Origin of the sequence: Bradyrhizobium canariense (assembly GCF_018130465.1) — a bacterium.
GTDB classification, from domain to species: domain Bacteria; phylum Pseudomonadota; class Alphaproteobacteria; order Rhizobiales; family Xanthobacteraceae; genus Bradyrhizobium; species Bradyrhizobium canariense_C.
This window is the reverse complement of the sequence record NZ_JAFCKJ010000002.1, coordinates 1-57264: the sequence shown is the minus strand read 5'-3', so window position 1 is coordinate 57264 and position 57264 is coordinate 1. Positions and strand designations below refer to the sequence as shown.

The 57264-nt window shown below is 64.4% G+C and carries 49 protein-coding genes and 1 tRNA gene (1 of these 50 only partly in view); 25 read left to right on the top strand and 25 right to left on the bottom strand.

What is annotated here, in order from left to right; all coding sequences use genetic code 11:
* The 9 genes from mdh to JQ591_RS04510 form a co-directional block, all read left to right on the top strand.
* Positions 1-417, top strand: partial view of a malate dehydrogenase gene (mdh, locus tag JQ591_RS04550; protein ID WP_007598869.1) — the end only. It extends 552 nt beyond the left edge of the window; the window shows 417 of its 969 coding nt (coding positions 553-969); its start codon lies off the left edge, out of view; it ends in the stop codon at positions 415-417.
* A 219-nt stretch (positions 418-636) separates the two neighbouring features.
* Positions 637-1833: an ADP-forming succinate--CoA ligase subunit beta gene (sucC, locus tag JQ591_RS04545; RefSeq protein ID WP_007604323.1), complete on the top strand. Its 1197-nt coding sequence runs from the start codon at positions 637-639 to the stop codon at positions 1831-1833.
* A gap of 4 nt (positions 1834-1837) precedes the next feature.
* Positions 1838-2317 carry a DUF1579 family protein gene (locus JQ591_RS04540; protein ID WP_211394858.1) on the top strand — a complete coding sequence of 160 codons (480 nt, stop codon included), beginning with the start codon at positions 1838-1840 and terminating at the stop codon, positions 2315-2317.
* 34 nt (positions 2318-2351) lie between these two features.
* Positions 2352-3236, top strand: a complete 885-nt coding sequence (gene sucD, locus JQ591_RS04535; protein ID WP_211394857.1) for a succinate--CoA ligase subunit alpha — start codon at positions 2352-2354, stop codon at positions 3234-3236.
* A gap of 137 nt (positions 3237-3373) precedes the next feature.
* On the top strand, positions 3374-6343 hold the full coding sequence (locus JQ591_RS04530) for a 2-oxoglutarate dehydrogenase E1 component (protein ID WP_211394856.1): 2970 nt from the start codon (positions 3374-3376) through the stop codon (positions 6341-6343).
* A 182-nt stretch (positions 6344-6525) separates the two neighbouring features.
* Complete coding sequence (gene odhB / locus JQ591_RS04525; protein WP_211394855.1) at positions 6526-7764, top strand: 2-oxoglutarate dehydrogenase complex dihydrolipoyllysine-residue succinyltransferase; 1239 nt, start codon at positions 6526-6528, stop codon at positions 7762-7764.
* A 52-nt stretch (positions 7765-7816) separates the two neighbouring features.
* A complete protein-coding gene (locus tag JQ591_RS04520) occupies positions 7817-8578 on the top strand; it encodes an SDR family oxidoreductase (RefSeq protein WP_211394854.1) in 762 nt (253 codons plus the stop codon).
* Between the two features lie 56 nt (positions 8579-8634).
* Positions 8635-10035, top strand: coding sequence for a dihydrolipoyl dehydrogenase (gene lpdA / locus JQ591_RS04515; RefSeq protein ID WP_211394853.1), 1401 nt, complete (start codon positions 8635-8637; stop codon positions 10033-10035).
* 33 nt (positions 10036-10068) lie between these two features.
* A complete protein-coding gene (locus tag JQ591_RS04510) occupies positions 10069-10599 on the top strand; it encodes a hypothetical protein (RefSeq protein ID WP_211394852.1) in 531 nt (176 codons plus the stop codon).
* Positions 10600-10781: 182 nt separating this feature from the next.
* Here the strand turns inward: JQ591_RS04510 and JQ591_RS04505 are convergent, their stop codons facing one another.
* Positions 10782-11372 carry a DUF4337 domain-containing protein gene (locus JQ591_RS04505; protein ID WP_211394851.1) on the bottom strand — a complete coding sequence of 197 codons (591 nt, stop codon included), beginning with the start codon at positions 11370-11372 and terminating at the stop codon, positions 10782-10784.
* Between the two features lie 123 nt (positions 11373-11495).
* On the bottom strand, positions 11496-12461 hold the full coding sequence (locus JQ591_RS04500; protein ID WP_211394850.1) for a tyrosine recombinase XerC: 966 nt from the start codon (positions 12459-12461) through the stop codon (positions 11496-11498).
* 119 nt (positions 12462-12580) lie between these two features.
* On the opposite strand from JQ591_RS04500, the gene JQ591_RS04495 reads away from it, so the two are divergent.
* Positions 12581-14791, top strand: a complete 2211-nt coding sequence (locus tag JQ591_RS04495) for a primosomal protein N' (protein ID WP_211394849.1) — start codon at positions 12581-12583, stop codon at positions 14789-14791.
* A 325-nt stretch (positions 14792-15116) separates the two neighbouring features.
* Here JQ591_RS04495 and JQ591_RS04490 read toward each other — a convergent pair whose 3' ends face one another.
* Complete coding sequence (locus JQ591_RS04490; protein ID WP_211394848.1) at positions 15117-15626, bottom strand: septal ring lytic transglycosylase RlpA family protein; 510 nt, start codon at positions 15624-15626, stop codon at positions 15117-15119.
* Between the two features lie 649 nt (positions 15627-16275).
* Between JQ591_RS04490 and JQ591_RS04485 the strand changes: the two genes are divergently transcribed.
* From JQ591_RS04485 to JQ591_RS04460, 6 genes are all read left to right on the top strand, one after another.
* Entirely contained in the window at positions 16276-16836 is a 561-nt protein-coding gene (locus tag JQ591_RS04485; protein ID WP_211394847.1) for a F0F1 ATP synthase subunit delta, read from the top strand.
* On the top strand, positions 16836-18365 hold the full coding sequence (gene atpA / locus JQ591_RS04480) for a F0F1 ATP synthase subunit alpha (protein ID WP_007604342.1): 1530 nt from the start codon (positions 16836-16838) through the stop codon (positions 18363-18365). Before JQ591_RS04485 ends, atpA begins: the two co-directional genes overlap by 1 nt.
* 145 nt (positions 18366-18510) lie before the next feature.
* The gene (locus tag JQ591_RS04475) at positions 18511-19386 is read left to right on the top strand and encodes a F0F1 ATP synthase subunit gamma (RefSeq protein WP_211394846.1); all 876 of its coding nucleotides are present in this window, start codon (positions 18511-18513) and stop codon (positions 19384-19386) included.
* 52 nt (positions 19387-19438) lie between these two features.
* Positions 19439-20881: a F0F1 ATP synthase subunit beta gene (atpD, locus tag JQ591_RS04470; RefSeq protein ID WP_211394845.1), complete on the top strand. Its 1443-nt coding sequence runs from the start codon at positions 19439-19441 to the stop codon at positions 20879-20881.
* A gap of 86 nt (positions 20882-20967) precedes the next feature.
* On the top strand, positions 20968-21375 hold the full coding sequence (locus tag JQ591_RS04465) for a F0F1 ATP synthase subunit epsilon (RefSeq protein WP_211394844.1): 408 nt from the start codon (positions 20968-20970) through the stop codon (positions 21373-21375).
* A 152-nt stretch (positions 21376-21527) separates the two neighbouring features.
* Entirely contained in the window at positions 21528-23111 is a 1584-nt protein-coding gene (locus JQ591_RS04460) for an adenylate/guanylate cyclase domain-containing protein (RefSeq protein WP_211394843.1), read from the top strand.
* A gap of 34 nt (positions 23112-23145) precedes the next feature.
* Here JQ591_RS04460 and JQ591_RS04455 read toward each other — a convergent pair whose 3' ends face one another.
* The 10 genes from JQ591_RS04455 to proB form a co-directional block, all read right to left on the bottom strand.
* Positions 23146-23646 (bottom strand): RNA pyrophosphohydrolase, encoded by a 501-nt coding sequence (locus JQ591_RS04455; RefSeq protein ID WP_211394842.1) that lies wholly within the window; start codon positions 23644-23646, stop codon positions 23146-23148.
* A gap of 63 nt (positions 23647-23709) precedes the next feature.
* On the bottom strand, positions 23710-24213 hold the full coding sequence (locus JQ591_RS04450; protein WP_211394841.1) for an RNA pyrophosphohydrolase: 504 nt from the start codon (positions 24211-24213) through the stop codon (positions 23710-23712).
* 75 nt (positions 24214-24288) lie between these two features.
* A complete protein-coding gene (locus JQ591_RS04445) occupies positions 24289-25515 on the bottom strand; it encodes a divergent polysaccharide deacetylase family protein (RefSeq protein WP_211394840.1) in 1227 nt (408 codons plus the stop codon).
* Positions 25516-25659: 144 nt separating this feature from the next.
* Positions 25660-27018, bottom strand: a complete 1359-nt coding sequence (locus JQ591_RS04440; RefSeq protein ID WP_106945582.1) for a S41 family peptidase — start codon at positions 27016-27018, stop codon at positions 25660-25662.
* Positions 27015-28361 carry a murein hydrolase activator EnvC family protein gene (locus JQ591_RS04435; protein ID WP_211394839.1) on the bottom strand — a complete coding sequence of 449 codons (1347 nt, stop codon included), beginning with the start codon at positions 28359-28361 and terminating at the stop codon, positions 27015-27017. The genes JQ591_RS04440 and JQ591_RS04435 overlap by 4 nt, the downstream gene beginning before the upstream one ends.
* Before the next feature lie 33 nt (positions 28362-28394).
* The gene (rlmH, locus tag JQ591_RS04430) at positions 28395-28877 is read right to left on the bottom strand and encodes a 23S rRNA (pseudouridine(1915)-N(3))-methyltransferase RlmH (protein WP_211394838.1); all 483 of its coding nucleotides are present in this window, start codon (positions 28875-28877) and stop codon (positions 28395-28397) included.
* A gap of 95 nt (positions 28878-28972) precedes the next feature.
* Entirely contained in the window at positions 28973-29329 is a 357-nt protein-coding gene (gene rsfS / locus JQ591_RS04425; RefSeq protein ID WP_007604366.1) for a ribosome silencing factor, read from the bottom strand.
* Positions 29330-29567: 238 nt separating this feature from the next.
* Positions 29568-30212, bottom strand: a complete 645-nt coding sequence (locus JQ591_RS04420; protein WP_211394837.1) for a nicotinate-nucleotide adenylyltransferase — start codon at positions 30210-30212, stop codon at positions 29568-29570.
* 20 nt (positions 30213-30232) lie between these two features.
* Entirely contained in the window at positions 30233-31528 is a 1296-nt protein-coding gene (locus tag JQ591_RS04415) for a glutamate-5-semialdehyde dehydrogenase (RefSeq protein WP_211394836.1), read from the bottom strand.
* 148 nt (positions 31529-31676) lie between these two features.
* Complete coding sequence (gene proB, locus JQ591_RS04410; protein WP_211394835.1) at positions 31677-32798, bottom strand: glutamate 5-kinase; 1122 nt, start codon at positions 32796-32798, stop codon at positions 31677-31679.
* Positions 32799-32964: 166 nt separating this feature from the next.
* Between proB and JQ591_RS04405 the strand changes: the two genes are divergently transcribed.
* Positions 32965-33930: a Bug family tripartite tricarboxylate transporter substrate binding protein gene (locus JQ591_RS04405; protein ID WP_211394834.1), complete on the top strand. Its 966-nt coding sequence runs from the start codon at positions 32965-32967 to the stop codon at positions 33928-33930.
* Between the two features lie 221 nt (positions 33931-34151).
* On the opposite strand, the gene JQ591_RS04400 is transcribed toward JQ591_RS04405, so the two are convergent.
* The 3 genes from JQ591_RS04400 to JQ591_RS04390 form a co-directional block, all read right to left on the bottom strand.
* On the bottom strand, positions 34152-35786 hold the full coding sequence (locus JQ591_RS04400; protein WP_211394833.1) for an alkaline phosphatase family protein: 1635 nt from the start codon (positions 35784-35786) through the stop codon (positions 34152-34154).
* A gap of 202 nt (positions 35787-35988) precedes the next feature.
* Positions 35989-37029 carry a GTPase ObgE gene (gene obgE / locus JQ591_RS04395; protein ID WP_211394832.1) on the bottom strand — a complete coding sequence of 347 codons (1041 nt, stop codon included), beginning with the start codon at positions 37027-37029 and terminating at the stop codon, positions 35989-35991.
* A gap of 126 nt (positions 37030-37155) precedes the next feature.
* Positions 37156-37635, bottom strand: coding sequence for a MaoC family dehydratase (locus JQ591_RS04390; RefSeq protein WP_211394831.1), 480 nt, complete (start codon positions 37633-37635; stop codon positions 37156-37158).
* 144 nt (positions 37636-37779) lie between these two features.
* Between JQ591_RS04390 and JQ591_RS04385 the strand changes: the two genes are divergently transcribed.
* Positions 37780-38694, top strand: coding sequence for a DMT family transporter (locus JQ591_RS04385; protein ID WP_211394830.1), 915 nt, complete (start codon positions 37780-37782; stop codon positions 38692-38694).
* Between the two features lie 3 nt (positions 38695-38697).
* Here the strand turns inward: JQ591_RS04385 and JQ591_RS04380 are convergent, their stop codons facing one another.
* The 3 genes from JQ591_RS04380 to rplU all read right to left on the bottom strand — a co-directional run bounded on the left by JQ591_RS04380 (position 38698) and on the right by rplU (position 40203).
* Positions 38698-39291: a GNAT family N-acetyltransferase gene (locus JQ591_RS04380; protein ID WP_211394829.1), complete on the bottom strand. Its 594-nt coding sequence runs from the start codon at positions 39289-39291 to the stop codon at positions 38698-38700.
* Between the two features lie 155 nt (positions 39292-39446).
* On the bottom strand, positions 39447-39716 hold the full coding sequence (gene rpmA / locus JQ591_RS04375) for a 50S ribosomal protein L27 (RefSeq protein WP_211394828.1): 270 nt from the start codon (positions 39714-39716) through the stop codon (positions 39447-39449).
* A gap of 97 nt (positions 39717-39813) precedes the next feature.
* Positions 39814-40203, bottom strand: coding sequence for a 50S ribosomal protein L21 (gene rplU / locus JQ591_RS04370; protein ID WP_007598925.1), 390 nt, complete (start codon positions 40201-40203; stop codon positions 39814-39816).
* Positions 40204-40534: 331 nt separating this feature from the next.
* On the opposite strand from rplU, the gene JQ591_RS04365 reads away from it, so the two are divergent.
* The 4 genes from JQ591_RS04365 (at position 40535) to JQ591_RS04350 (ending at position 48653) form a co-directional block, all read left to right on the top strand.
* Complete coding sequence (locus JQ591_RS04365; RefSeq protein WP_211394827.1) at positions 40535-41692, top strand: ROK family protein; 1158 nt, start codon at positions 40535-40537, stop codon at positions 41690-41692.
* Positions 41693-42127: 435 nt separating this feature from the next.
* A tRNA-Ser gene (locus JQ591_RS04360) sits at positions 42128-42217 on the top strand.
* A gap of 284 nt (positions 42218-42501) precedes the next feature.
* Entirely contained in the window at positions 42502-47391 is a 4890-nt protein-coding gene (locus tag JQ591_RS04355; protein WP_211394826.1) for an AAA domain-containing protein, read from the top strand.
* 401 nt (positions 47392-47792) lie between these two features.
* Entirely contained in the window at positions 47793-48653 is an 861-nt protein-coding gene (locus JQ591_RS04350) for a DMT family transporter (protein ID WP_211394825.1), read from the top strand.
* 7 nt (positions 48654-48660) lie between these two features.
* Here the strand turns inward: JQ591_RS04350 and JQ591_RS04345 are convergent, their stop codons facing one another.
* Together JQ591_RS04345 and JQ591_RS04340 are read right to left on the bottom strand one after the other, a co-directional pair.
* Positions 48661-49875: an EAL domain-containing response regulator gene (locus JQ591_RS04345; protein ID WP_211394824.1), complete on the bottom strand. Its 1215-nt coding sequence runs from the start codon at positions 49873-49875 to the stop codon at positions 48661-48663.
* A 557-nt stretch (positions 49876-50432) separates the two neighbouring features.
* On the bottom strand, positions 50433-51596 hold the full coding sequence (locus JQ591_RS04340; RefSeq protein ID WP_211394823.1) for a hypothetical protein: 1164 nt from the start codon (positions 51594-51596) through the stop codon (positions 50433-50435).
* Between the two features lie 340 nt (positions 51597-51936).
* On the opposite strand from JQ591_RS04340, the gene JQ591_RS04335 reads away from it, so the two are divergent.
* Complete coding sequence (locus JQ591_RS04335; RefSeq protein WP_211394822.1) at positions 51937-52560, top strand: helix-turn-helix domain-containing protein; 624 nt, start codon at positions 51937-51939, stop codon at positions 52558-52560.
* 82 nt (positions 52561-52642) lie between these two features.
* Here JQ591_RS04335 and JQ591_RS04330 read toward each other — a convergent pair whose 3' ends face one another.
* The 4 genes from JQ591_RS04330 to JQ591_RS04315 all read right to left on the bottom strand — a co-directional run bounded on the left by JQ591_RS04330 (position 52643) and on the right by JQ591_RS04315 (position 55185).
* Positions 52643-52891, bottom strand: coding sequence for a hypothetical protein (locus JQ591_RS04330; RefSeq protein WP_211394821.1), 249 nt, complete (start codon positions 52889-52891; stop codon positions 52643-52645).
* 160 nt (positions 52892-53051) lie between these two features.
* Positions 53052-53429, bottom strand: a complete 378-nt coding sequence (locus JQ591_RS04325; RefSeq protein WP_211395580.1) for an Hpt domain-containing protein — start codon at positions 53427-53429, stop codon at positions 53052-53054.
* A 158-nt stretch (positions 53430-53587) separates the two neighbouring features.
* Positions 53588-54286 carry a Crp/Fnr family transcriptional regulator gene (locus tag JQ591_RS04320; protein ID WP_211394820.1) on the bottom strand — a complete coding sequence of 233 codons (699 nt, stop codon included), beginning with the start codon at positions 54284-54286 and terminating at the stop codon, positions 53588-53590.
* A gap of 188 nt (positions 54287-54474) precedes the next feature.
* Positions 54475-55185 carry a Crp/Fnr family transcriptional regulator gene (locus JQ591_RS04315; protein ID WP_211394819.1) on the bottom strand — a complete coding sequence of 237 codons (711 nt, stop codon included), beginning with the start codon at positions 55183-55185 and terminating at the stop codon, positions 54475-54477.
* A 488-nt stretch (positions 55186-55673) separates the two neighbouring features.
* On the opposite strand from JQ591_RS04315, the gene JQ591_RS04310 reads away from it, so the two are divergent.
* Positions 55674-56096 (top strand): response regulator, encoded by a 423-nt coding sequence (locus JQ591_RS04310; protein WP_211395579.1) that lies wholly within the window; start codon positions 55674-55676, stop codon positions 56094-56096.
* A gap of 429 nt (positions 56097-56525) precedes the next feature.
* A partial coding sequence (locus tag JQ591_RS04305) for an Hpt domain-containing protein (protein WP_211394818.1) occupies positions 56526-57264 on the top strand: 739 nt, incomplete at its 3' end.

Here is a 57264-nt window from a genome sequence, read left to right as displayed (position 1 = left end):
AAATACTCCACCGTCGCCGGCATCCCGCTGCCCGATCTCGTCAAGATGGGCTGGACCTCGCAGGCGCGCCTCGACGAGATCGTCGACCGCACCCGCAACGGCGGCGCCGAGATCGTCAATCTGCTCAAGACCGGCTCGGCCTTCTACGCGCCGGCGGCTTCCGCGATCGCGATGGCCGAGAGCTATCTGCGTGACAAGAAGCGCGTGCTGGCCTCGGCCGCCTACCTGAACGGCGAATACGGCGTGAAGGACATGTATGTCGGCGTGCCCGTCGTGATCGGCTCCAAGGGTGTCGAGCGCGTCGTCGAGATCGAGCTCGTCGGCAAGGACCGCGAAGCCTTCGACAAGTCGGTCGGCGCGGTGCAGGGTCTGGTTGACGCCTGCAAGAAGATCGCACCCGATCTTCTGGGCCGCTAAACGCAACAATCTCCGCCGAAGATCGAAAACCGGTCTTCGGCGGTTTCACTTCCGGGCCCCGGCTGCAACTCTTGTTGAAGGCTTGGCGGGTTTCGGGTCGACCGTCCAGAGATCGATGTCAAAGAATCCGGGTTGCAGTTCCTGTGGTATATGGTATGCCAGCCACAAGACTGAGGTGGGCCTACGAGGTCACCGCCCGCGGGTTCAGGGAGCGACCATATGAATATCCATGAATATCAGGCCAAAGCGCTGCTGAACGAGTTCGGCGTCGCGATCTCCAAGGGCGTTCCGGTCCTGAAGGCGGCCGATGCGGACGCCGCGGCAAAGGCACTTCCGGGCCCGGTCTGGGTGGTGAAGAGCCAGATCCACGCCGGCGGCCGCGGCAAGGGCAAGTTCAAGGAGGCCTCGGCCGGCGACAAGGGCGGCGTGCGCATCGCCAAGTCGGCCGCGGAGGTTTCCGAATTCGCCAAGCAGATGCTCGGTGCCACGCTGGTGACGATCCAGACCGGCCCCGCCGGCAAGCAGGTCAACCGCCTCTACATCGAGGACGGCTCCGACATCGACAAGGAATTCTACCTCTCGATCCTGGTCGACCGCGAGACCTCTCGCGTCTCCTTCGTGGTGTCGACCGAGGGCGGCGTCAACATCGAAGACGTCGCGCACAACAGCCCTGAGAAGATCGTGACCTTCTCGATCGATCCCGCGACCGGCATCATGGGCCATCACGGCCGCACCGTCGCGAATGCGCTGAAGCTCTCCGGCGATCTCGCCAAGCAGGCCGAGAAGCTCACCGCGCAGCTCTACGCGGCCTTCGTCGCCAAGGACATGTCGATGCTGGAGATCAACCCGCTGGTCGTGACCAAGCAGGGCCAGCTCCGCGTGCTCGACGCCAAGGTGTCGTTCGACGACAACGCCCTGTTCCGTCACCCCGAGGTGCTCGCGCTGCGCGACGAGACCGAGGAAGACGCCAAGGAAATCGAAGCGTCGAAATACGACCTCAACTACGTCACCCTCGACGGCAATATCGGCTGCATGGTCAACGGCGCCGGTCTCGCGATGGCGACGATGGACATCATCAAACTCTACGGCATGGCGCCGGCGAACTTCCTCGACGTCGGCGGCAGCGCCAGCAAGGAGAAGGTCGCGGCCGCGTTCAAGATCATCACCGCGGATCCGAACGTGAAGGGCATCCTGGTCAACATCTTCGGTGGCATCATGAAGTGCGACGTGATCGCCGAGGGCGTCACGGCCGCCGTGCGTGAAGTTGGCCTCAGCGTGCCGCTGGTGGTTCGTCTCGAAGGCACCAATGTCGAGCTGGGCAAGAAGATCATCCGCGAATCCGGCCTGAACGTGGTGCCGGCCGACAATCTCGACGACGCCGCGCAGAAGATCGTGAAGGCCGTCAAGGGAGGCTGAGGCCATGACCCAGGACCATCTCGCTGCATCGTCCCCGCTGTCGGAGCACGCGCGTCTTGCCGCGTTCGCCGGTGAATGGAATGGCGAAGAGGTGGTCTTTCCGTCGCGCTGGACGGAGGGCGGGACGGCGACCTCTCACGTCGTCGCCCGCATGGATCTCAACGGCTTCTATCTGATCCAGGACTCGGTCCAGACCCGCGACGGCAAGCAGAGCTTCGCCACCCACGGCATCTTCACCTTCGACCGCGAGGACCGGACCTACAAATTGTTCTGGTACGACTCGCTCGGCTACACGCCGCCCTCGCCCGCCTCCGGCGGGTGGGTCGGCCAGACCCTGACGCTGGTGCGCGGCTCGCTCCGCGGCAATGCGCGCCACGTCTACGAAATCATCGACGACGATTCCTATTCGTTGAAGATCCAGTTCTCGCCGGACGCGGAAGGCTGGGCCGACGTGCTCACCGGCGTCTACCGCCGCATCCACTGACCTCTCACTCGTTAGTTTCGCGAAAGCAGACCTCATGTCCATCCTGATCGACAAGAACACCAAGGTCATCTGCCAGGGCTTTACCGGCAAGAACGGCACCTTCCACTCGGAGGCCGCGATTGCCTACGGCACCAAGATGGTCGGCGGCACCTCGCCGGGCAAAGGCGGCGCGACGCATCTGGGGCTGCCGGTGTTCGACACCGTGCGCGAGGCGCGTGAGAAGACCGGCGCCGACGCGTCGGTGATCTACGTGCCGCCGCCGGGCGCGGCCGATGCGATCTGCGAAGCCATCGACGCCGAGATCCCGCTGATCGTCTGCATCACGGAAGGTATCCCGGTCATCGACATGGTGCGGGTGAAGCGTTCACTGGCTGGCTCCAAGTCACGCCTGATCGGGCCGAACTGCCCGGGCGTCATGACTGCCGGCGAGTGCAAGATCGGCATCATGCCGGCCAACATCTTCAAGACCGGCAGCGTCGGCATCGTCTCCCGCTCCGGCACCCTGACCTACGAAGCCGTGTTTCAGACCACCCAGGAAGGCCTCGGCCAGACCACTGCGGTCGGCATCGGCGGCGACCCGGTCAAGGGAACCGAGTTCATCGACGTGCTGGAAATGCTGCTTGGCGACCCCAAGACCGAATCGATCATCATGATCGGCGAGATCGGCGGTTCCGCCGAGGAGGACGCCGCCCAGTTCCTCAAGGACGAGGCCAAGCGCGGCCGCAAGAAGCCGATGGTCGGTTTTATCGCCGGCGTGACCGCCCCTCCCGGCCGCCGCATGGGACATGCCGGTGCGATCATTTCGGGTGGCAAGGGCGACGCCGGTTCCAAGACCGACGCGATGAAATCGGCTGGAATTACAGTGTCGCCGTCTCCCGCTCGCCTCGGCCACACGCTTGCCGAAAAATTGAAGCGCTGATTCACACCTTCGTAATTTTCCGGGCGAAGTTTCGCAGCAAATAGGGTAAATGGTGCCTGTCGCGCTGGTCCTCTGCCGGGGAGCCCAGCGCCAGCGCCGTTTGTTATGCGCGAACCGAAATCGCCAGGAACTCAAGTATGTCTCGCCAAGACGCGAACGCAGCCTTTGCCCTCTCCTCCTTTTTGCAGGGCACCAACGCCACCTACATCGACGAAATCTACGCCCGCTACGAGAAGGACCCGTCCTCGGTCGATGCCGAGTGGCAGGAATTCTTCAAGAGCCTCAACGACCAGCCGGGTGACATCAGCAAGAACGCCCAAGGCCCGTCCTGGGAGCGCGCCAACTGGCCGCTGACCCCGCAGGACGACCTGACCTCCGCGCTCGACGGCAATTGGGCGGAAGTCGAGAAGACGGTCGGTGCCAAGATCGCCGCCAAGGCGCAGGCCAAGGGCGGCGACAAGGGCGGCGGCCTCTCCTCCGCCGATTTGCTCCAGGCCACGCGCGACTCCGTCCGCGCGCTGATGCTGATCCGCTCCTACCGCATGCGCGGTCACTTCCACGCCAAGCTCGATCCGCTCGGCATCGAAGCCCCGCGTAACCGCGAGGAGCTCGACCCCCGCACCTACGGCTTCAGCGAAGCCGATTTCGACCGGAAGATCTTCCTCGATCACGTGCTCGGGCTGGAATACGGCAGCTTGCGCGAGATCACCGCGATCTGCGAGCGCACCTACTGCCAGACGCTCGGCGTCGAGTTCATGCACATCACCAATGCGGCGCAGAAGGCGTGGATCCAGGAGCGGATCGAGGGGCCGGACAAGGAAATCTCGTTCACCCGCGAAGGCCGTCGCGCCATCCTGATGAAGCTGGTCGAAGCCGAAGGTTTCGAGAAATTCTGCGACACCAAGTTCACCGGCACCAAGCGCTTCGGCCTGGACGGCGCCGAGTCACTGATCCCCGCGCTCGAGCAGATCATCAAGCGCGGCGGCAATCTTGGCGTGAAGGAGGTCGTGCTGGGCATGCCGCATCGCGGCCGCCTCAACGTGCTGACCCAGGTGATGGGCAAGGCGCATCGCGCGCTGTTCCACGAGTTCAAGGGCGGGTCGGCCAATCCTGACGCGGTCGAAGGCTCCGGCGACGTCAAATATCACCTCGGCGCGTCCTCGGATCGCGAGTTCGACGGCAACCGCATCCATCTGTCGCTGACCGCCAACCCCTCGCATCTCGAGATCGTCGATCCCGTCGTGCTCGGCAAGGTCCGCGCCAAGCAGGACCAGCACGGCGATCCGCCGGACATGCGCATCTCGGTGCTGCCGCTCCTGATGCACGGCGACGCGGCGTTTGCCGGCCAGGGCGTGGTCGCGGAATGCTTCGGCCTGTCGGACCTGAAGGGCTACCGCACCGGCGGCTCCGTGCACTTCATCGTCAACAACCAGATCGGCTTCACCACCTATCCGCGTTATTCGCGTTCGTCGCCTTACCCGTCCGACGTGGCGAAGATGATCGACGCGCCGATCTTCCACGTCAACGGCGACGATCCGGAAGCCGTCGTGTTCGCGGCCAAGGTTGCGACCGAGTTCCGGCAGAAATTCCACAAGCCCGTCGTCATCGACATGTTCTGCTACCGCAGGCATGGCCATAACGAGGGCGACGAGCCGGCTTTCACCCAGCCGGTGATGTACAAGAAGATCGCGGCCCATCCGTCGACGCTCGAGCTCTACGCCCGGCGTCTCGTCAGCGAAGGCGTGCTGACCGAGGGCGAGGTCGAGAAGGCCAAGGCCGACTGGCGCGCGCGGCTCGATGCCGAGCTCGAAGCCGGCTCTGGCTACAAGCCCAACAAGGCCGACTGGCTCGACGGCAAATGGGCCGGCTTCAAGATCGCCGATCAGGAAGAAGATGCGCGGCGTGGCGTCACCGGCGTCGACATCGCCGCACTGAAGGACATCGGTCGCAAGATCACCAAGGTGCCGGATGGTTTCCGCGTCCACCGCACCATCCAGCGCTTCCTCGAAAACCGCGCCAAGGCGATCGACGGCGGCACGGGCATCGACTGGGCGACAGGCGAGGCGCTGGCGTTCTGCACGCTGCTCAACGAGAACCACCATGTCCGCCTGTCCGGACAGGATTCGGAGCGCGGCACCTTCTCGCAGCGCCACTCGGTCCTGATCGACCAGGAAGACGAGAGCCGCTACACGCCGTTCAACCATCTCGGCAACGAGCAGGGCCATTACGAGGTCATCAACTCGCTGCTGTCGGAAGAAGCCGTGCTCGGCTTCGAATACGGCTACTCGCTCGCCGAGCCGAACACGCTGACGCTGTGGGAAGCGCAGTTCGGCGACTTCGCCAACGGCGCGCAGGTCGTGTTCGACCAGTTCATCTCCTCGGGTGAGCGCAAATGGCTGCGCATGTCCGGCCTCGTCTGCCTCTTGCCGCACGGCTATGAAGGCCAGGGACCGGAGCACTCCTCGGCGCGTCTGGAGCGTTATCTCCAGATGTGCGCGGAAGACAACATGCAGGTGGTCTATCCGACCACGCCGGCGAACTACTTCCACGTGCTGCGCCGGCAGCTCCACCGCGAGATCCGCAAGCCGCTGATCGTGATGACGCCGAAGTCGCTGCTGCGTCACAAGCGGGCGGTGTCGCGTCTCGAGGAGCTTGCGAAGGGAACGACCTTCCACCGCATCCTCTACGATGACGCCCAGATGCAGCCGAGCGAGGCGACCAAGCTCGTTCCGGACGAAAAAATCCGCCGCATCGTGCTGTGCTCCGGCAAGGTCTATTACGACCTGTTCGAGGAGCGCGAGAAGCGCGGCATCGACGACATCTACCTGATGCGCGTCGAGCAGCTCTATCCGGTGCCGCTGAAGGCACTGGTGGCCGAGCTGTCGCGCTTCAAGAAGGCCGAGGTGATCTGGTGCCAGGAAGAGCCGCGCAACATGGGTGCGTGGCACTTCATCGAGCCCTATCTGGAATGGGTGCTGAACCAGGTGAACGGTGTGAGCCGGCGTCCGCGTTATGTCGGCCGCGCCGCTTCCGCCGCGACCGCCACGGGTCTGATGTCGAAGCATCAGGCGCAGTTGAAGGCGTTCCTGGACGAAGCATTGAGCTGAACTTTTTCGAGCTGCGTCATGCCCCGCCTTGTGCGCAATGGCGCACTGGAGCGGGGCATCCGGCAAACCGTGGCGTCCGTGGTGAATGCGAACGTTTCGGCTTGCTGGATGGCCTGCTTTTCGCCGGCCGATGACACCTGAAAATTCCCGACCGCATTGGCGATCTCCTTAAGGAAAAGACCATGACTGAAATTCGTGTGCCGACCCTCGGCGAATCCGTCACCGAGGCCACCATCGGCCGCTGGTTCAAGAAGGCCGGCGATCCCGTCGCCGTCGACGAGCCCTTGGTGGAGCTTGAGACCGACAAGGTCACCATCGAAGTCCCGGCGCCCTCCGCCGGCACGCTGAGCGAGATCATCGCCGCCGATGGTGCCACCGTTGCGGTCGGTGCGTTGCTCGGCCAGATCACCGAAGGCGCCGCTGGCGCTGCCAAGCCGGCCGCTGCGCCCGCAAAGCCCGCGGCTGCCGCTCCCGCCGCCGCTGCGGCTGCTCCCGCTGCGGCGAAGGCACCGCCGGCCGACACCCCGCTCGCCCCCTCCGTGCGCAAGCTGTCGGCCGAGACCGGCGTCGACGCCTCGACCGTCCCGGGCTCCGGCAAGGACGGCCGCGTCACCAAGGGCGACATGCTCGCGGCGATCGAGCGTGCGGCCTCCGCGCCGACCCCGGTCAACCAGCCCGCCGCCGCAGTCCAGGTCCGCGCACCCTCGCCGGCCGATGACGCCGCCCGCGAAGAGCGCGTCAAGATGACCCGGCTGCGTCAGACCATCGCGCGCCGCCTCAAGGACGTGCAGAACACCGCCGCGATGCTCACGACCTTCAACGAGGTCGACATGACCAACGTCATGGCGCTGCGTGCGCACTACAAGGATGCGTTCGAGAAGAAGCACGGCTCGAAGCTCGGCTTCATGGGCTTCTTCACCAAGGCCGTCGTGCAGGGCCTGAAGGACATCCCGGCCGTCAACGCCGAGATCGACGGCACCGATCTGATCTACAAGAACTACTACCACATCGGCGTCGCCGTCGGCACCGACAAGGGCCTCGTCGTGCCCGTGGTGCGCGACTGCGACAACAAGTCGATCGCCGACATCGAGAAGGGCATCGCCGATTTCGGTCGCCGCGCCCGTGACGGCCAGCTCAAGATCGACGAGATGCAGGGCGGTACCTTCACCATCACCAATGGCGGCATCTACGGCTCGCTGATGTCGACCCCGATCCTGAACGCGCCGCAGTCCGGCATTCTGGGCATGCACAAGATCCAGGAGCGGCCGATGGTCGTCGGCGGCAAGGTCGAGGTCCGCCCGATGATGTATCTGGCGCTGTCCTACGATCACCGCGTCATCGACGGCAAGGAAGCCGTCACCTTCCTGGTTCGCGTGAAGGAGAGCCTGGAAGACCCGGCGCGCCTGGTGCTCGATCTCTGATCCCTGATGCTCTGCGAGCGCCGTCGCCTTTCGCGACGGCGCGTGTCGAACCATGGAGGCGCGCGTGACGGATAAAGTCGTTGTCATCACCGGCGGCAGCCGCGGCATCGGCCGCGCGACCGCGATTGCGGCGGCCGCGCGCGGCTTCCGCGTCGTTGTCGGCTATGTCAGCAACAAGACGGCCGCCGACGAGGTGGTCGCCGAGATCGCGGCCAGCAACGGCAAGGCCATCGCAGTGAAATGCGATGTCGCCGAGGAAAGCGACATCCTCGCGCTGTTCAAGGCCGCGGACGCGTTCGGCACGCTTGGCGCGCTCGTCAACAATGGCGGCATCGTCGGCCAGAGCGGCGTGCGCGTCGACGAGATGTCGGCCGAGCGCATCCAGCGCGTGATGGCGGTCAACGTCACCGGCTCCATCCTCTGCGCGCGCGAAGCCGTGAAGCGGATGTCGACCAAGCATGGCGGCAAGGGCGGCGTCATCGTCAATCTGTCGTCGGTTGCCGCCAGGCTCGGCGCGCCCAACACCTATGTCGATTATGCCGCGTCAAAAGGCGCGGTGGATTCCTTCACCGTCGGCCTCGGCCATGAGGTCGCGGGCGAAGGCATCCGCGTCGCCGCGATCCGCCCCGGCCTGATCGACACCGAAATCCACGCTGCCGGCGGTGAGCCCGACCGCGCCCATCGTCTGGCCCATATGGTGCCGATGAAGCGCGTCGGTACTGCCGATGAAGTCGCCAACGCCATCGTCTGGCTGATGTCGGATGATGCCTCCTACGTCACCTCAGCCATTCTTGATGTGTCCGGCGGACGCTGACGCGCCGCGCGGACGCTGACACATCTCTCAACGCTAAACTCACGGGACTTTCTCTCATGGCTACCTACGATCTCGTCGTCATCGGCACCGGACCGGGCGGTTATGTCTGCGCGGTGCGCGCAAGCCAGCTCGGCATGAAAGTCGCCGTGGTCGAGAAAAACGCCACGCTCGGCGGCACCTGCCTCAATGTCGGCTGCATGCCGTCGAAGGCGCTGCTGCACGCCTCCGAAATGTTCGAGGAGGCCGGGCATTCCTTCGCCAAGATGGGCGTCAGCGTCTCCGCGCCGAAGCTCGATCTGCCTTCGATGATGAACTTCAAGCAGCAGGGCATCGACGGCAACGTCAAGGGCGTCGAGTTCCTGATGAAGAAGAACAAGATCGACGTGCTCAAGGGCAGCGGCAAGATACTCGGCACCGGCAAGGTCGAAGTCTCCGCCGATGGCAAGTCGCAAATCGTCGACACCAAGAGCATCGTGATCGCGACCGGCTCGGACATCGCGCGGCTGAAGGGCATCGAGATCGACGAGACCCGCATCGTGTCGTCGACCGGCGCGCTGTCGCTGGACAAGGTCCCCGGCAAGCTGCTGATCGTCGGCGCCGGCGTGATCGGCCTCGAACTCGGCTCGGTCTGGCACCGGCTCGGCGCCGAAGTCGTCGTCGTCGAATTCCTGGACCGCATCCTGCCCGGCATGGACGGCGAGATCGCCAAGCAATTCCAGCGCATCCTGGAGAAGCAGGGTTTTGCGTTCAAGCTCGGCGCCAAGGTCACCGGCGTGGACACCTCCGGCAAGACGCTGAAGGCGACGATCGAACCCGCCGCCGGCGGCGCTGCGGAAACGCTGGAAGCCGACGTTGTTCTCGTCGCCATCGGCCGCGTGCCGTACACGGATGGGCTGGGCCTGAAGGAAGCCGGCGTTGCGCTGGACAATCGCGGCCGCGTGCAGATCGATCCGCATTTCGCCACCAGCGTGAAGGGCGTCTATGCCATCGGCGACGTGGTCGCGGGCCCGATGCTCGCGCACAAGGCCGAGGATGAAGGCGTCGCGGTCGCCGAGATCATCGCCGGGCAGGCCGGCCACGTGAACTACGACGTTATCCCAGGCGTCGTGTATACCACGCCGGAAGTATCCTCCGTCGGCAAGACCGAGGAGGAGCTGAAGCAGGCGGGCGTGGCTTATACGGTCGGGAAGTTTCCCTTTACCGCCAACGGCCGCTCCAAGGTCAACCAGACCACCGACGGCTTTGTGAAGATTCTCGCAGATGCGAAGACCGATCGCGTGCTCGGCGTGCACATTATCGGCCGCGAAGCCGGCGAAATGATCCATGAGGCGGCCGTTCTCATGGAGTTTGGCGGCAGTGCGGAGGATCTCGCGCGCACCTGCCACGCGCACCCGACCCGCTCGGAGGCCATCAAGGAAGCCGCGCTTGCAGTCGGCAAGCGGGCCATCCATATGTAGGTCGCGCCCAGCGCCGAATCGGGCGGGAAACACATGCTGCGCCGCCTGCTTCAACCGGTCTGGGTCCTGCTTGCGATCGTCTTCCTGATCGAAGCTTGGCTGTGGGACCATCTCGAACCGATCGTCGCGCGGGTTGTCGCAATCATCCCGCTCGCCCGGTTCAAGCAATGGCTGTCGGATCGCGTCGATGCGCTGTCGCCGGCGATGACGCTGATCGTGTTCGCTGTGCCCATCATTCCGCTGTTTCCGCTCAAGCTGGTCGGCCTATGGCTGCTCACGCACGAATACTGGACCAGCGCGGTCTTCACGATCCTGTTCGCAAAGCTGCTCGGCGTCGGCGTTACCGCCTTCGTGTTCGATGTGACGCGTGACAAGCTGATGGAGATGGCCTGGTTCGAGCGGCTCTATGCTCTGGTGCTGAAGCTGCGTGCCAGGGCAGCCGAGCTGGTCGATCCGATCAAGCGGCGCATCAAGGAGCTGATCGCGGGCAACGGCGAAGGCTGGTCCTCCCGCACGCTCCGCCTGATCCAGCGCTTTCGCAAGAGCGTGCACGAAGCGCGCTGAGCGCTATTGCTGGGCCTGCGCCTACGCCAATTCCTCAGGTGTCGTCCCGGCGAAGGCCGGGACCCATACCGCGTGATCTATCGATCGTGGATGGCAGCAGTACCGAACAATGAGTCTTCGCCAAACTATGCCCTGTGGTTATGGGTCCCGGCCTTCGCCGGGACGACGGTGCAGTTGGCCCCTCAATGCAAATGCACCAGATGCGGCAACCATAGGCCGAGCGCGGTCATGGCGATGCCGCCGAGCGTCAGCAGGCCAGCGATATAGGCGAGCGCCATCATGCCGGTGATGATGGTGGCTGAGGCCAGCACGATGCCGATCTGGAAGGCGGCGGACGCCAGCTCGAAGTGATGATACTTCGCGGTGGCCTCGTCGCGCTCGTGCTCGGCGTGCTTGGCCTTTTCGGCCAGTTGCTCGGTGCCTTCGCCGGTCTCGGGCTCGGAGCGGTAGCGCTGCGCGGTCTTCTGCCAGTCCTCGATCTGCTTCTGCACGGCCACCTTGTTGGCCTCGTCGCTCGCCGCGCCGAGGATCAGCTTGCCCTGGTCGGCCGCGGTCTGAACCACCGTGCGGCGGATGCTCTTTGCCTGGAAGAAGGCCCAGAGGTTGGAAGCCTCGACGTTCTTGCTGATCGATTCGGTCTGGGCGCCCTTGCCGAGCGTCTCCGAGATCGCCAGGAACAGCGCCAGAACGGCGATCAGGAGCGCGATCTTCTTGTTCGAGCCGGACGCGTGTTCGGCGTGCTCGGCATGCTCCATGCTTTCATGTGCGCTCATAAGTCCCTCCTGGCTCGGTTCCGCAACGATTGACCGAACCGCGGGCGCCGCGCAAGAGGCATGCGCGCCAAGAGGCTTGCAAGAGCCTCGCAAGAGGCTTGCTATGACAGCTTCATGTCAGCATCACCGCCGCGGATGCGCGCTGGCATAGACTTCCAGCAGGCGCTCGGAATCGATGCCGGTATAGATCTGCGTGGTCGAGAGCGAGGCATGGCCGAGCAATTCCTGGATCGCGCGCAGATCGCCGCCACGTGACAACAGATGCGTGGCGAAGGAATGGCGGAGCGCGTGCGGCGTGGCGCTGTCGGGCAGGCCGAGCGCGCCGCGCAGCCGCTCCATCGCGAGCTGGATGATGCGGGGGCTCAAGGGCCCGCCGCGTGCGCCGACGAAGATCGGCCCCTCCGCGGGCAGCGGATAGGGGCACATCGAAACGTATTCTTGCACGAGCGCCAGCACGTTCTGCAGCACCGGCACCATGCGGGTCTTGTTGCCCTTGCCTGTCACGATCAGCACGTCGCCTTCGCCGGGACGCGGCACCTCGCGGCGCTTCAACCCCAGCGCTTCGGAGATGCGCAGGCCGGAGCCATACAGCAACGCCATCACGGCGGCATCGCGCGCCAAAATCCAGGTCTCGCGATCCTCGCCGGCGCGCTCGTCGGCGTCCGCAAGGCGCTTGGCCGCCGCCATCTGAATCGGCTTCGGCAGGCTTTTTGCGACTTTCGGCGCGCGGATGGCGGAGAGCGCCCCGACCTTGCCCTTGCCTTCGCGTTCCAGGAAGCGGCCGAACGAGCGCAGGCCCGCCAGCGCGCGCATCAGCGAACGGCCGGCGATATCGTCGGCGCGGCGCATCGCCATGAAGGCCCTGATATCGGTGGCCTCCAGTGCGGCGAAACGCTTGAGCGTCACCCGCTCGCCCCAATGGCCGCAGAGAAAATTCAGACACTGCCGCAAATCGCGGGCATAGGCTTCCAGGGTCTTCGGCGACAGCCGTCGCTCCGCGCCGAGATGCGACAGCCAGCGCGTCATCTCCTGCGCGATGTCAGGATCGGCGCTGGCGAGCTCGATGGGTGGGGCGGCCGCTTTGCTCATGCGCTCTGGACGTGGTGATTCCACTCAGTATATCGCATCACACTCGTTTATCGTTCGCTAAGGCCGCCCCGCGCGGCTAGCCTTCAGGCCCGGGTTCCGATTCTCTCCCAAGTTTATTCATGGATCATTCGTCGCGTAGCCAGACCGCCCCCGCCAACGCGACCCGCATGGTCGACGTGCTGGTACCGGTCGCGCTCGACCAGGCCTATTCCTACAAGGTGCCGCGCGGGATGGAGCTGAAGGCGGGCGATCTCGTCGGCGTGCCGCTCGGCCCGCGCGAGGTGATCGCCGTGGTCTGGGCCGAAAACGCCAATCCGGATCCGCGCCTGCACAACCGGCTCAAGGAGGTCAGCGAAAAGCTCGACATCCCGCCGTTGAAGCCCGAGCTGCGTGCGGTCGTGGACTGGGTCGCCAATTACACGCTGAGCCCGCGCGGCATGGTGCTGCGGATGTGCCTGCGGATGGGTGAGAACCTCGGCCCAGAGCGGGTGCCCGCCGGCGTGCGCCTGGTCGGCGATCCTCCGCGGCGACTGACGCCGGCGCGGCAGCGCCTGATCGAGGTGCTGTCGGACCGGCTGCTGCACGGCAAGTCCGAGGCGGCCAAGGAGGCCGGCGTTTCGGCCGGTGTGATCGACGGCCTCGTCGACGAAGGCACGCTCACGGTCGAGCCGATGCCGCCGCCTCCGCCGCCGCCGGCTCCTGATCCGGATTTCAGCCGGCCGGATTTTTCGCCGCTCCAGCGCGCCGGGGTCGACGCTATGCGCGCGCTCGCGGCCAACGGCACTTTTCACGTCGCGCTGCTCGACGGTGTCACCGGCTCGGGTAAGACCGAGGTTTACTTCGAAGCCGTGGCCGAGGCGATCCGCCGCGGAAAACAGTCGCTGATCCTGATGCCGGAGATCGCGCTCACCGGCCAGTTCCTCGATCGCTTCGCGCAGCGTTTTGGCGTGCGCCCTCTGGAATGGCATTCCGAGCTGACGCCGCGCACCCGCGCGCGCAATTGGGCGGCGATCTCCGAGGGCACCGCGCCGGTCGTGGTCGGCGCGCGCTCGGCGCTGTTTTTGCCCTACGCCAATCTCGGCCTCATCGTCGTCGATGAAGAGCACGACCAGGCCTACAAGCAGGACGAGGGCGTGCATTATCACGCCCGCGACATGGCGGTGGTGCGCGCCCATATCGCAAAGGTCCCGATCGTGCTGGCGTCGGCGACGCCGTCGGTCGAATCCGAGGTCAATGCGCGCAAGAACCGCTATCAGCGCATCGCGCTGCCGTCGCGCTTCGGCGGCCAGCACATGCCGCATATCGAGGCCATCGACATGCGCCGCGAGCCGCCGGCGCGCGGCCGCTTCATCTCGCCGCGGCTGGCCTCCGAGATCAGGACCGCGATCGAGAAGCGCGAGCAGGCGCTCTTGTTCCTCAATCGCCGCGGCTATGCGCCGCTGACGCTGTGCCGTGCCTGCGGCCATCGCTTCGCCTGCACCATCTGCGATGCCTGGCTGGTCGATCACCGCTTCCGCCAGCGCCTCGTCTGTCACCATTGCGGCTTCTCGATGCCGCGCCCGCAAACCTGTCCGCATTGCGCGGCGGAGGAATCGCTGGTCGCGGTCGGGCCCGGCGTCGAGCGCTTGCAGGAGGAAGCGGCGGCGCTGTTCCCGGAGGCGCGCACCATGGTGCTGTCGAGCGACCTCATCACCTCGATCGAGACGATGCGCTCGGAACTCAATGATATCGCCGAAGGCCGCGTCGATATCATCATCGGCACCCAGCTCGTCGCCAAGGGTCACAATTTCCCGCGGCTCAATCTGGTCGGCGTGGTCGATGCGGATCTCGGCCTGTCCAATGGCGATCCGCGCGCCTCGGAGCGCACCTGGCAATTGCTCAACCAGGTGATCGGCCGCGCCGGGCGCGAGCAGGGTCGCGGTGTCGGCTATCTCCAGACCCATCAGCCCGATCATCCCGTGATGAAGGCGCTGATCGCCTGCGACCGCGAAGCCTTCTACGACAGCGAGATCGATTTGCGCGAACGCACGCTCTATCCGCCGTTCGGGCGGCTCGCGAGCCTGATCATTTCCGCTGGCGACCGACCGAGCGCCGAAGGCTTTGGCCGCCGCCTCGTTGCGCTCGCGCCGCGCGACGAGCGCGTGGTGGTGCTTGGCCCGGCGGAAGCCCCGCTCGCGGTCATCAAGGGCCGCTACCGATTCCGCATCCTGGTGAAATCGGCGCGCGGGTTCGACCTGTCGGATTATTTGCGCAACTGGCTTGCCTTATGCCCGAAGCCGAAGGGCAATCAAAAGCTCGAAGTCGACGTCGATCCGCAGAGCTTTTTGTAAGAGCTGCGCGCTCACTCTCCTCTCGTGCCCCGGACGCAGCGCAGCGTCTCTTCGACGGTGCGCTGCTGAGCGGGGGCCCATGTCGCACAGAGTCCGTGGCTTCTGGGTCCCGGCTCTGCGCCGCAACGCTCACGCGTTGCAGCTTGTCCGGGACACCCGCGGAAAGACTCCGGATTGCGCGCTTCGCTCGCAATGACGGCAGGCAACAAAAAGCCCGCCGTCCCCCAAGACGGCGGGCTTGTTTCACCCGCGCTGACCCGCTGCTCACATGTCCATGCGGACGGTGACGGGAACTGCGCTTGTGTGGTGAGGCGCCGGTCGCGCCTTAGGAGACGACTTCCGCGGTGACGCGGCCGACGCCGGCGCCGGTGAGGCCGATGGCGCGGGCAGCGCCCGTGGAGAGGTCGAGGACACGGCCGCGAATGAACGGGCCACGGTCGTTGATGGTGACGATGACGCTCGAGCCGCCATGGGTGACGCGCAGCTTGGTGCCGAACGGCAGCGAGCGGTGCGCCGCGGTCATGGCGTTCTGGTTGAAGCGCTGGCCCGAGGCGGTCCTGCTGCCGGACTCGTTCCCGTAAAAGGAAGCCATGCCGGAGAAGGAACGTCCGGTGCCCTGCGACGGCGTCATCGACGCATTGGCGTTACGCCAATCGGAGGTCGTGTTGGCATCGTTCTGGGCGTGGTGGCGGTGATGATGGTGGGAATACCGATGGTGATGCCGGGATTTGGCGGAAGCTTCGGTAGCGGTTCCACCGATGAGGAGAGTTGCGGCAACGAAAGCGATCGCCGTACGCGGCCGGGTCACAGTGCCCAGCGTCTTCAAAGAAAGCATTTAGTGGTCCCTAAGCTAGTATTGCCACATATGTGGCAAGTGGAGCCCCCGTAACTTTGTGAGCGAGATGGCGTTTCGATTCCCAATGAGGCGTGAATTGGGCAGTAAATCCGTTCGGTGTCGTCATGTAATATCTTGTTACCGCCAAGGGATATTCAGCCGATATTCCGTAATCTTGGATTTTAACAATTCGTTAACCTATGTATTACTTGTATATACTGTAAAACAAAGTCATCGCTTTCTGAGTTTAGAATTGGGTAAGTATTCGGCGAGTGAAGCCGGCGCGCCGGGAATCACGCCTCAGCGATCCGTGTTCATGGCCGCTATGCGCTGAGGGCAGGAACGAATGGCCGGGTGTCGGCCCGAAGGGCGTGGCAATTCCGCGGCGTGGCAGGTCGTCGTGGCAGGTCGTCGTAGCGTCGTCGTGGACTGCGACGAACTGGCGACAGAACGTCGTGCCTTTAATTTGGCGTCATGTTGCACGTGCGCGCCTGCTATGTTAGCAAAGCCGCGATTTTAACGAGCCCGGCACTTCCGTGCGGGGTCGAAAATCGAAGTCCCGCTTGAATTCCAAGGGCTTGGATCGCTAGGCGCCGCTTCGTGGCGACGGTTTTTCCCTTGCGAGTTTGACAGCAAAAAGAGCGCGTCTGTGGCTGCAGAAGATACGTCCGTTTCCGGTGTGTCGGGCCGTTATGCAACGGCCTTGTTTGAACTGGCCCGCGACCAGAATGTGGTCGACGAGGTCAAAGCCGATCTCGGCAAATTCGAGGGCATGCTGAACGAAAGCGCCGATCTGAAGCGCCTCGTCCGCAGCCCGGTGTTCGCGGCCGATACCCAGTCCAGGGCCCTCTCGGCCGTGCTGGACAAGGCGGGCATCGCCGGCATCTCCGCCAATTTCCTGAAAGTGCTGACCGCCAACCGCCGCCTGTTCGCGGTGACTGACGTCATCCGCGCCTATCGTGCCCTGGTCGCCCGGTTCAAGGGCGAGGCGACGGCCGACGTCACCGTGGCGGAGGCGCTTTCCGACAAGAATCTCGACGCCCTCAAGGTTGCCCTGAAGTCGGTGACCGGCAAGGACGTCGCGCTCAACGTGAAGGTCGATCCCTCGATCATCGGTGGCCTCGTGGTCAAGCTTGGCAGCCGGATGATCGATAGTTCGCTTCGCACCAAACTCAATTCGATCAAGCACGCGATGAAAGAGGCAGGCTGATGGACATCCGCGCCGCGGAAATTTCCGCGATCCTCAAGGACCAGATCAAGAATTTCGGCCAGGAAGCTGAAGTCTCCGAAGTCGGACAGGTGCTGTCCGTCGGCGACGGTATCGCCCGCGTTTACGGCCTGGATAACGTCCAGGCCGGCGAAATGGTCGAGTTCGAGAACGGCACCCGCGGCATGGCGCTGAACCTCGAAACCGACAACGTCGGTATCGTTATTTTCGGCGCCGACCGTGAGATCAAGGAAGGTCAGACCGTCAAGCGCACCCGCGCCATCGTGGACGCACCGGTCGGCAAGGGCCTGCTCGGCCGCGTCGTCGACGCGCTCGGCAACCCCATCGACGGCAAGGGCCCGATCCAGGCCGACAAGCGCATGCGCGTCGACGTCAAGGCGCCCGGCATCATTCCGCGCAAGTCGGTGAACGAGCCGATGGCGACCGGCCTCAAGGCGATCGACGCCCTGATCCCGATCGGCCGCGGCCAGCGCGAGCTGATCATCGGCGACCGTCAGACCGGCAAGACCGCGATCGCGCTCGACACCATTCTCAACCAGAAGCCGCTCAACGCGCAGCCGGACGAGAACATCAAGCTGTATTGCGTCTACGTCGCGATCGGCCAGAAGCGTTCGACCGTTGCCCAGTTCGTGAAGGTGCTGGAAGAGCAGGGCGCGCTCGAATATTCGATCATCGTCGCCGCCACCGCTTCGGATCCGGCGCCGATGCAGTACATCGCGCCGTTCACCGGCTGCACCATGGGCGAGTACTTCCGCGACAACGGCATGCACGCCGTCATCATCTATGACGATTTGTCCAAGCAGGCCGTCGCCTACCGCCAGATGTCGCTCTTGCTGCGCCGCCCGCCGGGCCGCGAAGCCTATCCGGGCGACGTGTTCTATCTGCATTCCCGCCTGCTCGAGCGCGCGGCGAAGCTGAACAAGGACCAGGGCTCGGGCTCGCTGACGGCGCTGCCGGTCATCGAAACCCAGGCCAACGACGTGTCGGCCTACATTCCGACCAACGTCATCTCGATCACCGACGGCCAGATCTTCCTGGAAACCGACCTGTTCTTCCAGGGCATCCGCCCCGCGGTGAACGTCGGTCTGTCGGTGTCGCGCGTCGGCTCCTCGGCGCAGACCAAGGCCACCAAGAAGGTCGCCGGCAAGATCAAGGGCGAGCTCGCGCAGTACCGCGAAATGGCGGCGTTCGCGCAGTTCGGCTCCGACCTCGACGCCTCGACCCAGCGCCTGCTCAACCGCGGCTCGCGTCTCACCGAGCTCCTGAAGCAGCCGCAGTTCGCGCCGCTGAAGATGGAAGAGCAGGTCTGCGTGATCTGGGCCGGCACCAACGGCTATCTCGATCCGCTCCCGGTCAACAAGGTGCGCGCGTTCGAGGACGGTCTGCTGTCGCTGCTGCGCGGCAAGAACGTCGAGATTCTCAACGCGATCCGCGACAGCCGCGATCTCTCCGACGACACCGCCGCCAAGCTGAAGTCGGTGGTCGAAGGTTTCGCCAAGAGCTTCGCCTGATAGCAGGACATGGCCGGGTCTTCCGGCCGTGACCGCTTCGCGAGAGGCAAGACGACAAGAAGCGTGCCCGGCGCCCGGCCGGGCATCGCGATAGGGACAGGCTAGCGGTCCGACGCATCCGTCGAACCGCCGGGGTGAACGAAGAATGGCGTCACTTAAAGACATGCGCGTCCGCATCGCCTCCACCAAGGCGACGCAGAAGATCACCAAGGCCATGCAGATGGTCGCGGCGTCCCGATTGCGCCGCGCCCAGCAAGCGGCCGAGGCGGCGCGGCCCTATGCCGACAAGATGAGCGCGGTGATCTCCAACATCGCCAGCGCTGCCGCCGGTTCGCCCGGCGCGCCGGCGCTGCTGGCCGGCACCGGCAAGGATCAGGTTCACCTGCTGCTGGTCTGCACCGGCGAGCGCGGCCTGTCCGGCGCCTTCAACTCCTCGATCGTGCGCCTCGCGCGCGAGCGCGCCCAGTCGCTGATGGCGCAGGGCAAGGAAGTCAAATTCTTCTGCGTCGGCCGCAAGGGCTACGAGCAGCTCCGCCGCCTGTACGACAAGCAGATCGTCGAGCACCTCGACCTGCGCGGCGTTCGTCAGCTCGGCTTCGTCAACGCCGAGGACATCGCCAAGAAGGTGCTGGCCCGCTTCGACAACGGCGAATTCGACGTCTGCACGCTGTTCTACGCGCAGTTCAAATCGGTGATTGCCCAGGTCCCGACCGCGCAGCAGATCATTCCGCTGACCGTGGAAGAAAAGGCGGCGAACGCGCCGTCGACGTCCTACGACTATGAGCCGGAGGAAGACGAACTCCTCTCCGGCCTGTTGCCGCGGAATATCGCGGTGCAGATTTTCCGCGCGCTGCTGGAAAACAACGCCTCGTTCTATGGCGCGCAGATGAGCTCCATGGACAACGCCACCCGCAACGCCGGCGAAATGATCCGCAAGCAAACCCAGATCTACAACCGAACCCGTCAAGCCCAGATCACCAAGGAGCTGATCGAGATCATCTCCGGCGCCGAGGCGGTCTGACGCACGAACCAAACGACGGTCGTTCAAGTACAGAATTTCGAAGGAGAGCTTCATGGCTACAGCAGCTAACCAGGTCGGTCGCGTCACCCAGGTCATGGGCGCCGTCGTCGACGTCCAGTTCGAAGGCCATTTGCCGGCCATTCTGAATTCGTTGGAAACCAGGAACGGCAGCATCCGCCTCGTGCTGGAAGTTGCGCAGCATCTCGGTGAGTCCACCGTGCGCACGATCGCGATGGACGTGACCGAAGGTCTGGTTCGCGGCCAGGAAGTGACCGACACCGGCCAGCCGATCTCGGTTCCGGTGGGCGCGGGCACCCTCGGCCGCATCATGAACGTCATCGGCGAGCCGATCGACGAAGCCGGCCCGATCCAGTCCGAAGGCATGCGCGCCATCCACCAGGAAGCGCCGAGCTACACCGACCAGTCGACCGAAGCTGAAATTCTCGTCACCGGCATCAAGGTCGTCGACTTGCTCGCGCCCTACGCCAAGGGCGGCAAGATCGGCCTGTTCGGCGGCGCCGGCGTCGGCAAGACCGTGCTGATTCAGGAGCTGATCAACAACGTCGCGAAGGCGCACGGTGGTTACTCCGTGTTCGCCGGCGTGGGCGAGCGTACCCGCGAAGGCAACGACCTCTATCACGAGTTCATCGAGTCCAAGGTCAACGCCGATCCGCACAATCCGGATCCGAGCGTCAAGTCGAAGTGCGCGCTGGTGTTCGGCCAGATGAACGAGCCGCCCGGCGCCCGCGCCCGCGTCGGCCTCACCGGTCTGACCGTCGCCGAGCACTTCCGTGACCAGGGCCAGGACGTGCTGTTCTTCGTCGACAACATCTTCCGCTTCACGCAGGCCGGTTCTGAAGTGTCGGCGCTGCTGGGCCGTATTCCTTCGGCCGTGGGTTACCAGCCGACGCTCGCCACCGACATGGGCGCGCTGCAGGAGCGCATCACCACCACCCAGAAGGGCTCGATCACCTCGGTGCAGGCCATTTACGTTCCGGCCGACGACTTGACCGACCCGGCGCCCGCGACCTCGTTCGCGCATTTGGACGCCACCACGGTGTTGAATCGCGCGATCTCGGAAAAGGGCATCTATCCGGCGGTGGACCCGCTCGACTCGACCTCGCGCATGCTCTCGCCGCTCGTCGTCGGCCAGGAGCACTACGACACCGCGCGTCAGGTCCAGCAGGTGCTGCAGCGCTACAAGTCGCTGCAGGACATCATCGCCATTCTCGGCATGGACGAGCTTTCGGAAGAGGACAAGCTGACGGTGGCCCGCGCCCGCAAGATCGAGCGCTTCCTGTCGCAGCCGTTCCACGTCGCCGAAATCTTCACCGGCTCGCCCGGCAAGTTCGTCGACCTCGCGGACACCATCAAGGGCTTCCGCGGCCTCTGCGAAGGCAAGTATGACCACCTGCCGGAAGCCGCCTTCTACATGGTCGGCACCATCGAAGAGGCGATCGAGAAGGGCAAGAAGCTGGCGGCCGAGGCGGCCTAAGCTGCGAAGGGCGGGCAGGGAGTAGCGAATAGTCTCGCTGCTCCCGCTCCATTCGCTATTCGCTACTCACCATTCGCAGGTTTCCAATGGCCACCTTCCACTTCGATCTCGTCTCGCCGGAAAAGCTCGCCTTCTCGGGCGAGGTCGACCAGGTCGATATCCCCGGCGTCGAGGGTGACTTCGGCGTGCTGGCGGGACATGCGCCGGTCGTGGCCGCGATCCGGCCCGGCATTCTCACCGTGACCACCGGCGGCAAGCACGAGAAGATCATCGTGCTCGGCGGTATTGCCGAAGTTTCCGAAAAGGGCCTGACCGTGCTCGCCGACGTCGCGACGTCGCTGGCTGAGCTCGACCGCGCCCAGTTCGCCGCGACCGTCTCGGAGATGGAAGAGGGATTGAAGGAGCACGAAGGCAACGAGCTCGATCAAGCCATCGCACGGCTCGACCACTTCAAGAGCATCCAGCAGCAGCTCAGCAGTACGGCTATGCACTAAGCCCCGGTGCACCGCGCCGGGGCCCGAACTGAAAATTCCTGAATAAGTTCAGCGCTCGTCACGAAAGTGGCGGGCGCTGAAACTTTGTTGCACCGCGCCGCCGATAGCGGCATTCTGCGCTCGCGAATTTTGTTCCCGAGGGCCGGTCGCAGATGAAACGCAAGATCGCAGCGATTTTCGCAGCCGATATTGCCGGTTACTCACGACTGGTCGCGGAAGACGAAGAGGAGACGCTGCGGCGTCTCGCCTCCTATCGCGAGGTCGTCGACGACTTCATCGCCAAGGCCGGCGGACGCATCTTCAACACTGCGGGCGACGCCGTGCTCGCGGAATTTCCAAGCGCAGTCGATGCGGTGCGCTGCGCGATCGACATCCAGGAATCGCTGCGAACCCGCAACATGGCGTATCCGCCGAGCCGGCAGATGTCGTTCCGCATCGGTATCACCATCGGCGACGTGGTCGAGCGCGACGGCGACCTGCTCGGTGACGGCGTCAATATCGCCGCCCGGCTCGAGGGCCTCGCCGAGGTCGGCGGCATCTGCGTCTCCCGCGCCGTGCACGAGCAGGTCGCCAACAAGCTGTCGGTGCAGTTCGCCGATATCGGCGCGCAGGAGGTCAAGAATATCCCGACGCCGGTGCACGCCTACATGGTGGCGATGCGGCGCGGGGACGGCAGTTACGCGACGCCGCAGATCAAGAGGGTGGCGAAGGCCGCGGCCGCGCCGAACTGGATGTGGCCGCTGGTGGTGGGTGTCGTCTCCGTCGTCGCCATCGGCGTCGGCGGCTTCCTCTATTTCGCCAAGCTCGAGACCACCAAGGCGCCGGCGATCGCAGCGACCGCGCCAAGCCCGTCACCCACCATGGCGGCGAAAGCGCCGATGCCCATGCCGGCACCGTCCGCCGCGCCGATGGCCGGCAAGTTTCCTGCCGACAGCGTGCCCTTCATCAACGAGCGCGTCCGCAACTACCTGGCGGGCGATTATTCCGCTGCCGGCGACTACAAGGCGTTCGCGCTCAATGTCGGCGGTTTCACCGGCTCGGCGTTGAACCTGCCGAACGAGGAAGCCGCGCGCAACGCCGCGCTCGATCAGTGCCAGAAGCGCGCCGATGCCGCGCAGTCGCCGCGGCGCTGCGAGCTCTATGCGGTCGGCAACAATGTCGTCTACACGCGCGGCAAGCCCCCAATGCCGCCGCAACCGTTCGTCCGGCATGATGCCATGACCGAGCGCGCCTTCGCCTCGAAAGACTTTCCGATGGTGCGCGATCCCGCCAAGGTCCGGCTCGAGAACATGTTCGTGCCCGCGGCAAAATCCCGCTCGGTCGCGCTCGGCCCGGGCGGTCAATATTTCATGGTGATGGGCGCATCATCCGCCGACGATGCCGCGCGGCGTTCGCTGGAATCGTGCGGCGCGATCGCCGGCGTCGCCTGCCTGGTCGTTGCGGTCGACGAGAATTTCGTCGTGCCGATCCCGACCCTGCTCAGGATCACCGGCTTCTTCCACGCGGCGTCCAATGCCTCGATCGTCGCAGATGCGCGCGACGAGGTCGTGCGCAAGCTCGCCGACGGCATGGGCTGGAACGCAGTCGCGGTCGGCACCGCGGGCCGACCGGGGCTCGGCCTGAAGGCCGCCGACGAGCAGTCCGCCGTCAATTCCGCGCTCGCCGACTGCGCCAAGCACGACAGCGATTGTCACGTCATCGCGATCGGCCCGTTCACGGTGGGCCCGATCAATTAGGGCTGAAAATGGCTCTGGGGTTGTTTTCGCGTTTTTAGTTTGCGAAGGGCGCAAACTGCTGCGCCACTGCGCTGTAGACGTGGCGGCGGAACGGCACCACGACATCGGCGACGCGGTCGAGCCGCTCCCAGCGCCAGGCGTCGAACTCCGCGGGCTGGTCGTTGCGCGGCGTCAGCGGATCGATCTCGTCATCCTTGCCGGTGAAGCGCAGCGCGAACCATTTTTGGCGCTGACCGCGGAATTTCGCCAGCCGATGCGTCTGCGGCCCGTCATAGGGCGGGAATTCGTAGGTCAGCCAGTCGGTCTCGCCGAGATAGGTTGCGCTCTTGACGCTGGTCTCCTCCCAGAGCTCGCGCAGCGCGGCATCGCGCAGGTCCTCGCCCTCATCGACGCCGCCCTGCGGCATCTGCCAGTCCAGACCCGGCAGGATGATCTCGGGTCCGTCGCCCTTGAAGCGGTGGCCGATCAGCACGCGGCCATCGGCGTTGAACAGCGCGATTCCGACATTGGGACGGTAGGGCTTTTCATTGGTCACGCGTGGATCTCTCGTCGTCATTCCAGGCGATGCATTAGCATCAACCTGGAATGGCGACTTGAACTAATCCTCCGCCAGCGCGGAAAATTCCTTCACCACGCGCTCGTAGACCGGGCGCTTGAACGGGATGATCAGCCCGGTCAGGTTCTTCATCGGCTCCCAGCGCCAGCTCACGAACTCGGCCTTGTGACCGCCGCCGGGCTTTTCGACGTTGATCTCGCTGTCCTTGCCGGTGAAGCGGACCGCGAACCATTTCTGGCGCTGGCCGCGGTAGCGGCCCTTCCAGGCGCGCCCGGCGACCGTGCGCGGAATGTCGTAAGTGAGCCAGTCCGGAACCTCGCCGAGCCGCTCGACCGAACGCACGCTGGTCTCCTCATAGAGCTCGCGCTTGGCGGCCTCCCAATTGTCCTCGCCGGGATCGACGCCGCCCTGCGGCATCTGCCAGACATGGGCGTCGTCGACATGCTCGATGCCGCCGGCGCGGCGGCCGATGAACACCAGACCCTCAGTGTTGATCAGCATCACACCGACGCAAGTCCGGTAGGGCAGATCTTCATAACGCGCCATTCCGCCAGACCTCTTGCATGCTGTCGGTAAGGCTCGAGCAGGCCCCGCGGGCCTGTGCCGTACCAATCCGTTGATTTAGCTGGATTTTGATTTCAGCATCGCGGTTGTCAATGGCACCAAAAGGATACCTCGGTCGCCCAATGTCTTGGTCCAGGCGCCGATGCGCTCGATCGAGACCGGGAGGGCGGAGGCGGTGCCCACGGCCACGCCGCGCTCGCGCGCCGCCGCTTCGAGCTTGTTCAGGGCGCGGTCGATCTCGGCCGGGGTCGGCACCGCGTCGATCGCGATGTCGCCCTTGCCGAACGGCATCGCCTGGCTGGCGGCGGCCTGCGGCGCGATGCTGCGGGGCGAGGAGCCGTCGTCGAAGAAGCCAAGGCCGCGCTTGGCCGCCTCGCGGATGATCGGCTGCATCGCCGGCTCTGTTGCGATGAAGCGGGCACCCATGAAATTGGTGAGGCCGGCATAGCCCTGCATCCGGCTCAGGTGCCAGTACAGGCGGTCCATGTTCTGGTCGGCACTCAGCGAGGTCAGCAGCGTCTGCGGTCCCGGATCGTTGTCGGGGAAGTCGTAGGGCTCCATCGGGATCTGGAGGAAGATCTCGTGGCGCTGGGTGCGGGCCCGCTCGGCGAGTTTTCCTGGATCGGAACCATAAGGCGTGAAGGCCAGCGTCACCGCCGGCGGCAGCCGCATGATGGCATCGGTGGTCTTGGCAGCGCCGACGCCGAGGCCGCCGATCAGGATCGCGACCACCGGCATCTTGGCGGCCTTGGCGCGGTCGGCATCCGCCGCATAGACGTTGAACGGCTTCAGATCCCCGGCAATCACGGGGATCATGCCGTAGCGCGATTTCTCAAGGAGTTTTGGGTCGATCCCGGCCATGACCGGCGGCGGTGCGGAGGCCGAGGCCGCCTCGCCCTTGCCGGCGGTATCGCCGCCGATCACCACGTCGTGGCGCGTGCCGGTGGAACCGTCGATCATGGTGACGGTCTTCTGCTCGCCCGCCTGCTTCGGCGCCTCCTTGGTCTCGAGCTTGCTGTCCTGCTTGCTGTCGTGGCCGGCCGCGGCGGGCTTGTCGTCGCCGGCCTTGTCTGCGGCATTGGGCTCGCGGATCGCGAGCCGCGTCATCGGCTCGCCGCCGAGCGGATCCTTGTTGAAGATGGCGAAGCCGGCAAAGGCGACCAGGAACAGGCCGAGCAGGACCGCGAGCATCTGCATGGCCGTGAACGGCAGCCGCAGCCGGCGTTTCCGGCGCGGCTTATCCTGTCCGAGCGGGGCGCTCAGATCATCGGCCGTTTCAGTCATGCGCGATCCCGAATCACTCACCAATGACGATACCACGCCGAGGTCAAGCGGCGGCAGGCCGGGATAGGCCGGGGATATCAGGAGTTCCAAGCAAAAAGGGCGGCTCCGGGAGCCGCCCTTTTCGTCAGATCGCGATACGCCGACCTAGTTCGCCGCTTTGGGCTTGTCGGTCGTGGCCTTGTTGTCGCCGCCCGGCGTGGGCGCCGCGGAGGCGCTGTTCTTGATGCCGTGAAGCAGGTCGTCGGCGAGCTTGAGCGCCTTGTCGTCCTTGGCGTCCGGCGGAACGTAGGATTGCGAGCCGGTCTTCTCGTCACCGTCGTTCTTGAGATGGCCGCGCAGCGAAGCTTCGCCCTTGGTGTCGGTGCGCGACTTCAGCTCGTCCGGCACGTCCTGCAGCACTTCGATGTCGGGCACGATGCCCTTGGCCTGGATCGACTTGCCCGACGGCGTGTAGTAGCGCGCCGTGGTCAGACGCAGCGCGCCGTTGCCCGAGCCGAGCGGAATGATGGTCTGCACCGAGCCCTTGCCGAACGAGCGTGTGCCGACGATGGTCGCACGCTTGTGGTCCTGCAGCGCGCCGGCGACGATCTCCGACGCCGAAGCCGAGCCGCCGTTGACCAGCACGATGACCGGCTTGCCCTTGGTGAGGTCGCCCGTATGCGCGGTACGGCGCTGGGTCTCCTCGGCATTGCGGCCGCGGGTCGAGACGATCTCGCCCTTCTCCAGGAAGGAGTCGGAGACGGTGACCGCTTCCTCGAGCAGGCCGCCCGGGTTGTTGCGGAGGTCGATGACGTAGCCCTTCAGCTTGTCGCCGATCTGATTCGAGAGGTTGGCGACCTCGCGCTTCAGGCCTTCGGTGGTCTGCTCGTTGAAGGTGGTGATGCGGATATAGGCGATGTCGTCGGCCTCGATGCGGGCGCGCACCGAGCGGACGCGGATGTTGTCGCGCACCAGCGTGACGTCGATCGGGTTGTCCTGGCCCTTGCGGATGATCTTGAGCTTGATCTTGGTGTTGACGGGGCCGCGCATCTTCTCGACCGCCTGGTTCAGGGTCAGGCCCTGCACCGCCTCGTCGTCGAGATTGGTGATGATGTCGTTGGCCATGACGCCGGCGCGCGAGGCCGGGGTGTCGTCGATCGGCGAGACCACCTTGATCAGGCCGTCTTCCATCGTGACTTCGATGCCGAGGCCGCCGAACTCACCGCGGGTCTGCACCTGCATGTCGCGGAAGCTCTTGGCGTCCATGTAGCTCGAATGCGGATCGAGACCGGTGAGCATGCCGCTGATCGCGGATTCGATCAGCTTGGTGTCGTCGGGCTTCTCGACATAGTCCGAGCGCACGCGCTCGAAGACGTCGCCGAACAGGTTGAGCTGGCGATAGGTGTCCGCGGTGGCGGCTCGCGCGCTGGAGCCCATGAAGACCGCGCGCGGTTGGGTCACGAACAGCGTCAGCGCCGCACCGGTGGCCGCGCTGAGGAGGATAACTGAAGTCTTGCGCATCATCCGCGAACCTTCTCGCCTTCATTTGCGGCCCACCATGGGCCTGGATCGATTGGAGTGCCGTCTTTGCGGAACTCGACATACAGAACAGGTTGACTCGCGTTCGTGGCGAGAATGGAGGCGACTTGAGAGGTCGACCCCATGGTTGCGACAGGCTCCCCCGTGAGCACAAACTGTCCGATGTTTACCGAAATGCGCTCCATCCCGGCGATCAGGACATGATACCCGCCCCCGGCATTGAGGATCAAGAGTTGTCCATAGCTGCGGAACGGTCCGGCATAGACCACCCAGCCATCACACGGCGTCGTGACCTGGGAGCCGGGCCTGGTCGCCAGCGAAATGCCCTTCTGGACCCCGCCGAGCCCGTCGGAACCGCCGAAATCCCTGATCTTGTTACCGTTAACCGGAAGAGGCAGCAGACCCTTGGCCGCGGCGAAGGCCATCGCAGGGGTGGTCCGGGAACGATCCTTGAAAGCGCCGGGACCGGTCTTGGCGCTGGCGGCCGCGTTTGCAGCCGCCTTGGCCTCGGCCTGCTTCGCGGCCTCGGCCGCCTTCTCAGCCGCCTTGGCGGCGCTTTGCAGATCCTGCTCCATCTTGGCGATCAGCCCCTGGAGATCGCCAACCTGTCTTGAGAGCGCGACGGCACGCGAGTTCTCGGCGTCGAGGTCCTTTTCGCGCGACGCCTGCTGGCGCTGCCGCTCGTCGACCAAAGCGGTCAGTCGGGTCTGGTCGTTGCGGACCTTGTCGCGGTCGGAGGCAAGCTGGTCGCGCTCGGTCGCGATGGTCTTGCGCAGGGCCACGAGCTCGCCGAGCTCGCCCGCGATCTTCTCGGCACGGCCGCGCAATTCCGGCACGACGGCGCCGAGCAGCATCGCCGTGCGCAACGATTGCAGGGCATCCTCGGGCCGCACCAGGAGCGCCGGCGGCGTCCGCCTTCCGGCGCGCTGCAAGGCCGCCAACACCTCGACGATGTCGGCGCGACGCGAATCGAGCGAGCCGCGCATCGCCTGCTCGCGGCCGTTCAGCGATCGCAGCCGCGCCTCGGCCTCGTCGATCTTGGTCTCGACGGCGCGCACATTGGCGGCGGTGTCGATCAACTGTTGATTGAGCTGGGTGCGGTCCTGGCCGAGCGAGGTGATCTCGGCCTTGAGCTTGGCCTGCGCTTCCTCCGCGCTCTTCTTGCTTGCGCGCGCGGCTTCGAGCTCCTGTTCGCGCTGCTTGATCGCATCGGGCGCGACGGCTGCAGTCTGTGGCGCAGGCGTCTGAGCTTGCGCGAGGCTTGCGCCCAAGACGCTTGAGCCCAAGACGCCAGCGATCAGCAGCAGGTTGAGAATGGGCGCTCGCATCGCTTTATGCAAAGGTGCTCGTTGTGGCGCGGATCACGCGCGGTGATAGGGGTGGCCGGCCAGAATGGTGGCGGCCCGATAAAGCTGTTCCAGAAGCATGACGCGGACCATTTGGTGCGGCCAGGTCGCAGAGCCGAACGCGATCGCGAGCTTGGCCTTACGGCGCAATTCGGGCGAAAGTCCGTCCGCCCCTCCGATCATGAAGATAGTATGACCGGCACCCTCGTCGCGCCAGCGGCCGAGATGCCGTGCGAATACGGTCGAATCCAGATTCTGGCCGCGCTCGTCCAGCGCCACCAGGATCGATTTTTCGGGAATATGCGCGGAGATCGCCGCAGCCTCTTCGGCCATCCGCGTCGCCGTATCGCGCGCGCGGCTTTCGGGCAATTCGTGGATGGCGAGCTCGCGGAATCCGAGCTTGCGGCCGGCCTCGTCGAACCGCTCGAAATAGCGGTCGGCAAGCTCCCGCTCGGGGCCCTGCTTCAGCCGGCCCACCGCGATGACGGCTATGCGCATGATATCTTCAGGGTCGCGTTTTCTAAACCGCGCGCGATATGCGCGCGCACGACGCTAGCATGCGCGTCAGCCGATTCGAAATCGGCCAGTAGCCTCTAGATCGCCTTCGCCGCCCCTGGGCCCTGCGTGTACAATCTCTCGAGACTGTAGAACTCGCGGACCTCGGGTCTGAACACGTGCACGATCACATCGCCGGAATCGATCAGCACCCAGTCGCAATTGGGCAAGCCCTCGACGTGGATGTTCTTGATGCCGTTTTCCTTGAGGCCCTTGGCGACGTTCTCCGCGATCGCGCCGACGTGCCGGTTGGCCCGGCCGGTGGTGACGATCATATAGTCGGAGTAGGCCGATTTGCCGCGAAGGTCGATGGTAACCGTCTCTTCCGCCTTCATGTCATCGAGGCGGGAGAGGATCAGGCTCAGCGTCTTGTCGGCGTCGGGTTGCGCCTTCAAGGCCGCAGCTTTGGTCGATGTTTTACGCGTAGGCTTGGCAACCTTGGGTAAAACAGACTTCGGTGAAGCCGTCTTGGGTGATGCTGTCTTGGACAATACAGATGTGGTCAGGGACCATTCCTTTCACTGTATCGCGAACGCCGAATCCGGCGCTCACTGGTTACACTACATCATGTGGGGTTAAGGGTTTCAATATGCCAGACAGCCCGAAGTCCGCATGGCGTCCGCACAATCTGACTCACTTCGTACCTTTCCAGCTTCCGTCCGGGTTCCGTAGGCCGGTCGAAGAGAGATTGAGCTTCATTCCCGTCAGGAACACCCAGGCCGGCGCGGCCCGGTCCGCAAGCAATGCGGCCTCATTCTCGGGCAAGCGGTAGCGCCTGAGCGCCTGGGCGGCGGGTGAGGCGAGGGCACGAAAACTCTGTGGCGGGCGATCGATGACCGCAATCGGCACCTGGCCGGCGATGCGCCGCCAGTGCTGCCAGCGATGGAATTGAGCGAGGTTGTCGGCGCCCATAATCCAGACAAAGCGCAAGCCGCTGAGGCGGCGGCGCAAGGTGTTGATCGTGTCGATGGTATAGCGCGTGCGAATGACGGATTCGAGACAGCTCACCTCGATCCGCGGGTCGTCGGCAACGTCGCGCGCCGCCTGCATGCGCTCGCCGAGCTCATGCAGCGTGCCGTTCTCCTTCAGCGGATTGCCCGGCGTCACCAGCCACCATACGCGATCGAGCTGAAGGCGTTTCAGCGCGAACTGGCTGATCGCGCGATGGGCCTGGTGCGGCGGATTGAACGAGCCGCCGAGCAGGCCGATGCGCATGCCCGAGGTGTGGGTTGGTATGGCCTGCGCGAAGAAGCGTGGCGCGACGAAATTGTTGCTCAATGCCCCGCGCCCTGCGTCGTCTACGGCCGCGTCTGCCCGGTGCCGTGAACGCGATATTTGAAGCTCGTCAGCTGCTCGGCGCCGACCGGGCCGCGGGCATGGAATCTGCCCGTGGCGATGCCGATCTCGGCGCCGAAGCCGAACTCGCCGCCGTCGGCGAACTGCGTCGAGGCGTTGTGCAGCACGATCGCGGAATCGACCTCGCTCAGGAATTTCTTCGCAGCGGTCTCATCCGCGCTCACGATCGCATCGGTATGGTGCGAGCCGTGGTTCTGGATATGCGCGATCGCGCCGTCGACGCCATCCACCACCTTGGCCGCGATGATCGCCTCGAGATATTCAGTGTCCCAATCGTCCTGGCTCGCGGGTTTGACGCGCGCATCGGTCTTCTGCACGGCGTCGTCGCCGCGCACTTCGCAGCCGGCCTCGATCAGCATCTCGACCAGCGGCTTCAGGTTCTTGGCAGCCGCAGCGCGATCGACCAGCAGCGTCTCGGCGGCGCCGCAGACGCCGGTGCGGCGCATCTTGGCGTTGAGCACGATCGACTTCGCCATGGCGAGGTCCGCGCTGCCGTCGATGTAGACGTGATTGACGCCTTCGAGATGCGCGAACACCGGCACGCGCGCTTCCTGCTCGACGCGCGCGACGAGGCTCTTGCCTCCGCGCGGCACGATCACGTCGACGGCGCCGTTCAATCCCGACAGCATCATGCCGACCGCCGCGCGGTCGCGCGTCGGCACCAGCGTGATCGCAGCCTCGGGGAGGCCCGCTTCGCGCAGGCCCTGCACCAGGCATTCATGGATCGCGCGGCAGGAGCGGAAACTGTCGGAGCCGCCGCGCAGGATCACGGCATTGCCCGACTTCAGGCACAGCACGCCGGCGTCCGCCGCAACGTTCGGCCGGCTCTCGAAGATCACGCCGACGACGCCGAGCGGCACGCGCACGCGCTCGATGGTCATGCCGTTCGGCCGTTGCCAGCTCTCGGTGACGATACCGACCGGATCGGCAATGCCGCGCACGATGCCGATGCCCTCGGCCATGCCCTCGACCCGCGCCGGCGTCAGCGTCAGGCGGTCGATGAAAGAGGAGGTGGCATTGCCGGAGGCGCGGGCATCAGTGACGTCCTCGGCATTGGCGGCAAGGATCGTAGCTGCATTGTTGCGGATCGCCCGCTCCATGGCCTCGAGCGCCCGGTTCTTCTGCTCCGGCGGCGCCAGCGCCAGCACACGCGCGGCAGCGCGGGCACGGGTACCGAGATCGGTCATCAGCGCCTGAAGATCGGCATTGCCGTCAACGGCTTTGAGGGGGGCGGCCATGGGGAGTTCAACCTTCTGCTAAGGCAGTGTCCTAGCACGGAAATCCCGCTTTTGCGAAGGGTCGGGAGGGTATGGCTGGTCTCCCCGGCCGCACGGGGGCTAGGTCTTTGGCCTACCAAGTCTCTCGGAAAAAGGACCGCTGCGGCCCTTACCCGCCCACCACCAGATCATCCCGGTGGATCATCTCCGCCCGCCCGCTGATGCCGAGGATGGTCATCACGTCCGGGGAAGAGCGGCCCTTGATCCGCTCGGCGTCGTCGGCGTCATAGGCGATCAGGCCGCGGCCGATCTCGCTGGTGTCGGGGCCACGCACGATCACGGCATCGCCGCGGGCGAACTGGCCCTCGACCTTGATCACGCCGGCCGGCAGCAGGCTGGCGCCGGCGCGCAGCGCCGTGACGGCGCCGGCATCGATGGTCAGTGTGCCCTTCGGCTCCAGCGTGCCTGCGATCCAGCGTTTTCGCGACGTGATGGGATTGGCGGGCGTCAGGAACCAGGTGCAGCGCCCGCCGTCGGCGATCGCCTGCAAGGGATGCTCGATCTTGCCGGAGGCGATCAGCATATGCGTGCCGCCGGTCGTGGCGATCTTGGCGGCCTCGACCTTGGTGCGCATGCCGCCGCGCGAGAGTTCGGACTCGGCGTCGCCTGCGACAGCCTCGATCTCCGAGGAGATGCTGTCCACCACCGGAATGAGCTTGGCGTTCGGGTTGTTCTTCGGCGGAGCGTCGTAGAGCCCGTCGATGTCGGACAGCAGCACCAGCAGGTCCGCACTCGCCATGGTGGCGACGCGCGCGGCGAGGCGGTCATTGTCGCCGTAGCGGATCTCGTTGGTGGCGACCGTGTCGTTCTCGTTGATCACGGGGATCGCGCGCCACTCCAGCAGCTTGCCGATGGTGGAGCGCGCGTTGAGATAGCGGCGGCGCTCCTCGGTGTCCTGCAGCGTCACCAGGATCTGGCCGGCGCCGATGCCGTGGGCGCCAAGCACCTCCGACCAGATTCGCGCCAGCGCGATCTGACCGACGGCTGCGGCCGCCTGGCTCTCCTCCAGCTTCAGCGGGCCGCGCGGCAATTTCAGGCGGCTGCGGCCGAGCGCGATCGAGCCGGAGGAGACGACGAGCACGTCACGCCCTTCGCGATGCAGCTTGGCCATGTCGTCGGCGAGCGCGGCAAGCCAGGACGCCCGCACCTCGCCCTTGTCGGAATCGACCAGCAGCGCGGAGCCGACCTTGACGACGATGCGGCGGAATTGACTGAGTTCGGGGCTGGCCATGTGTGTAGGTGGTGTGTGTATGTGCTGGAGAGCGGCGCCGGTAAGGCCTGCTTTTGCAGCAGGACGATGGCCGGCGCAAGGCGGCAGGCCCGGTAAACGGCGCTTGTCCGGAACGCCCGTCTGGCTCTAACTGTCGCCAACCAGAATGGGCTCAAAGAGGAAACCAATGGATCGCCGCAACTTCATCGCCGGATGCCTCGGGTTACCGCTGTTGGCGCAAGCGGACGGGTCGCAAGCGCAGGCCGGGCTGACGAAGATGATCTTCCCGTTCGCGGCGGGAGCGGGCGGCGACACGCTGTGCCGGCTGATCGCGCAGGAGATGGCGCCGGCGCTGCAGCGGACCATCGTGGTCGAGAACCGCACCGGCGGCGACGGTCTGATCGGCATCAAGGCGGTGAAAGGGGCCAGCCCCGACGGCAGCATGGTGCTGGTGACGACCGGGCCCACGATGTACCTGCTGCCGATGGTGGAGACGACCCCGAGCTTCGATACCGCAAAGGATTTCGTCCCGGTCTCGCTGCTGGCGCGGTTCGAGTTCGCCGTCGTGATCAATCCGACGATCGATGCCGCGGATTTCAAGGGATTTGTCGCCTGGCTGAAGGCCCATCCGGACAAGGCGTCGTTCGGTGTGCCGAGCAACGGCACCATCCCGCATTTCATGGGCTCCAAGCTCGAGAAGGACCTCGGCATTCCCATGACGCGCGTGCCCTATCGGGGCAGCGCGCCCATCCTCAACGACATCATCGGCGGTCATATCTCCTTCGGGATCACGACTCTGGCCGACGCGCTACCGCAGCATCGCGCCAAGGGCGTGAAGATCATCGCGGTCGCGAGCACGGAACGCTCGCCCTTTGCCTTGGAGGTGCCGACCTTGAAGGAGAGCGGCATCGATCTCGTCGCGGACGCCTGGTACGGCATGTGGCTTCCCGCCGGCAGCTCGCCGGAATTCGCGAGCAAGCTCGGCGCGGCCGCAAGCGCCGCACTCGCCAAGCCCGAGGTGAAGGAGAAGCTGACGGCGATCGGGCTGATTCCGGTCGGCTCGACTGCGGAAGGTCTGACGACGGAGCTCGCCGCCAACACCGAGTTCTGGCAACCGATCGTGAAGGCGACGGGGTACAAGATCGAGAATTGAGGTCCGGGGAATGAACTGTTTGAAAATCGATGAAGAAGGTGTCGAACTCCGAGTTAGTAAGGATGAATTATTGATGCTCAACAATGCGTTGAATGAGATCTGTAACGGATGAAGACGAATTTCAAACGCGACTAGCGTTCGAGCGGAGAGACCTTCGCGCGTTGCTGGCTCAAGTCAGTGAACTGCTGTCGTAAACCTGAAAGTGAGCCACTGCTGCTCACTCAGAGCTTCGCGCGCTGGGCGATGCCGTCCTTGATCGACGCCAGCTCCGCTTCATCCCAGATGCCGATCAGGATGCCGCCCTTCACCTGGAGCTGGTTGTCGGCATAGGCGGCGATCTTCTCGCGCGGCGTGGTGATGTGGTCGTTGGGATGCAGCGCCCAGTCGAACAGCTCGGCCTGCAGTCGCGCGATGATGCCGGCGCATTCGGGATCGTCGCCGCGATCCAGAAACTCTTCCGGATCGGTTTCGAGGTCGTACAGCATCGGGCGGAATCCGGACGCGTGGATATATTTCCAGCGGCCGTCGAACACCATGAACAGGCGGCAGCGTTCGATCGGCTGGTTCAGCTTCAGCCGCACGTCCTGCATGACATAATCGTATTCGGAGAACGCCACCTTGCGCCAATCCGGCGGGCTCTCGCCGCGCAGCAGCGGCAGCAACGAGCGCCCTTCGAGGATGTGGCCCGGCACCTTGCCGCCGAAATAATCGACGAAGGTCGGCGCAAGATCGATGGCTTCGACCAGCGCATCGTTGCGCGTGCCGCGCGTGGCGTCGGCTTCCTTGGAGGGATCGATGACGATGAGCGGGATCTTCGCCGACTGCTCGTGGAACAGATCCTTCTCGCCCATCCAGTGATCGCCGAGATAATCGCCGTGATCGGAGGTGAACACGATCATGGTGGTGTCCAGCAGGCCGCGCGCCTCCAAGAAGTTCATCAGCACGCCCATCTGGTCGTCGATTTGGGTGATCAGGCCCATATAGGTCGGGATCACCTTTTCGCGGGCATCGTCGCGCGCCATGTTGCGGGAGTAGCGCATGTCCATATAGGCGCCGAACACCGGATGCGGATTTTGCCGCTCGCGCTCGGAGCGGATCACCGGAATCATGTCCGATGTCGAATACATGCTGGCGTAAGGTTCGGGCGCGATGTAGGGCCAGTGCGGCTTGATGTAGGACAGATGCAGGCACCACGGCCTGCCGTCGGTCTCGGCCTCGCCGATGAAGTCCATCGCGCGGCGCGTCATGTAGGGCGTCTCGGAATGCTCGTCCGGCACGCGCGCGGCCTTGTCGGCATGCACGAGCAGCCAGCCGTTCTGGAGCGAGCCGTCCTCGGCCGCACCTGAATTGGCCCAATGCTCCCAGGGATTGGGCGCATCAAAACCCTGCTGGCGCAGATATTCGTCGTATTTCGGACGCGGCCGCCCCGTGGGATGCAGGCCGTCGTCACGCTCATAGGGCTCGAAGCCGCATTCGGCGACGTGCACGCCGATCATCGATTCCGGCGGGATGCCGAGCGCCTTCATGCCTTCGAGATCGGGCGCCATGTGGGTCTTGCCGACCAGCACGTTGCGCACGCCGATCTTTTTCAGGTGATCGCCGAGCGTGGGCTCGCCGACGCGCAGCGGCCAGCCGTTCCAGTGCGAGCCGTGCGAGCGCATGTAGCGCCCGGTGTAGAACGACATCCGCGACGGGCCGCAGATCGGGGACTGCACATAGGCCTTGCTGAAGAGCACGCCGCGCCTCGCCATGGCGTCGATGTTCGGCGTCTTCAGCGTGGGATGGCCGGTGCAGCCGAGATAGTCATAGCGAAGCTGGTCGCACATGATCCAGAGAACGTTCTTCGCGCGCGCCATGAATCATCCCTGCCGTTTCTTGATTGTTCGATGCTGCGCTATCGGAACGCCGGTGACAACCTCTCCAACGTCGTCCCGGCGAAGGCCGGGACCCATACTCCTCAGCAGAAGTTATGACGCGAGATGGCAATGACCAATCTTCGCCAAATTGCATTCGGTGGCTATGGGTCCCGGCCTGCGCCGGGACGACGTCGGAGAGCGATCAAACCGACCACGGCTCCGCTTCGGCCGCGCTCTTCGCCTTGGCGGAGACCGGGCTCTCGCCGATCACATCCGCCAGAGCGCGCAACGCTTCCTTCACGCCGTCGCCGGTGACGGCGGAGAGCAGCAGCGGCGTCTTCTTGGCGGCGCGCTTCAGCCGGTCCTTCTGCTTCTTCAATTCGTCCGGCTCGACCGCGTCGATCTTGTTCAGGGCGACGATCTCGATCTTGTCGGTGAGCTGCCCGGCATAGGCGTCCAGCTCCGTTCGCACCGTCTTGTAGGCCTTGCCGGCGTGCTCGCATGTCGCATCGATGAGATGCAGCAGCACGCGGCAGCGCTCGACATGGGCGAGGAAGCGGTCGCCGAGACCCACACCTTCATGCGCGCCTTCGATCAGACCGGGGATGTCCGCCAGCACGAATTCGCGGCCGTCGGCATTCACGACGCCGAGCTGCGGATGCAGCGTGGTGAAGGGATAGTCGGCGATCTTCGGCTTGGCCGCGCTGACCTTGGCGAGGAAGGTCGATTTGCCGGCATTGGGCAGGCCGACGAGGCCGGCATCCGCGATCAGCTTCAGCCGCAGCCAGATCCAGCGCTCCTCGCCGGGCTGGCCGGGATTGGCATTGCGCGGCGCGCGGTTGGTCGAGGTTTTGAAATGCGCGTTGCCGAAGCCGCCATTGCCGCCTTCGGCCAGCACGAATTTTTCGCCGACATTGGTGAAATCGTGGATCATGGTCTCGCGATCTTCGTCGAAGATCTGCGTGCCCATGGGGACCTTCAGCACGATCGCCTTGCCATTGGCGCCGTGGCGATCCGAGCCCGAGCCGTTCTCGCCCTTCTGGGCCTTGAAGTGCTGCTGGTAGCGATAGTCGATCAGCGTGTTCAGCCCGTCCGCGACCTCGATGATGACATTGCCGCCGCGGCCGCCATTGCCGCCGGAGGGACCGCCGAATTCAATGAATTTTTCGCGGCGGAACGCCACGCAGCCGTTCCCGCCGTCGCCGGAGCGGATATAGACCTTTGCTTCGTCAAGGAATTTCATGGGCCATAGGTAGGCCAGCCGGTCCCGCGCGGCAACCCGGATAGACCCGCAAATCGGCCGAATTTCCGCGATTTTGGGGCCGTGCTTAACCCCAGGATGAGGTCCAGGACGAGGTCCAGGACGACCTCAGAGGGGCCGGCGCCGGATCAGGAATTTCTGCGTGCCCTCCAGCACCAGCTCCTTGCGCTGGTTGAACACGGTGCTTTTGAGCGTCACCGCGCCGGTCGAGCGTCCCGGCACCAGCTCGATAACCTCGAGCGCGGGATAGATGGTGTCATCGGCGAACACCGGTTTGAGGAACCGGCTGGACTGCTCGAGGAAGCCGACCAGGGAGTCCTCGATCATGAACGGAAACAGGCCCGCGCCGGGTGCGGTGTGGATCAAGGTCTGGAAACCGTGGGCGAGCAGATGCGGCATGCCGCGGCTGCGGCAGTACTCCACATCGTAATGCACCGGATGGGTGTCGCCGCTCGCGGTCTGGAACGCCGCGAACACCGCCGAGGTTTGCGTGCGGCTCGGCAGCACAAACCGCTCGCCGACCACGAAATCCTCAAACCAGCGTTGCGCGGGGATCATGCGATGCCGGGCCGGGTCGAAGTCGGTCATGGCTAAGCTCTTTCCTGGCTCTTTTCCTGGCTCTTTTGTCGGTGGGGGCGCCTATCGCTACCGCGACGCGAAGACTGCGACAATCCGTTCAATTCGTCCGACGCGGGCTTGTCCCGACGGCCTGCGTCATTACAACGGCGCTCAATGCCTCTGTTCAAAAATCTCTCCGCCTATGACGAACGCTCGGCGCGCCTCGCCGGCATTGCGCTCATGGTGCTGTCGATCTTCATGTTCTCGTTCGGCGATGCCATGGGCAAGTTCCTGGTCGGGACTTATTCGGTGGGGCAGCTGCTGTTCCTGCGCGCCTGCGCGGCGCTGCTGCTGCTGTCGCCGCTGGTCTGGCGGCAGCGTCACCAGTTCCTGCGTCTGGAACGGCCGGGCCTCCAGCTCTTTCGTGTGGTGCTGTCGACGCTGGAAGTGGCGGCCTTCTTCCTTGCGACGGTCTACCTGCCGCTCGCCGACGTGATCACCTATTATCTCGCCGGCCCGATCTTCGTCACGGCGATGTCGGCGATCTTCCTCGGCGAGAAGGTCGGCTGGCGGCGCTGGACGGCGATCCTGATCGGCTTCTGCGGCGTCCTGATCGCGCTGCGGCCGTCGGCACAGACCGTGAGCCTGCCGGCGCTCATTGCGCTTGGCGGCAGCCTGTCCTTCGCAACGCTGATGCTGATCACGCGCAGCCTGCGCAAGACGCCCGATATCGTGATGGCCTCGTCGCAATTCGTCGGCACGTTCCTGCTGGGCGCGGTGCTGTCGGCGTTCCACTGGGTGCCGCCGACATCGGGCAGCCTCGTGATCTTCGCGCTGGCGGGATGCATCTCGGTCACGGCGCTGTTCTGCGTCAACCGGTCGCTCAAGCTCGCGCCGGCCAGCGTCGTCGTGCCCTATCAATATTCGATGATCGTCTGGGCGGTGATCTTCGGCTTCGTCGTGTTCGGCGACGTCCCCTCGATTGCCACCATCGTCGGCGCCGCCATCATCATCGGCGCCGGGTTCTATATCTACTTGCGTGAGCGCGATCTCGGCCGCGCCGGCGGAGAGGTGAATCCGCCGGCGTAGTGCTTACCTCACCCGCCTCGCACTGCTCCAGCTCTTCAGCGAGGCCCACACGCCACGTGACAGGCGGAAGCAGTCGACGGGCGTGGACGAGCCCAGCGCCAGGAAGCGGTGCAGCTGGACGCCGCTCCACTGGAAGCCGCACTTCTCCAGCACGTTGCGCGAAGCCGGGTTGGTGACGCGCGCACCTGCATAGAGATGATCGTCCTCGAACTCCTCGAAGAAGAAGTCGATCGCGCCGCGCGCGGCCTCGGTGGCAAAGCCCCGGCCCCAATGCTCGACGCCGAGCCAATAGCCGAGCTCGGCATTGTCGGGGGTCGAGCAGTCGATGCCGACCATGCCGACGGGCCCGCTGTCATGCTCGATCAGGAACACGGTCTCGCTGCCGAGCGCCGCGGTGCCGCGGATGAATGCGACGGCGTCGTCCTGCGAATAGGGATGCGGCAGGCGCCTTGTGTTTTCGGCGACGCGACGGTCGTTGGCGAGGAGGGCGATGGTCCTGACGTCGGCGAGGGTCGGCCGCCGCAAGGTCAGCCGCTCGGTGGCGACGACATCAGGTCTCGCCTCCCGCAAGGTTCCGCTCGAAAAGTCCTGCAACATGTCCGGCTCCGTCGAAGTCACTAAGGAATAAAGTGAGCACGCAAACGAAAGGGGAGGCCGGTTTCCCGCCTCCCCTGGAGCCTTCGATCTCTTTGATCTCAAGGACTCCGCCGGTTCGGTCTGGGACCCGGCGGACTCCAAATTTGATCCACCGTCTATTCAGCCGCCTCTGCGAGCGGGAGCACCGAGATGAAGGTGCGGCCGTTTCCTTTGGCCTGGAACGTTACGCGACCCTCGACCTTGGCGAACAAGGTGTGGTCCGTGCCCATGCCGACATTAAGGCCGGGATGCCAGGTGGTGCCGCGCTGACGCGCAATGATGTTGCCGGGAATCACAACTTCCCCGCCGAACGCCTTGATCCCGAGGCGCTTGCCCTTGGAATCGCGACCGTTACGCGATGAACCGCCTGCTTTTTTGTGAGCCATGGCTCGTCTCCGAAATCTTACGTATTTCTAGATCAATTCCTTGACGGAATCATTTCACAATTTCTCACGCATCAATTCGTGATTGCGCGTGATCAAATTATGCGGCGGCCTCTTCGGTGGTCGTTTCCTTGACGACCTTTTCCCGCTTCGGACGCGGCCCCTTGGTGGGCTTGGCGCCGTCCGTCAGGATCTCCGAGATGCGCAGCACCGTGATCTCGTCGCGATAGCCGCGCTTGCGGCGCGAGTTCTTGCGGCGGCGCTTCTTGAAAGCGATGACCTTGGGACCGCGCTTGTGGTCGAGCACCTCGACCGCAACGGAGGCGCCTGCGACCGTGGGCAGACCCAGGATCGGCGTGTCGCCGCCGACCAGCAGAACTTCATTGAGCTGCACGATCGAGCCGACTTCGCCTTCGATCTTGCCTACTTCCAGGACATCATCCGGAACGACGCGGTACTGCCGGCCGCCGGTTTTGATGACTGCGAACATCGTTGTTTTCCTTCGTGTTCATTCCCGGCCTCGCGACATATTGTCGGGGCCGGCTTTTTGTCAGTCGCTATGGGTTTATGCGAGTTTTGTGCGGGCGGGAGTTATCCCTTTGAAAACCCACGCAAAAACAAGCGGCGCGAGAAACGCCCCGCGCCGGTTGCGGGATTTATAGCCGCTCGCTCCCGGGAGTCAAGAAAAAGCGGGCGAAAACGGCTCGGATTTGAAGCATTTGGGCCCAATCCGGGCCCGCAGGCGAATCTCGGCCCGCGCTGAAACCAACGGGTTCCCCTGCCGTTGTCCCCGCGAATTGGTGCACGGGCAAGGGCTTTCCATGGCAACAGACGAACTGGTCAAGACGACGACGGGCATCGCCCATCACGGTGCGGAGCGGCTGCCCTCGGTGGATATCGACAGCTTCAACATCGAGATGAAGGACGAGGACGGCTTCATCGGCGACCGCGCCAGCAAGGGCGCGTTCAGGGAGATCCTCGAGCGCTGGCGCAAGCCGCTGCGCAAGTCCGGCGAGGACCCGTTCGGCAAGGAGCCGTCGGAGGAGATCAGCAAGAAGACATTGGACGCCATCCTGGTCGGCGACGACACCGAGGCCTGGGCGGTGGTGCATAGCGCCGTCGAGGACTTTGCCCAGGAGCTCGCTTACGTCACCCGCCGCTTCCTCAAGTCCAAGGCCTGGGCCAAGACCGAGCGCATCGTGGTCGGCGGTGGATTCCGCGATTCCCGGCTTGGCGAGCTCGCGATCGCGCGCACCGAGATCATCCTCAAGGCCGAGGACTTCAAGATCGACATGATGCCGATCCGCCATCACCCCGATGAAGCCGGCCTGATCGGCGCGCTGCATCTGGCGCCGTCCTGGATCTTCGAAGCCTATGACAGCATCCTGGCCGTCGACATCGGCGGCACCAACATCCGCTGCGGGCTGGTGGAGACGAGCTGGAAAAAGGCAAAAGACCTGTCGAAAGCCAAGGTCGTGAAGTCCGAGCTGTGGCGTCATGCCGACGACGAGCCGACGCGCGAAGGCGCGGTGAAGCGGCTCACGAAGATGCTGAAGGGGCTGATCACCGAGGCCGAAAAAGAAGGCTACAAGCTGGCGCCGTTCATCGGCATCGCCTGTCCCGGCGTGATCAACGCGGACGGCTCCATCGAGAAGGGCGCGCAGAACCTGCCGGGCAATTGGGAGAGCAGCAAGTTCAACCTGCCGGCGAGCCTGATCGAGGGCATCCCCGAGATCGGCGAGCACGACACCGCGGTCCTGATGCACAATGACGGCGTGGTTCAGGGTCTCTCGGAAGTGCCGTTCATGCAGGACGTCGATCGCTGGGGCGTGCTCACCATCGGCACCGGGCTCGGCAATGCCCGCTTCACCAACCGCCGCAAGGACGGCGGCCAAGGCAAAGACAACGGCAAGGACAACGGCAAAGACCGTGACTCTACGGAAAATGGGAAGAAAAAAGGTAAGAACGACAAGGAGTAACCTTGACTGGTTAGGTTAAGGACCGGATTGCGTTGCGGCGCACGGGCCGCACGCTAGGGTCGAATCGTCGCCTCACCTGGCCGGCGAAGCCGCCCTTCCTGGCCAGTATTTCAATGAGCGGCACGGGACCGCCAGTGTTTACCGCGTCTGGCGGTCCCACCCCGCCTTTGGGGTCATCCTTGGGCTTTCCGGGCGACCAGTGATTCGGTTGTCGATGGCGGCTCGGGGTTCGCGCCGGGTCATTGGTGAGCGATGCACGCCCAATTGGCGCCAACCGCCGCCGAAATCCCGCAATCATCCCCCTCACCACCGCGACATCGTAGGGCCCGGCCGGATAACCGGCCTGATTTTCGTCTCGCGCGCCTTGTCTGGCCCGCCATCCTCGCCTATTAACGCCCGAACCACAGGGGCCCTGCTCCTTACTTGGCGCCTTCAGGAGAGGTGGCAGAGTGGTCGAATGCACCGCACTCGAAATGCGGCATAGGTGCAAGCCTATCGGGGGTTCGAATCCCTCCCTCTCCGCCAGTATCATCCGCGACGTGCGAAACCCCAGAGAAACAGGGCAGTCCAAGAGCCATTGGTTCAGCTGGTGGAGTGCTGCGGCAGAGACCCACCATCCGGACAAATTGCCATCATCGCTGAGTCAATATCCTGCAAATGGGACGTTTGATCCGCGCGGATGGCGCCACGCGCCAATACCTCCCCCCTAACCGTTTTGCCGACGAGATTGTCATTCCGATTCGATTTCGACTATCTCTGGTAGATGCAGGGCATCGAGGACAAGTGCTCGGCACTCATGGAGTCGACTATTGAGGGGACCAGTAGACGCCAAGGCTGGTATTGACGAGACGCCCGTCGAACGTCTTACGGAACTGCTCGACTACGTCGGACAGGTGATCAAGCTAGACGAGCGACCGACGTTCAGACTTTCCGAGTATCGCCTCGCCAATGGTCAGACCTTCACGTTCCATGAGCATGAGTTTCACGCGCTGCCCGGCATAACCCACGATCTCATCGACGACGACGGTGCGATCTGGTTGAGCGCCGAGCGCCTGAAGCGGAACGATCCACCCGCGCCGCCTGATGGGTTGACGCCATGGATCGAGCTTTCGCAGGACCCAGACAAGACGCCAGTGACGCGTGACCATGTGCTCATCACGGTCTCCAAGGCCGAGTGCGATGAATTCGTCGCCTCCGGGCGGGCCCGCGCGGAGGATTGCGCCGAGTCGTTCGCGGTTGGCGCCAAGGGGCAGTTCGATATCCGGCTGCGGTTGGAAGACCGGTCTGAGATCGCCAACGAGATCGAAGGTTACATCTCGCAGTCCTGGCTACCATGGTCCGTTGCCGAGCGACCGCGCCGGCGGTCGATCGCGCTTTATCAGAAGCTCTTCGAGGTCGCGCAGCTCTCCGAGATGGGAAGCGCTGAACAGGCGATGGAGCTCGTCTGGGGGATCGGCCTTTCACGCTGGATATTCGAAGGCACGTTGATCGACCTTCCGTTGATCGAGCGCTTGGTCGAGATCGAGATCGACGAAGGCGCTGCGGGCACCATCCGGGTCCGACCCAGGGGGGCGCCGGCGACAGTCAACCTAAGGCCCTATGACGAACTGAAGATCGACGGCGTACCCACGGCGCAGGATGCTGCGCGCCGGGCACTCGCGACGACGGACGATGAAGTCGGCGTGAGCCCGTTCGAGCGCGACACCTTCGAACTAGTTCTGCGTGCGTGCCAGACTAGACTCGATCCTGAAGGTATCTATCTTCCCGACAGCGAGCGCATCGAGCCGACGGCGCCACCGCCGCCGGCGACGCTGAACCTCGTCGTCACCGACCGCTGGGTGTTGGCGGCGCGGAAGCGATCCGACAACTTTCTTCTTCAGGACATCGAAAATCTCAAACGCGCGATCGAAGAATCACCCGCCGACCTCCCGGGGCCGTCACGGACGTTGGTGATGGGCCCGGCGCCGTCCAATTCCAATCGTTGGAGTGCGCTGCCAGGTTCGCTAGGAGGCGCGATCGGCCCCGCGGCGGCGGAAGAGCCAGCCGCGCCGCTAGGCGACCTCTTCTTTCCGAAGCCGTTCAACGACGAACAGGTCGAGATCGTCAGGCGGCTGGAAGAAAACGACGGCGTCGTGGTCCAGGGTCCGCCAGGCACCGGCAAGACGCACACGATATCGAACATCATTTGTCATTATCTCGCGCTCGGGCGCCGCGTGCTCGTCGTGTCCCACGGCGAGCCCGCGCTATCTGTGCTTCGCGATCAATTGCCAGCAGAGGTCCGCGATCTGGCGATCAGCATTACGACGTCGGAAAAGGAAGGCTTCAAACAGCTCGAGGGAGCGGTTCGGCTGCTCCAGTCGATCATCGAAAGTATTCGCCCGGGTGAACAGCTCCGATTGATCGGAGGTCTCGAAACCGCGATCATTGGCATGCGCAAGCGGATCGCCGAGATCGACACCGAGATCGGCCGGTTCGCGGAGAAGCAGCTCTCATCCGTCCCCGGAAGCGACCTGCGGCCGGCTGAATTGGCCGCCTCCGTCGTCGCGAACGGTGACACGTATTCATGGTTCGTCGACAAGCCGAACGTTTTCGCGGCGGATGCGAAGTGTACCGATGCCGACTTCACACGGGTCCGGCAAGCGAGGCTCGCGCTTGGCGCGCGTATCGAGCATCTGCGCGTCGCCCTGCCGTCGATTTCGGATCTGCCCAGTGGACGCGCGCTCGCCAATCTTCACCGCGATATCCAACGTGTGGATGCGTTGAACGCAGAAGCTGCCAAGGACGCTTCGCTTGTTCTGCGGCTGCATTCCGTCGAAGCTCTGAAGAAGGCCGAGCGTGCGGCCGACGCGCTCGACGTTCTGGTCGAAGCCTGCCGTCATCTCGATCGTTTTCCGTTCCTGCGGTCGATCTGCACGGCCTCGCAATTCGACGAAGACGACCCGGCGATGCTGGCGCTGCGGTCGTTCCTGCCGGAGGCGAAGTCGGTCGTGGAGGAGCACGGCAGATATCTGCAGAAGCCGGTCACGGTTCAGGACGACGTGTCTCCGGAAATGCACGATTTGATCGCGCGTGCCGCCGCCGGCGACAAGATCTTCGGTATGTTCGCGTTCAAGGAGAAGGCTCTTCGACCGGCTATCGAGGCCATCCGCATACTGTCGCGTGCGCCGTCGAGCCCCGACGAGTGGTCGCACGTCCGCGATTACGTGGCATGGCGTAGACGTTTTGCGGACCTGCGCCTGCGATGGAACGGACTCGCGCCAGAACTCGCCGCCGAGGGCGTGGGCATCGGAGCGCCCAGACAGCTCTCCGAACTGTCGGACGCGCTCGACAGCGCCCTCATTCTCGCCCCAAGAATCCATGCCGACTTGCAAGCCGAGCTCCGCGATGTGGCCATCGGCGAAACGGCGGGACTGTGGCCCGACGGGGCCAGGTTGAGGGCCATCCGGACGGCGCTCCGGAACGCCATTGGGGCGGTGCGGCTCGCCGCCGCTAGGCAGGAAGTGGCCCGACTCTCCGAACTCTTCGGGGAAAGCGGAGGAAAGTTCGGTCGACTGGCGAAATCGTTCATGGACGAGGTGGTCGGGCGCGGCGACCTTCCGGAAGCGCGCGTGGAAGAGACATGGACGAAGCTATTGCAGGCGATCGATGATTTGGCGCGTCATCGTTCGCATTTCGAGACGCTGCGCGAAGGCGCTGACGATATCGAGGCGGCCGGCGCGCCAACCTGGGCCGCAAAGCTGCGCACCGAGGCTGCCTTGGATGGGCAGGATCGCCAAATGCCCGCCGATTGGCGTCAAGCTTGGGACTGGGGTGCCGCTCAAGGCTACCTGTCATCACTGAATCAAAGGGACCACGTCGGCCGCCTTGCCAACGAACGATCCAAGCTCGAAGCCTCGGTGGCGAAGAGTTTCGAGCAGCTCGTCCGCGAGCGCACGTTCTACGCACTCGCGAGCTCGATGACCGGCCAGGTCCGCGCGGCCCTGATGATGTTCGCGACCGCCCTGAGAAAGGTCGGCAAAGGCACGGGCAAAGGCGCGATGCGGCATCGCCGCGACGCCCGCAAGGCAATGGCCGCCTGCTATGACGGGGTGCCATGCTGGATCATGCCGTCCTGGCGCGTCGCCGAGCAGCTTCCAGGCGAGCTGGGTACCTTCGATCTCGTCATCATGGACGAGGCATCGCAGTCCGACATCAAGGAGGTGACGGCCCTTCTCCGCGGCCGCAAGATCCTCGTCGTGGGAGATGACAAGCAGGTCAGTCCGAGCGCGGCCTTCATCGACAATGCGAAGATCGAAAGGCTGGAGCGCACGTTCCTGACCAATCAACCGTTCAAGACGCTGCTGCTGCCAGGGGCATCTCTGTACGACCTCGCCAAGGTGATGTTTCCCGACAAGTTCGTCATGCTGCGCGAACACTTCCGGTGCGTCGAGCCGATCATCCGGTTCTCGACGCAATTCTATACGGAAGCGCTCGTCCCGCTGCGGATTCCGACGACTCATGAGCGGATCGATCCTCCCTTGGTGGACATCTACGTTCCCGACGGCAAACGGACGGGCGACAAGGTCAACCTCCGGGAGGCGGAGGTCGTCGTATCGGAGGTCCTCAAGATCATCGACAGTCCGGCGCTTTCGAAGATCGGCGACGCCGATCGCTGGCGAAGCATCGGCGTGATCTCCTTGATCGGTTCGAAACAGGCTGCCCTGATCAACCGAATGCTGCTCGACGCGGTCGGCGAAGAACACTACATGCGCCACCGGATCGCGTGCGGCGACAGTGCGACATTTCAGGGCAACGAACGTGACATCGTCTTTCTTTCGATGGTTGCGGACCCGGCGCACAAGCAATCGCAGACGGCCCTGCACTTCGAGCAGCGCTTCAACGTCGCCATGTCCCGGGCACGGGATCGACTTTACCTGGTGAGGTCCGTCCGCGAAGAAGAACTCAAGCCCGAGGACCTGAAGGCTAAAGTGCTCCGGCATTTCCGGGATCCCATGAAGGGCAGCCAGCGTCCCAAGGGTGATTTGGCAGCTCTATGCGATTCCGACTTCGAACGGGCCATTCTCGGTCGGCTTCTGGACCGCAAATACCGTGTGATCCCGCAGGTGGGTGCCATGGGCTTCAAGATCGACCTCGTCGTCGAAGGCGCCGGCGATAGGCGGCTGGCGATCGAATGCGACGGCGACCAGTACCACGGCCCGGAGCGCTGGGCCGACGACATGTCGAGACAGCGCGTGCTGGAACGCGTCGGTTGGCGCTTCTGGCGTTGCTGGGCGTCGAGCTTCACTGTGGATCCGGATGGCTGCATGGCCGACCTTTTCCAGATGTTGGACGCGAACGGCATCCAGCCTGCACCTGCGGAGTATCTTCCGGAGCGATATACCGAGCAGCGCGTCGCGGGCGCGAAGCCCGGAGTACAGCCGAAGCCGGACGAGGTCGGCTCGACGGTGAATGCGCCCGAGGGCGGCATCAAGGTCGGCGACAGCATCGTCGTGCGGTACCTCGATGACAACAAGACGAGCAGCTTTGTTTTGAGCCACGACCGGCACGACCCGGTGAATGGACTGGTTGGGGCGGAGACCGCGCTAGGAAAGCAGATCCTAGGCTCCAACGAGGAAGACGAGATCGAGATCGAGGACGCCGGTCGAAGCCGGCGCGTTCTCATAGTGCGAGCGGTCAAGCAGAGTGCCAGCCTGCACTAGCGTCTATTCCCGCGACGGCGGACGCCAGAAAAAGTCGGACTATTAACAGAACGCCCCAGCTTGAGACGAGAAATCGACCGCGAGTTCGTCACGCCTTACCAGAAAGTGGGGTAGGCGTTCGATCGCCGATCACACGACCTGCTATGATGGCATCGTGCTCCTGTGTTGCCCAACGAGTCAAACGACGCGCGACGTCATCCGACATCCGCCGACACTACGATCGCCGCCGAGTCAGACGATTCCGGTCCCGCGTAAGCCATTGATCTTGCAGCCACCGGCTACTGTGCATGGGGTTGTTTTCGCGTTTTTTGTTGTCCGCCCCCGGAAGGCTTAAGGGTAATCGTCACGCCACCCCGGCTGGCCTCTCCAGATCGGATCACCACCCACAAGGCAAAACGGACATGCAATCTTCCGCCACCGGCTGGGGCAACGGGCTTCTCGGCGTCATCATCTTCAGCGGCTCGCTGCCGGCGACGCGGGTGGCGGTCGGCGGGTTCTCCGCGCTGTTCCTGACCTCCGCGCGCGCGGTCATCGCGGCGCTGATCGGCGTGGCCGTGCTCGGCCTGCTCCGTCAGGCGCGGCCGGCGCGCAATGATCTCGTCTCGCTCACCATCGTCGCCATCGGGGTCGTGGTCGGCTTCCCGCTGTTGACCGCGCTCGCGCTCCAGCACATCACCTCGGCGCATTCGATCGTCTTCATCGGCCTGCTGCCACTGTCCACCGCGATCTTCGGCGTGCTGCGCGGCGGCGAACGGCCGCAGCCGATGTTCTGGCTGTTCGCTGTTCTGGGCAGCGCCACGGTGGCGGCCTTTGCCCTCTCCAACGATGGCTCCGCATCGCTCACCGGCGATCTCCTGATGGTCGCGGCGATCGTGCTGTGCGGGCTCGGCTATGCCGAGGGCGCCGCGCTGTCGCGTCGGCTCGGCGGCTGGCAGGTGATCTCCTGGGCGCTGCTGCTTTCGCTGCCGCTGATGGTGCCGGTCGCGATTCTAACCTGGCCGTCGACCTGGAGCGGCGTCGGCGTGCCCGCCTGGATCGGGCTCGCCTACGTCTCGGTCTTCAGCATGTTCGTCGGTTTCATCTTCTGGTATCGCGGGCTCGCGATCGGGGGCATCGCGCGTGTCGGCCAGTTGCAGCAGCTTCAGCCGTTCTTCGGTCTCGCGCTCGCAGGCCTGCTGCTGCACGAACCGGTTGCCTGGAGCATGATCGTCGCGACCGCGCTGGTGGTCGCCTGCGTGTTCTTCGCGCGGCGGTTTGCCTGAGGCCGCCTCACTCTGCCCCCATCACCGTCCGCGTCAGCGTGCTCCGCGCAAACTTCTTCAGCGGCATCGGCTTGCCGAACAGAAAACCCTGCACGAGGTCGAAGCCGAGCTCGTTCGCCGCGACGAGGTCGGCGCGGCTCTCGACGCCCTCGGCGACGGCGTCCACGCCATAGCCATGTGAAAGCTCGACGATGTGGCGGCACACCGTGCGCTTGAGGCGATCGGTGCCGCTGCCGGTGACGAAGTGCCGGTCGGCCTTCAGCTTGATGAAGGGAATTTTGCCGAGGTCCATCAGCGAGGGCCAGTTGGCGCCGAGATTGTCGATCGACAGGCCGATATTGTGCAGCCGCACTTCGCGGGCGACCTCGACGAGGTGATCGAGGTCGCGGATCGCCTCCGCGCTGTCGATCTCGATCGTCAGCCCGCCGAACGCCGGATGCGTCGGCATGCGGCGGCAGAGATCGCGCACGGCTTGCGGCTCCTTCAGATATGACGCCGGCAGGTTGATGGCGAGATCGACCGGGCTCTGCTGCTCCAGCAGATAGTGCCAGTCCTGCATGGCGCGCTCGATCACGAATTCGGAGAGGTCGCGCAGATGCGGGTCATGCTCTTCGGGGATGAAATAGGCCGGCGGCACCACGCCCCAGGTCGGATGCCGCATCCGCACCAGCGCCTCGGCGCCGTTGCGCACCAGCGTGCGCGCGTCGATCTTGGGCTGGTACCAGAGCTCGAGCCAGCCGGCATGCAGGGCCTCGCCGACATGCACGGCCGGGCTCGGTGCCGGCTCCTCGGGCAGCAGCATCGCGACGCGCTCGCGCAGCGTCTCCGCGGCAAAGGGCGTGGTCAGCGGCGGCAGCATCGCAAGGCCGTATTCCTCGCCGACCTGTTGCACGGCCCTGACGATGATCGACTCGCGGGCGCCGACGGCCAGAACCTTGCCGTCGAATGCCTCGCGCACCAGCGTCTCCAGAAATGTGCCGGGCTCGATGCCGTCGGCGGCGATGCCGAGCAGGATCAGGTCGGGCAATTCGCTCGTCAGTACGGTTTTCAGCTCGTCGGCGCTGGCGCATTCGGTGGTGACGAAGCCGAGATCCTCCAGCACTTCCGCGAGAAAAGCGCGCAGATGGCGCTTGCCGTCGGCCACGCAGGCGCGCGGCGTCACCTTTCGCCGTCCGAAGGTTCTTGGCCTTCGTCCGGCGAGCTCAACAATTTCGTCGTTCATCGCAAGCCACTCCCGTTCCGTGTCGGTGTGTTAGCGACGTGAGCAGTTTCAAATATGGAGGGCTTCAGCCGATTGTTGGATTATCTGGGTAACGTTAAAGCGGCCATCACGTCTAAAATTGTCCGGACTTCGTTGCAGAAGTTTTTACGTCTGCCCGCGCGTCGCGCGCGGGAGTGCGGCAATCACCGGAGATTTTCGTGACGTGCAGCGCGGCGGTATTCGCGCACGCTGTCCTGCAATTGGACGAAGCCGCGCGCGCTTCGCCCAATTGAATAACGGCCGCCTCAATTGCTCGTGGCTCTCGCGCGATGCGCGCATGTTCGCGGCCTCGCTCGTGACGGTTCTGCGACAATGGGTCCGGCGGCGACGGCGCCCGTGTGAAGCACATCACAAGCACATTGCTGCACTTGCGCTATTGCTCTGAGCAGCCGGTGGTGGGCTGTCGAGGATCGCAGCAATGACGACGCGGCGAATACTGTATTGGTGGTTCAGATTCGTGCTGTCAGGACGATTTCTCGATCGCTTCCTGTGCCTGCCGCGCGCGCATTAGCGCGGGATCAGGTTTGGCCGATCAGCTTGCGCAACGCTGCCGCGCCGTCCTCGATCACATCGCGTCCCTTCCAGGCCAGATAGGACAGCTTTCCGCCGAGCGTGTCGTGGCTGCGCAGCCGGCGCGAGCCGAGAATGTGACCGACATTGGAGGGGAAGCGGCTCACCTCGGCGGACACCAGCGCCGCGATCGCGTCCATCAATTGCTGGAGGCGAATGCCCCATTCGCAATGCTCGATGCCGTCGATCCGCACCTTGAGCGCATATTCGGTGTCGTAGATCTCGGCGAGCAGGTCGCGCGCGACCAGCACCCGGTTGTGCCGGAGTGCGATGCGCAAAGCGAGGCGCCTGTCGTCGAGCTGGTCGAGCACCATGTGAACGACGCGGGCATAGGGCGTGGCGGCGACGTCTGCGGCGCTCTTGCTCGCGGCGGCCTTGGTGGCAAGGCGCACCAATTGCCAGAACGTCTTCAGCCGCCTCGCCACCAGCGTCAGTGCGAACGGCAGTGCCTCGGGATGGGCCTTCTTGAAGGCGTCCAATCGTGCGGTGATCTGATCAACCTGGCCGTCGTCGAACTTCGCGATCTTCTCGGGCAGTTTTTCGTTGAACTTCGGCAGCGCGGCGCCGGCGCGCAGCACTTGTTGCATCTTCTTCACGTCGTCGAAGGCGGTGCGCGACGCCGTGTATTGAGCGAGCTTGCCGCGCGCGAACTCGGTGCTCTCCGCTGATGCGAGGGTGCTCTCGAGAACCTTGACGACCTTGGTCTGGAAGGTCGATGCGATCTTCAGCACTTCCTTCGGATTGTTGGCGGCGACCTGGTCGTTGATCGCCTTGATGTAGTCGCGCGCCATGGTCGGCAGCAGGTCGCGGCAGATCCACTCCCAGATCGGGGTGAGGGTGTTGCGCGAGATACGCCCCATATTGGCATGCTCGGGCGCGCCGTCGATCAGAAGCAGCTCGAGCGGCGCGAAGAAATGGCGCGAGGGACTGGTGGCGCGCGCCTGGCTCGATCCGTCCTTGCGAAATTCGGCCCGCAGCTTGGACTGGATATCGGCCGCGCCCGGCATGTCGATGCCGCACAGCTCAAGCCGTTCGAGCTCGCTGAGCAGGCAGCTGCGCGATAGCGGCGTCAGCTTCTGCAAGAAGTCCGATAGCTGGTCGATCTCGTTCATGGCACGCAATCTTCCGCAACGATTCCAGCAGGCCTACCGGCCCAATGCATGGAGGCATTTGCGCGCTCTCAATTGCGACATAGAGAAGCAAGTCGCCGTTAATTTATCCGTAAAATCCGGGGCCGCAGGTATCCGGCGCGGATGTGATCGTTAAGAAGGCTTTGGGCCTTCCGCCCATTATTTGGGCAGATTTATCAACCTGAGCATGTCGGAGGGCGATGCCACTCAAGCATAAAGTGTGCCTGTGCCGGGGTTTTAGCGCAAAACTGCCAAAATCACCGTAGTCTTACGGAGCAAAAAGTTAACCACAGATCGCCCTGGGTTCCGCTAAACGAGTGACATGGGGTCACAGAATGATACGGCCACTGATTCGCGGCCGTCGGAATGGTACGAAAGCAGCGCTGCTCCGACTGAAGAGCTCGATCCCGTCCGCCTGAATGCCGCCCGTGCCAAGGCGGCCGACGAAATGGCCGCCGCGATCGCCCGCGAGCTCAACGGCCCCCTCACGGCGCTCCTGCTCTACATGGGCGAGATCAAGCATCACAGCGATCAGCTCGCGCCGGTGACGGGCGACCGTGCCTATCTGCAGCGGGTGGTGGAGAATGCGCTGGTGCAGACCGAGCGGGTTTGTGGCCTCGTCAAGCAGCTTGCCGGTTCTCACACGGGTAGCCTGTCGATCGCGGCCAGGGCCGAGGACGCCGAATCGAAGGCCGCGCGCGTGCCGCAGCCACAGCGCGTGCCGAGCGCCGAAATCGTCGGCCTGTCAGGCCAGAAGCGGCTGACCAAGCGCGAGCGCGAGGTGCTGAGGCTGATAAGCGAGGGTTATTCGAACAAGCAGGGTGCGCTTCGGATGCAGATCAGTCCGCGCACCTTCGAGAGCCATCGCGCCGAAGCGATGCGGAAGCTCGGTGCGCGCAACACGGCGGACCTGGTCCGTGCGGCGCTGCTGCACGCGATCGACTGAAGGCTCTTGGGGCGGGCCGCCCGCCGGCGGCGAAGGCCAAGCGTGAACATCTCTCGAGAAAGACCCGGGGCTCCGATCGCGCTCAGAAATAATCTTCGGCGAAGGGACGCGCGCGCGATGAGGGCCGCAGCGGCTTGAGCTCTTCCTTCGTCGCATTGGGAATGATCGTGATGGTCCAGCGTGGCGGCATGCTCGATTCCTGCTCCAGCACCGAGCGCACGAAGCCGGTCACCGTCGCCTCGCCAGCGGTTACCGTTGCCATCCGGCCGTTGAATTGTGCGATGCGGAAGCGACGAACTTCTTTCTGGTCCGCGGTCTCGTAGGTGAACATGGAAACCCTCCTGGTTTCCGGGCACTATCGCTATCTATGATTAGCCATCTGTGAAAATCCCAAACCGTAGAAGTACGGCGGGGATGCACGCGTGAGTGGTTAGAGCGTTTTCAAGCGAAGTGGATACCGGTTCGCGTGAAGAAACGCGTCAAGTGAGAATCTAGCCCTCCGGCTCCTGCGCGCGCGCGGTGGCGTAGGCGGCCTCCATCAGGTCCAGGAGGTCACGAAATTCGGCGTCGCCGAGCCCTTCCGCGGTCTTCTCCAGCCGCAGCGCCAGCGCCGCGAGCCGGACATAGCCGAAGGTTCCGGCCGCGCTCTTCAGCGAATGCGCTTCGCGCGCGATCCTGCCGTGGTGCTGCGCGAGCGAGAGCGTGCGGAACAGCTGCAGGCGGGCGCAGGTCTCGCTCCAGAACACGTCGCGCACTTCACAAGCACCGTCCTCGCCGATCTCGCGCACCAGCGCCTGGTACGCGCCCGGCTCGCGCGCGGGCTCGGCATCAAGCGCTGTCTGCGCAGACGCGACGGTTACTTCGAGCATGGTTTTGCCTGCCTTGATCACGGTTCGTTTGCCGCGCGGCCCGTTCCGGCGCGCGCGGCACGTCCGTGTCTACGGCATCTGGATTTCAGTTCCGGTAGCAGGACAATCCGTGTTTGCGGGCCGGAATTAGCCGCCGGTTCACCACGCCGCGGCGCCGGTCAGCGCGGGCCGAGCAGCCGGTCATACTGCGCCTTCACGGTGGCGTAGCATTCGCACGCCGTCTGGCGCAGGCCGTCCAGGTTGAGGATCTGGATGTGTCCGCGGCTGTAGTGGATGAAATTGGCCTGCTGCAAGGTATTGGCGACCAGCGACACGCTGTTCCGCCGGGCGCCGATCATCTGCGCCATCGTCTCCTGGGTCAGCAGCAGCCGGTAGTCGCCGGAGAGGTCATGGGTGTGCAACAGGCAGCGCGACAGCCGCGACTCCACCGGATGGGCGGCGTTGCAGCCCGCGGTCTGCTGGACCTGGGCGTAGACCGCCAGCCCGTGACGCGTGAGCAGCGTCCGCAGGGTGCCGCTCTGCTCGGCCGCGACGCGCAGCCGGTCGAGGTCCATCATCGAGGCGGAGCCGGGAACCAGCACGATGGCCGTGTTCAGCGCGCAGGCATCGCCCATGGTCGAGAGCGTTCCGAGCAGGCTGTCGCGGCCGATCATGGCGACTTGCACATGCTCGCCCCTGGCGAGCTCCACCACCAGCGAGATGACGCCGCGATGGGGGAAGTAGGCGCGCTTGAGCGTCTCGCCGGTCTCGACCAGCACCGCATCATGCGGCAGATCGCCCGTACGCAGGTGCGGGCGGATCAATTCATAATCGTCTGCCGACAGCGCGGACAGGAAACCGTTGGAGGAACGCACCATCGTTTCCAAAGTAGCCTCCCGTCTCCCGGACCAGCGAGTCGCAGCACTCGAAACTGCTCGCCGTTCGGGTAAGTTCCATCATGCTCACGTCGGGATATATTGGCAATTGGGACAAGATGTCCGAGCGCGGCGATCGCCGCTGCGACGCCGGGCGCACGTCCGCATCCAGGATGATCATGTCGCGCGCTTCATCGCAGGACCCCCACCAGGCGCGAATGGTTGGCCTTTACCGCCCAATAGCACTTGCAGGATGTGGCTTCCAGCGCCCGCAAGTCGATGATCTCGATCTGGCCGCGGGTGTAGTGAATGATGCCGGCGCGCTGGAGCGCATGCGCGACCAGGGAAACGGCGTTGCGCCGTACGCCCATCATCTGCGCCAGTGTTTCTTGGGTCAGCGGGAGAATTTCACTGTCGGACAGATCGCGGGCCCGCAAGAGCCAGCGCGCTAGCCGCGCCTCGACCGTGTGCAGCGTATTGCAGAGCAGCGACTGCTGCGCGTGCGCGAGCAGAGCCTGCTCGTGGCGGACCATCAGGCTGCGAAACGGCGCGCTTGTCGCAGCGACTGTCCGAAAAGCCGCGATTTCGAGCATGGACGCAGTCCCGGGGAATAGCACGACGGCGTCGGCCGGTGCGATGCCGTCGGCAAGTGCTGCGCCGCCGCCTACGACGCCGTCGCGGCCCAGCATCGCGATTTCAATCATCTGTCCTTCGGAAAGGCCGACCGTGATCGATACGGATCCGCCATGCGGGAAATAAACATATCTCACCGGGGCGTCGGCCTCGCCTAAGACAGATTCCCTGACCATTTCGACTGTCGCGAGATGGGGGCGCAACAGATTCAGATCGGCCGCGTCGAGCATTTGCAGCAACTGGTTGGGCGGGTGGCCGTTCGCGGTCATGCAGGTCGATCCGGCACGTTCGGTGTGATCGGCCCCGCATCCTGTTCGTCATCCAGTTGCGCGGCGACTAAAGCCTATTATACAGGTTGTGCCGCCGTCCATATACCTGTTGGGGGGCAGACAGGCTGGCGCATTTGCGGCGGAAATAAGAATGGCACGCTGATTCGCTCATGAGCCTGCGCGCCAGTCCTGCGAGGGTTGCGCAGGTAAAAGCGGCAAGGGGGCTTTCGTGAGTTGGAAGCATTGCATCAGCGCTGCCGTCGGACGCCGGTCGGCCCGCGCACCCTCGTTGGTTGGACGCGTGCTGACAGTCCTCAAACATTGCTTCGAACCATGGCGCCGCGTGGCCGCGGATTCCGCGTCCATCGTCTTCTCCGCTCCGCCAATGACGTTCGTCTCCGTTCATTTCTCGAGCAAAGGAGAAAGGCGTGCCCCACGGTTCGATTATTGAATCGCCGAAACGGGAAGCTCAAACGGGGACAGAAGGTCTGCGCCATATTCTCGTTGTCGATGACGACCCGATGGTTTGCATGGCCATCGAGGTCTATCTCCAGCGCAACAATTTTCGGGTGACGATCGCCGAAGGAGGGGAAGCCGGACTTCGCGCCCTTGAACACGGACAGTTCGATCTGATGATCATCGATATCTTCATGCCGCACATGCGCGGGTTCGAATCGATCCGGATCTTTCACGAGCGGGCGCCGGCCGTTCCGCTAATCGCGATGTCCGGTTACGCTTTCGCAAATCTGAATTCGCCAGCCCCCGATTTCCTCCGGATGGCGCTGGAGCTCGGTGCGGCGCGCTGTCTGCGCAAGCCGTTCACGCCGCACGCGCTGCTCGCCGCTATCAACGATTGTCTGGCGGAGCACCGTCCCGACGGCGACCTTGCCTCGACCGCGCGCCTGGGTTAGCGGCCGCACCGGCCGCACCGGCCGCAGCGGACGCGGGTAACCGTTCGTTTACCGCAAGACGCGGATCTTGCGAATCCCGGCAAGGCACCAAGCGACGGTGGCGAGAACGCCCCGGATTGCAGGCGGCTCGCTACAATCCCGCAAAGGCCGTGCATATCGTCCTTCACGAGCAGGGCTTTCCCGCGCGTCTGGCCCCGCTGTTATCGGCACGTTTACCTAACGCCTCTCGCCGTTGCGGCGTGGAGCCGGTTTTGCCGAAAAACGCTGTCGCATACGGTCGAACGGCAAACTTGTCTTCAATATCCGTATTAGCACGGAGGATGAAATTAACGGGACCGTGAAAGGGGATGTCTAACGATCCAAGGTAGGGCTTCCGTTCATGCCAAGCGGGGCTCGGGCGTCGAGGTCCAGGTCAGTAAGGCGTAGCTCATGGATGATCTGTTGCGGGAGTTCTTGACGGAAACCAGCGAGAGCCTGGACACCGTTGACAATCAGCTGGTGAAGTTCGAGCAGGAGCCGAACAACGCCAAGATCCTGGATAACATCTTCCGCCTGGTCCACACCATCAAGGGTACCTGCGGCTTCCTCGGATTGCCGCGCCTGGAAGCGCTGGCGCATGCCGGCGAGACGCTGATGGGCAAATTCCGTGACGGCATGCCGGTGACCGGGCAGGCGGTGACGGTGATCCTGTCCTCGATCGACCGCATCAAGGAAATTCTGGCCGGGCTGGAGGCGACCGAAGCCGAGCCCGAGGGCACCGACCGCGATCTCATCGAGAAGCTGGAAGCGATGGTCGAGCAGGGCATGGCGGCAATGGCCGCCGGTGCCGCCGCTGCTCCCGTTGCGGAATCTCCCCCGCTGGCGCCGGAAGCATCTGTCGTCGTTGAAGCTGCGCCTGTCAGCCAGGGCACGCTGGCTGACCAGACCCTGGAACGTCCGCTGCGTCCGGGCGAAGTCTCGCTCGACGAGCTCGAGCGCGCCTTCCGCGAAACCGCGATCGAAGCCCCGACGCCTGCGCCAATTGCCAAGGCTGAGCCCGCGCCTGTCGCTGAAGCCCCGGTGCCTGTTGCCAAGGACGTAGCGAAGGACGCAGCCAAGGAGACCAAGGCGCCCAAGGAAAAGCCCGCGCCGAAGAAGTCGATCGCCGAGGAGGGCGCCGTCGAGGGCG

What these genes read in the sequence shown, in the direction of transcription:
- rpmA (WP_211394828.1), bottom strand. Translation starts at nt 39,716, where the DNA reads ATGGCTCACAAAAAAGCAGGCGGTTCATCGCGTAACGGTCGCGATTCC.
- JQ591_RS04365 (WP_211394827.1), top strand. Translation starts at nt 40,535, where the DNA reads ATGGCAACAGACGAACTGGTCAAGACGACGACGGGCATCGCCCATCAC.
- JQ591_RS04320 (WP_211394820.1), bottom strand. Translation starts at nt 54,286, where the DNA reads ATGGTGCGTTCCTCCAACGGTTTCCTGTCCGCGCTGTCGGCAGACGAT.
- JQ591_RS04405 (WP_211394834.1), top strand. Translation starts at nt 32,965, where the DNA reads ATGGATCGCCGCAACTTCATCGCCGGATGCCTCGGGTTACCGCTGTTG.
- JQ591_RS04530 (WP_211394856.1), top strand. Translation starts at nt 3,374, where the DNA reads ATGTCTCGCCAAGACGCGAACGCAGCCTTTGCCCTCTCCTCCTTTTTG.
- JQ591_RS04325 (WP_211395580.1), bottom strand. Translation starts at nt 53,429, where the DNA reads ATGCTCGAAGTAACCGTCGCGTCTGCGCAGACAGCGCTTGATGCCGAG.
- atpD (WP_211394845.1), top strand. Translation starts at nt 19,439, where the DNA reads ATGGCTACAGCAGCTAACCAGGTCGGTCGCGTCACCCAGGTCATGGGC.
- JQ591_RS04510 (WP_211394852.1), top strand. Translation starts at nt 10,069, where the DNA reads ATGCTGCGCCGCCTGCTTCAACCGGTCTGGGTCCTGCTTGCGATCGTC.
- JQ591_RS04385 (WP_211394830.1), top strand. Translation starts at nt 37,780, where the DNA reads ATGCCTCTGTTCAAAAATCTCTCCGCCTATGACGAACGCTCGGCGCGC.
- rplU (WP_007598925.1), bottom strand. Translation starts at nt 40,203, where the DNA reads ATGTTCGCAGTCATCAAAACCGGCGGCCGGCAGTACCGCGTCGTTCCG.
- JQ591_RS04390 (WP_211394831.1), bottom strand. Translation starts at nt 37,635, where the DNA reads ATGACCGACTTCGACCCGGCCCGGCATCGCATGATCCCCGCGCAACGC.
- JQ591_RS04400 (WP_211394833.1), bottom strand. Translation starts at nt 35,786, where the DNA reads ATGGCGCGCGCGAAGAACGTTCTCTGGATCATGTGCGACCAGCTTCGC.
- JQ591_RS04415 (WP_211394836.1), bottom strand. Translation starts at nt 31,528, where the DNA reads ATGGCCGCCCCCCTCAAAGCCGTTGACGGCAATGCCGATCTTCAGGCG.
- JQ591_RS04445 (WP_211394840.1), bottom strand. Translation starts at nt 25,515, where the DNA reads ATGACTGAAACGGCCGATGATCTGAGCGCCCCGCTCGGACAGGATAAG.
- JQ591_RS04380 (WP_211394829.1), bottom strand. Translation starts at nt 39,291, where the DNA reads ATGTTGCAGGACTTTTCGAGCGGAACCTTGCGGGAGGCGAGACCTGAT.
- lpdA (WP_211394853.1), top strand. Translation starts at nt 8,635, where the DNA reads ATGGCTACCTACGATCTCGTCGTCATCGGCACCGGACCGGGCGGTTAT.
- atpA (WP_007604342.1), top strand. Translation starts at nt 16,836, where the DNA reads ATGGACATCCGCGCCGCGGAAATTTCCGCGATCCTCAAGGACCAGATC.
- JQ591_RS04350 (WP_211394825.1), top strand. Translation starts at nt 47,793, where the DNA reads ATGCAATCTTCCGCCACCGGCTGGGGCAACGGGCTTCTCGGCGTCATC.
- JQ591_RS04340 (WP_211394823.1), bottom strand. Translation starts at nt 51,596, where the DNA reads ATGAACGAGATCGACCAGCTATCGGACTTCTTGCAGAAGCTGACGCCG.
- JQ591_RS04440 (WP_106945582.1), bottom strand. Translation starts at nt 27,018, where the DNA reads ATGATGCGCAAGACTTCAGTTATCCTCCTCAGCGCGGCCACCGGTGCG.
- JQ591_RS04505 (WP_211394851.1), bottom strand. Translation starts at nt 11,372, where the DNA reads ATGAGCGCACATGAAAGCATGGAGCATGCCGAGCACGCCGAACACGCG.
- JQ591_RS04435 (WP_211394839.1), bottom strand. Translation starts at nt 28,361, where the DNA reads ATGCGAGCGCCCATTCTCAACCTGCTGCTGATCGCTGGCGTCTTGGGC.
- JQ591_RS04460 (WP_211394843.1), top strand. Translation starts at nt 21,528, where the DNA reads ATGAAACGCAAGATCGCAGCGATTTTCGCAGCCGATATTGCCGGTTAC.
- JQ591_RS04315 (WP_211394819.1), bottom strand. Translation starts at nt 55,185, where the DNA reads ATGACCGCGAACGGCCACCCGCCCAACCAGTTGCTGCAAATGCTCGAC.
- odhB (WP_211394855.1), top strand. Translation starts at nt 6,526, where the DNA reads ATGACTGAAATTCGTGTGCCGACCCTCGGCGAATCCGTCACCGAGGCC.
- JQ591_RS04520 (WP_211394854.1), top strand. Translation starts at nt 7,817, where the DNA reads ATGGAGGCGCGCGTGACGGATAAAGTCGTTGTCATCACCGGCGGCAGC.
- JQ591_RS04500 (WP_211394850.1), bottom strand. Translation starts at nt 12,461, where the DNA reads ATGAGCAAAGCGGCCGCCCCACCCATCGAGCTCGCCAGCGCCGATCCT.
- JQ591_RS04450 (WP_211394841.1), bottom strand. Translation starts at nt 24,213, where the DNA reads ATGGCGCGTTATGAAGATCTGCCCTACCGGACTTGCGTCGGTGTGATG.
- JQ591_RS04475 (WP_211394846.1), top strand. Translation starts at nt 18,511, where the DNA reads ATGGCGTCACTTAAAGACATGCGCGTCCGCATCGCCTCCACCAAGGCG.
- JQ591_RS04490 (WP_211394848.1), bottom strand. Translation starts at nt 15,626, where the DNA reads ATGCTTTCTTTGAAGACGCTGGGCACTGTGACCCGGCCGCGTACGGCG.
- rlmH (WP_211394838.1), bottom strand. Translation starts at nt 28,877, where the DNA reads ATGCGCATAGCCGTCATCGCGGTGGGCCGGCTGAAGCAGGGCCCCGAG.
- JQ591_RS04540 (WP_211394858.1), top strand. Translation starts at nt 1,838, where the DNA reads ATGACCCAGGACCATCTCGCTGCATCGTCCCCGCTGTCGGAGCACGCG.
- JQ591_RS04335 (WP_211394822.1), top strand. Translation starts at nt 51,937, where the DNA reads ATGGGGTCACAGAATGATACGGCCACTGATTCGCGGCCGTCGGAATGG.
- sucC (WP_007604323.1), top strand. Translation starts at nt 637, where the DNA reads ATGAATATCCATGAATATCAGGCCAAAGCGCTGCTGAACGAGTTCGGC.
- proB (WP_211394835.1), bottom strand. Translation starts at nt 32,798, where the DNA reads ATGGCCAGCCCCGAACTCAGTCAATTCCGCCGCATCGTCGTCAAGGTC.
- JQ591_RS04465 (WP_211394844.1), top strand. Translation starts at nt 20,968, where the DNA reads ATGGCCACCTTCCACTTCGATCTCGTCTCGCCGGAAAAGCTCGCCTTC.
- JQ591_RS04345 (WP_211394824.1), bottom strand. Translation starts at nt 49,875, where the DNA reads ATGAACGACGAAATTGTTGAGCTCGCCGGACGAAGGCCAAGAACCTTC.
- JQ591_RS04495 (WP_211394849.1), top strand. Translation starts at nt 12,581, where the DNA reads ATGGATCATTCGTCGCGTAGCCAGACCGCCCCCGCCAACGCGACCCGC.
- obgE (WP_211394832.1), bottom strand. Translation starts at nt 37,029, where the DNA reads ATGAAATTCCTTGACGAAGCAAAGGTCTATATCCGCTCCGGCGACGGC.
- sucD (WP_211394857.1), top strand. Translation starts at nt 2,352, where the DNA reads ATGTCCATCCTGATCGACAAGAACACCAAGGTCATCTGCCAGGGCTTT.
- JQ591_RS04330 (WP_211394821.1), bottom strand. Translation starts at nt 52,891, where the DNA reads ATGTTCACCTACGAGACCGCGGACCAGAAAGAAGTTCGTCGCTTCCGC.